53 protein-coding genes (2 of these 53 cut by a window edge) are annotated in these 57,671 nt (G+C 52.6%); 19 read left to right on the top strand and 34 right to left on the bottom strand.

What is annotated here, in order from left to right; all coding sequences use genetic code 11:
- Window positions 1–650, top strand: the 3' portion of a protein-coding gene (galR, locus tag AACU55_RS03055) for an HTH-type transcriptional regulator GalR (RefSeq protein ID WP_013574155.1). It extends 358 nt beyond the left edge of the window; 650 of the gene's 1,008 nt are visible here — the last part of the coding sequence; its start codon lies off the left edge, out of view; the stop codon is at window positions 648–650.
- Here the strand turns inward: galR and AACU55_RS03050 are convergent.
- The 5 genes from AACU55_RS03050 to AACU55_RS03030 are packed head-to-tail and all read right to left on the bottom strand — an operon-like array spanning window position 647 to window position 5,050.
- The gene (locus AACU55_RS03050) at window positions 647–1,096 is read right to left on the bottom strand and encodes a GNAT family N-acetyltransferase (RefSeq protein WP_112198701.1); all 450 of its coding nucleotides are present in this window, start codon (window positions 1,094–1,096) and stop codon (window positions 647–649) included. The genes galR and AACU55_RS03050 overlap by 4 nt on opposite strands.
- Window positions 1,097–1,101: 5 nt before the next feature.
- A complete protein-coding gene (locus tag AACU55_RS03045) occupies window positions 1,102–1,875 on the bottom strand; it encodes an FCD domain-containing protein (protein WP_013574153.1) in 774 nt (257 codons plus the stop codon).
- Window positions 1,876–1,913: 38 nt separating this feature from the next.
- Window positions 1,914–2,231, bottom strand: coding sequence for a PTS sugar transporter subunit IIB (locus AACU55_RS03040; RefSeq protein WP_013574152.1), 318 nt, complete (start codon window positions 2,229–2,231; stop codon window positions 1,914–1,916).
- 14 nt (window positions 2,232–2,245) lie between these two features.
- Entirely contained in the window at window positions 2,246–3,682 is a 1,437-nt protein-coding gene (locus AACU55_RS03035) for a glycoside hydrolase family 1 protein (RefSeq protein ID WP_037035171.1), read from the bottom strand.
- A 24-nt stretch (window positions 3,683–3,706) separates the two neighbouring features.
- Window positions 3,707–5,050, bottom strand: coding sequence for a PTS sugar transporter subunit IIC (locus AACU55_RS03030; RefSeq protein WP_013574150.1), 1,344 nt, complete (start codon window positions 5,048–5,050; stop codon window positions 3,707–3,709).
- 277 nt (window positions 5,051–5,327) lie between these two features.
- Between AACU55_RS03030 and AACU55_RS03025 the strand changes: the two genes are divergently transcribed.
- Complete coding sequence (locus tag AACU55_RS03025) at window positions 5,328–5,645, top strand: PTS lactose/cellobiose transporter subunit IIA (RefSeq protein WP_013574149.1); 318 nt, start codon at window positions 5,328–5,330, stop codon at window positions 5,643–5,645.
- A gap of 169 nt (window positions 5,646–5,814) precedes the next feature.
- Here the strand turns inward: AACU55_RS03025 and lysA are convergent, their stop codons facing one another.
- A complete protein-coding gene (lysA, locus tag AACU55_RS03020; RefSeq protein ID WP_037035173.1) occupies window positions 5,815–7,074 on the bottom strand; it encodes a diaminopimelate decarboxylase in 1,260 nt (419 codons plus the stop codon).
- Between the two features lie 134 nt (window positions 7,075–7,208).
- Here lysA and AACU55_RS03015 point away from each other — a divergent pair, with 134 nt between their 5' ends.
- On the top strand, window positions 7,209–8,132 hold the full coding sequence (locus AACU55_RS03015; protein ID WP_134706629.1) for a LysR family transcriptional regulator: 924 nt from the start codon (window positions 7,209–7,211) through the stop codon (window positions 8,130–8,132).
- A 62-nt stretch (window positions 8,133–8,194) separates the two neighbouring features.
- Here the strand turns inward: AACU55_RS03015 and AACU55_RS03010 are convergent, their stop codons facing one another.
- Window positions 8,195–9,358 carry an MFS transporter gene (locus tag AACU55_RS03010; protein WP_134706628.1) on the bottom strand — a complete coding sequence of 388 codons (1,164 nt, stop codon included), beginning with the start codon at window positions 9,356–9,358 and terminating at the stop codon, window positions 8,195–8,197.
- Between the two features lie 220 nt (window positions 9,359–9,578).
- Window positions 9,579–10,496 carry a LysR family transcriptional regulator gene (locus AACU55_RS03005; RefSeq protein ID WP_037035176.1) on the bottom strand — a complete coding sequence of 306 codons (918 nt, stop codon included), beginning with the start codon at window positions 10,494–10,496 and terminating at the stop codon, window positions 9,579–9,581.
- Between the two features lie 115 nt (window positions 10,497–10,611).
- On the opposite strand from AACU55_RS03005, the gene AACU55_RS03000 reads away from it, so the two are divergent.
- A complete protein-coding gene (locus tag AACU55_RS03000) occupies window positions 10,612–11,481 on the top strand; it encodes an MBL fold metallo-hydrolase (protein ID WP_013574144.1) in 870 nt (289 codons plus the stop codon).
- A 163-nt stretch (window positions 11,482–11,644) separates the two neighbouring features.
- Here AACU55_RS03000 and AACU55_RS02995 read toward each other — a convergent pair whose 3' ends face one another.
- Window positions 11,645–12,361, bottom strand: a complete 717-nt coding sequence (locus AACU55_RS02995; protein WP_037035179.1) for a tetratricopeptide repeat protein — start codon at window positions 12,359–12,361, stop codon at window positions 11,645–11,647.
- Window positions 12,362–12,490: 129 nt separating this feature from the next.
- Here AACU55_RS02995 and AACU55_RS02990 point away from each other — a divergent pair, with 129 nt between their 5' ends.
- Together AACU55_RS02990 and AACU55_RS02985 are read left to right on the top strand one after the other, a co-directional pair.
- Window positions 12,491–14,245, top strand: coding sequence for an ABC transporter ATP-binding protein/permease (locus tag AACU55_RS02990; protein WP_037035180.1), 1,755 nt, complete (start codon window positions 12,491–12,493; stop codon window positions 14,243–14,245).
- A gap of 183 nt (window positions 14,246–14,428) precedes the next feature.
- Entirely contained in the window at window positions 14,429–15,169 is a 741-nt protein-coding gene (locus tag AACU55_RS02985; protein ID WP_015689424.1) for a GntR family transcriptional regulator, read from the top strand.
- 6 nt (window positions 15,170–15,175) lie between these two features.
- On the opposite strand, the gene AACU55_RS02980 is transcribed toward AACU55_RS02985, so the two are convergent.
- A complete protein-coding gene (locus AACU55_RS02980) occupies window positions 15,176–16,777 on the bottom strand; it encodes a PTS transporter subunit EIIC (RefSeq protein ID WP_037035182.1) in 1,602 nt (533 codons plus the stop codon).
- Between the two features lie 618 nt (window positions 16,778–17,395).
- Between AACU55_RS02980 and AACU55_RS02975 the strand changes: the two genes are divergently transcribed.
- Genes AACU55_RS02975 through AACU55_RS02965 form a run of 3 tightly spaced genes read left to right on the top strand, consistent with a single transcriptional unit; the run spans window position 17,396 to window position 23,084 of the window.
- Window positions 17,396–18,529, top strand: a complete 1,134-nt coding sequence (locus AACU55_RS02975) for an efflux RND transporter periplasmic adaptor subunit (protein ID WP_134706627.1) — start codon at window positions 17,396–17,398, stop codon at window positions 18,527–18,529.
- 9 nt (window positions 18,530–18,538) lie between these two features.
- Window positions 18,539–21,688, top strand: a complete 3,150-nt coding sequence (locus AACU55_RS02970; protein ID WP_134706626.1) for an efflux RND transporter permease subunit — start codon at window positions 18,539–18,541, stop codon at window positions 21,686–21,688.
- The gene (locus AACU55_RS02965; RefSeq protein ID WP_013574137.1) at window positions 21,681–23,084 is read left to right on the top strand and encodes an efflux transporter outer membrane subunit; all 1,404 of its coding nucleotides are present in this window, start codon (window positions 21,681–21,683) and stop codon (window positions 23,082–23,084) included. The genes AACU55_RS02970 and AACU55_RS02965 overlap by 8 nt, the downstream gene beginning before the upstream one ends.
- 75 nt (window positions 23,085–23,159) lie before the next feature.
- On the opposite strand, the gene AACU55_RS02960 is transcribed toward AACU55_RS02965, so the two are convergent.
- Complete coding sequence (locus AACU55_RS02960) at window positions 23,160–23,414, bottom strand: helix-turn-helix domain-containing protein (protein ID WP_037035188.1); 255 nt, start codon at window positions 23,412–23,414, stop codon at window positions 23,160–23,162.
- 310 nt (window positions 23,415–23,724) lie between these two features.
- Window positions 23,725–24,093 carry an endonuclease domain-containing protein gene (locus AACU55_RS02955; RefSeq protein ID WP_126124634.1) on the bottom strand — a complete coding sequence of 123 codons (369 nt, stop codon included), beginning with the start codon at window positions 24,091–24,093 and terminating at the stop codon, window positions 23,725–23,727.
- Between the two features lie 557 nt (window positions 24,094–24,650).
- On the opposite strand from AACU55_RS02955, the gene AACU55_RS02945 reads away from it, so the two are divergent.
- Window positions 24,651–25,301, top strand: coding sequence for a nucleotidyl transferase AbiEii/AbiGii toxin family protein (locus AACU55_RS02945; RefSeq protein WP_134706625.1), 651 nt, complete (start codon window positions 24,651–24,653; stop codon window positions 25,299–25,301).
- 89 nt (window positions 25,302–25,390) lie between these two features.
- Here AACU55_RS02945 and AACU55_RS02940 read toward each other — a convergent pair whose 3' ends face one another.
- The 8 genes from AACU55_RS02940 to AACU55_RS02905 all read right to left on the bottom strand — a co-directional run bounded on the left by AACU55_RS02940 (window position 25,391) and on the right by AACU55_RS02905 (window position 37,206).
- Complete coding sequence (locus AACU55_RS02940) at window positions 25,391–25,714, bottom strand: hypothetical protein (RefSeq protein ID WP_037035194.1); 324 nt, start codon at window positions 25,712–25,714, stop codon at window positions 25,391–25,393.
- Window positions 25,715–26,205: 491 nt separating this feature from the next.
- Window positions 26,206–26,607, bottom strand: coding sequence for a hypothetical protein (locus AACU55_RS02935; RefSeq protein WP_134706624.1), 402 nt, complete (start codon window positions 26,605–26,607; stop codon window positions 26,206–26,208).
- Window positions 26,585–26,911 (bottom strand): polymorphic toxin type 44 domain-containing protein, encoded by a 327-nt coding sequence (locus AACU55_RS02930; RefSeq protein WP_234300442.1) that lies wholly within the window; start codon window positions 26,909–26,911, stop codon window positions 26,585–26,587. The genes AACU55_RS02935 and AACU55_RS02930 overlap by 23 nt, the downstream gene beginning before the upstream one ends.
- 92 nt (window positions 26,912–27,003) lie before the next feature.
- Window positions 27,004–27,489 (bottom strand): Hcp family type VI secretion system effector, encoded by a 486-nt coding sequence (locus tag AACU55_RS02925; RefSeq protein ID WP_134706622.1) that lies wholly within the window; start codon window positions 27,487–27,489, stop codon window positions 27,004–27,006.
- A 609-nt stretch (window positions 27,490–28,098) separates the two neighbouring features.
- Complete coding sequence (locus AACU55_RS02920; protein ID WP_134706621.1) at window positions 28,099–29,547, bottom strand: efflux transporter outer membrane subunit; 1,449 nt, start codon at window positions 29,545–29,547, stop codon at window positions 28,099–28,101.
- Window positions 29,540–32,665 (bottom strand): efflux RND transporter permease subunit, encoded by a 3,126-nt coding sequence (locus tag AACU55_RS02915; RefSeq protein ID WP_037035202.1) that lies wholly within the window; start codon window positions 32,663–32,665, stop codon window positions 29,540–29,542. Before AACU55_RS02915 ends, AACU55_RS02920 begins: the two co-directional genes overlap by 8 nt.
- Window positions 32,666–35,866, bottom strand: a complete 3,201-nt coding sequence (locus tag AACU55_RS02910) for an efflux RND transporter permease subunit (protein ID WP_037035203.1) — start codon at window positions 35,864–35,866, stop codon at window positions 32,666–32,668. It lies immediately after the preceding gene.
- Entirely contained in the window at window positions 35,863–37,206 is a 1,344-nt protein-coding gene (locus tag AACU55_RS02905) for an MdtA/MuxA family multidrug efflux RND transporter periplasmic adaptor subunit (RefSeq protein ID WP_134706620.1), read from the bottom strand. The genes AACU55_RS02910 and AACU55_RS02905 overlap by 4 nt, the downstream gene beginning before the upstream one ends.
- Window positions 37,207–37,677: 471 nt before the next feature.
- Between AACU55_RS02905 and AACU55_RS02900 the strand changes: the two genes are divergently transcribed.
- The 4 genes from AACU55_RS02900 (at window position 37,678) to AACU55_RS02885 (ending at window position 41,003) form a co-directional block, all read left to right on the top strand.
- Entirely contained in the window at window positions 37,678–38,508 is an 831-nt protein-coding gene (locus AACU55_RS02900; protein ID WP_037035205.1) for a gamma-glutamyl-gamma-aminobutyrate hydrolase family protein, read from the top strand.
- Window positions 38,505–39,050, top strand: coding sequence for a M15 family metallopeptidase (locus AACU55_RS02895; RefSeq protein ID WP_134706619.1), 546 nt, complete (start codon window positions 38,505–38,507; stop codon window positions 39,048–39,050). The genes AACU55_RS02900 and AACU55_RS02895 overlap by 4 nt, the downstream gene beginning before the upstream one ends.
- Before the next feature lie 51 nt (window positions 39,051–39,101).
- Window positions 39,102–39,656 (top strand): GNAT family N-acetyltransferase, encoded by a 555-nt coding sequence (locus tag AACU55_RS02890; protein ID WP_134706618.1) that lies wholly within the window; start codon window positions 39,102–39,104, stop codon window positions 39,654–39,656.
- A gap of 162 nt (window positions 39,657–39,818) precedes the next feature.
- A complete protein-coding gene (locus tag AACU55_RS02885; protein ID WP_112197511.1) occupies window positions 39,819–41,003 on the top strand; it encodes a sugar transporter in 1,185 nt (394 codons plus the stop codon).
- 75 nt (window positions 41,004–41,078) lie between these two features.
- Here the strand turns inward: AACU55_RS02885 and AACU55_RS02880 are convergent, their stop codons facing one another.
- A complete protein-coding gene (locus tag AACU55_RS02880) occupies window positions 41,079–41,495 on the bottom strand; it encodes a DUF2000 domain-containing protein (protein ID WP_013574124.1) in 417 nt (138 codons plus the stop codon).
- Between the two features lie 132 nt (window positions 41,496–41,627).
- Between AACU55_RS02880 and AACU55_RS02875 the strand changes: the two genes are divergently transcribed.
- The gene (locus AACU55_RS02875) at window positions 41,628–42,104 is read left to right on the top strand and encodes an Lrp/AsnC family transcriptional regulator (RefSeq protein ID WP_037035211.1); all 477 of its coding nucleotides are present in this window, start codon (window positions 41,628–41,630) and stop codon (window positions 42,102–42,104) included.
- 55 nt (window positions 42,105–42,159) lie between these two features.
- Here AACU55_RS02875 and AACU55_RS02870 read toward each other — a convergent pair whose 3' ends face one another.
- The 4 genes from AACU55_RS02870 to AACU55_RS02855 form a co-directional block, all read right to left on the bottom strand.
- Window positions 42,160–43,263, bottom strand: a complete 1,104-nt coding sequence (locus AACU55_RS02870) for an amidohydrolase (RefSeq protein WP_134706617.1) — start codon at window positions 43,261–43,263, stop codon at window positions 42,160–42,162.
- Window positions 43,264–43,310: 47 nt separating this feature from the next.
- The gene (locus tag AACU55_RS02865; RefSeq protein ID WP_013574121.1) at window positions 43,311–43,778 is read right to left on the bottom strand and encodes a YjiG family protein; all 468 of its coding nucleotides are present in this window, start codon (window positions 43,776–43,778) and stop codon (window positions 43,311–43,313) included.
- Window positions 43,771–44,451, bottom strand: coding sequence for a nucleoside recognition domain-containing protein (locus AACU55_RS02860; RefSeq protein ID WP_015689416.1), 681 nt, complete (start codon window positions 44,449–44,451; stop codon window positions 43,771–43,773). The genes AACU55_RS02865 and AACU55_RS02860 overlap by 8 nt, the downstream gene beginning before the upstream one ends.
- A 365-nt stretch (window positions 44,452–44,816) precedes the next feature.
- Entirely contained in the window at window positions 44,817–45,956 is a 1,140-nt protein-coding gene (locus tag AACU55_RS02855; protein WP_134706616.1) for a M20 family metallopeptidase, read from the bottom strand.
- Window positions 45,957–46,084: 128 nt separating this feature from the next.
- Between AACU55_RS02855 and AACU55_RS02850 the strand changes: the two genes are divergently transcribed.
- Together AACU55_RS02850 and argG are read left to right on the top strand one after the other, a co-directional pair.
- Entirely contained in the window at window positions 46,085–46,990 is a 906-nt protein-coding gene (locus tag AACU55_RS02850; protein ID WP_037035253.1) for a LysR family transcriptional regulator, read from the top strand.
- Window positions 46,991–47,140: 150 nt separating this feature from the next.
- On the top strand, window positions 47,141–48,502 hold the full coding sequence (gene argG, locus AACU55_RS02845; protein ID WP_015689414.1) for an argininosuccinate synthase: 1,362 nt from the start codon (window positions 47,141–47,143) through the stop codon (window positions 48,500–48,502).
- Between the two features lie 71 nt (window positions 48,503–48,573).
- Here the strand turns inward: argG and AACU55_RS02840 are convergent, their stop codons facing one another.
- Complete coding sequence (locus tag AACU55_RS02840; RefSeq protein WP_112152338.1) at window positions 48,574–48,825, bottom strand: helix-turn-helix domain-containing protein; 252 nt, start codon at window positions 48,823–48,825, stop codon at window positions 48,574–48,576.
- 1,056 nt (window positions 48,826–49,881) lie between these two features.
- On the opposite strand from AACU55_RS02840, the gene AACU55_RS02835 reads away from it, so the two are divergent.
- Both AACU55_RS02835 and AACU55_RS02830 read left to right on the top strand, forming a co-directional pair.
- Window positions 49,882–50,349: a toxin YdaT family protein gene (locus tag AACU55_RS02835; RefSeq protein ID WP_240785675.1), complete on the top strand. Its 468-nt coding sequence runs from the start codon at window positions 49,882–49,884 to the stop codon at window positions 50,347–50,349.
- On the top strand, window positions 50,337–50,591 hold the full coding sequence (locus AACU55_RS02830; protein ID WP_134706615.1) for an excisionase: 255 nt from the start codon (window positions 50,337–50,339) through the stop codon (window positions 50,589–50,591). Before AACU55_RS02835 ends, AACU55_RS02830 begins: the two co-directional genes overlap by 13 nt.
- A 688-nt stretch (window positions 50,592–51,279) precedes the next feature.
- On the opposite strand, the gene AACU55_RS02825 is transcribed toward AACU55_RS02830, so the two are convergent.
- From AACU55_RS02825 to AACU55_RS02790, 8 genes are all read right to left on the bottom strand, one after another.
- Entirely contained in the window at window positions 51,280–51,789 is a 510-nt protein-coding gene (locus AACU55_RS02825; RefSeq protein WP_134706614.1) for a helix-turn-helix domain-containing protein, read from the bottom strand.
- Between the two features lie 3 nt (window positions 51,790–51,792).
- Window positions 51,793–52,431, bottom strand: coding sequence for a hypothetical protein (locus tag AACU55_RS02820; RefSeq protein ID WP_134706613.1), 639 nt, complete (start codon window positions 52,429–52,431; stop codon window positions 51,793–51,795).
- 195 nt (window positions 52,432–52,626) lie between these two features.
- Window positions 52,627–53,178: an XRE family transcriptional regulator gene (locus AACU55_RS02815; RefSeq protein ID WP_134706612.1), complete on the bottom strand. Its 552-nt coding sequence runs from the start codon at window positions 53,176–53,178 to the stop codon at window positions 52,627–52,629.
- A gap of 951 nt (window positions 53,179–54,129) precedes the next feature.
- Complete coding sequence (locus AACU55_RS02810) at window positions 54,130–56,256, bottom strand: DUF927 domain-containing protein (protein ID WP_134706611.1); 2,127 nt, start codon at window positions 56,254–56,256, stop codon at window positions 54,130–54,132.
- A complete protein-coding gene (locus tag AACU55_RS02805) occupies window positions 56,253–56,546 on the bottom strand; it encodes a DUF4222 domain-containing protein (RefSeq protein WP_134706610.1) in 294 nt (97 codons plus the stop codon). Before AACU55_RS02805 ends, AACU55_RS02810 begins: the two co-directional genes overlap by 4 nt.
- A 3-nt stretch (window positions 56,547–56,549) precedes the next feature.
- Window positions 56,550–56,756, bottom strand: a complete 207-nt coding sequence (locus AACU55_RS02800; RefSeq protein ID WP_134706609.1) for a hypothetical protein — start codon at window positions 56,754–56,756, stop codon at window positions 56,550–56,552.
- Window positions 56,749–57,627 (bottom strand): tyrosine-type recombinase/integrase, encoded by an 879-nt coding sequence (locus AACU55_RS02795; protein WP_134706608.1) that lies wholly within the window; start codon window positions 57,625–57,627, stop codon window positions 56,749–56,751. The genes AACU55_RS02800 and AACU55_RS02795 overlap by 8 nt, the downstream gene beginning before the upstream one ends.
- Window positions 57,620–57,671: the end of a host cell division inhibitor Icd-like protein gene (locus AACU55_RS02790; RefSeq protein WP_240785674.1), read on the bottom strand. Its footprint extends 254 nt past the window's final position; only the last 52 of its 306 coding nucleotides appear in the window; its start codon lies beyond the right edge, outside the window — the gene reads right to left on this strand; the stop codon is at window positions 57,620–57,622. Before AACU55_RS02790 ends, AACU55_RS02795 begins: the two co-directional genes overlap by 8 nt.

Below are 57,671 nucleotides of genomic sequence, written 5' to 3'. Positions count from 1 at the left end.
TGGTTCACGCCAAAATGCTGCCGGAAGATGAGCTGACCAGCCTGATGCAGCAAATCCCCGGGATGGTGCTGATTAACCGCACGTTGCCGGGTTTTGAACAGCGCTGTATTGCACTCGATGACCGCTACGGTTCCTGGCTGGCGACGCGCCACCTCATTCAGGCCGGCCATCAGCGCATCGCGATTTTATGTTCCAACCACGGCATTTCCGATGCCAGTGACCGGCTTCAGGGCTATATCGACGCCCTCACCGAACACAACATTCCGGTGGATGACAAGCTGATTGCCTACGCGGAACCTGATGAAATCGGTGGTGAAAAAGCCATGGCGGATTTACTGGGATTGGGCAAAGGATTTACGGCGGTGACCTGTTACAACGACCCGATGGCCGCCGGTGCATTATCGGTATTAAGCGATAACAGTATTGATGTGCCGGGCGAAATTTCGCTGATTGGCTTTGATGATGTGCTGATTTCACGCTATCTGCGCCCGCGTCTGACCACCGTACGTTATCCGGTGGTGGCAATGGCGAATCAGGCAGCGCAACTGGCGTTAGCGCTGGCAAACGGTCAGCCGTTACCGGAAACAACCCATATGTTCAGCCCGACGCTGGTACGTCGTCACTCGGTGAGCGGCCCGGCAAACAGCTAAAGATGTTGATGGAAAAGATGCACCGGCTTATCCGGATAATCCAGCGCATCGCCGATATATTTCCAGCCAAAACGTTCGTAATAGCCGGTGAATTCGGCATACAAATACAACTCACAAAAGCCGCTGCGGCGGCTCTGTTCCAGTACAAATGCCTGTAACTGCTGCCCCAGCCCGCACGAACGGAAATTTTCATCCACGTATAACGCCGCCAGCCACGGGGTAAGATCCTGACGGCTGATTAAATCACAGCGCCACAGGCCCACGGTTCCTGCCAGCCTGTCGCCTTCGAGTGCGATAAACGTTTGCGGTAAGTCCGCACCGGACAGGCTGCTTCGCACCACGCTGGCAAAAAACTCCCGGCTGTTTTCGCTGCCAAATGCCTGCCAAAGCCAGTCTGTGACCGCGTCCTGAAATTCAGGCCGTTCACTCAGATTAATAATCTTCATCGTGTTCAGACCATCTTTCCCTGAAAAATCGGCACAGATTCAAACAGATAGCCGTCAAACTCCGGCGCATCCACATCCGACAATTCCATCAGCGTATTTTTCACATTTTCCATGTGCTGCCACATCGCCTGATACGAGCCCATGACGTCGCGGCGGCGCAGTGCGGCCAAAATATTCTGATGATCAGCCAGCCATTTCAGGCGGTAACCGCGGGTAGCTATATGGCTGTGTAACTGTTTCCACAGCGGGCTGGAATCCCGGTGCATCCAGATATTTTTCACCGAATCGAGCAGCATCTGGTTTTGTGTCGCACCGGCAATCAGCAGGTGGAACAGCCGGTCGTTATCACCGCTTTCGTCGTTAGCCACGATGGCGATTTGTTCCTGCTCCAGCGTGCGGCGCAGATTTTCGATATCCGCTTTGGTGGCCATTTTGGCGGCAAACGCGGCAATATTACTTTCGAGCAACTGCCGCGCCTGTAAGATTTCAAAGGGGCCAATCTGCCCCTGATACAACAGTTCGTCTTCGCCTTCTTCCTGAGAAGGAATGCGGATCACGTACACGCCGGAACCCTGACGGATATCCACCGTGCCCTCCAGTTCCAGCATCAGTAAGGCTTCGCGCACAATCGTCCGGCTGACGCCGTAGTTTTCCGCCATATTGCGTTCGGGCGGCAGGCGGGATCCCACGGCGAAATGCCCTTGCTTGATTTGCTCACGCAGGTCATGCCCGATTTCCTGATACTGCTTTCTGTCCTGCGAAACCACACCTTTTTCCACACAATCACCCTGATGCAAAAAACAAAAAAGACCGGATGTTACTGTATCAGAGATAATGCCTGATCCAGCACTTTTGCACCGTTTAACGTGCCGTAAGCCACCATGTCGATCACCGCAATCGGAATGCCGTGTTCATCGGTCAGCTTTTTATTCTCCGCCAGTTTAAAACGCACCTGCGGCCCGAGCAGCACGGCGACAATATCGCGGCCATAGGCTTCAAGCTCGTCACGCAGATTGTTTTCAGGGATCGCGTAGATCTGATATTCCAGCCCCCGCGCAGTAACTTCTTTTTCCATTTTGGTGACCACCAGTGACGTGGACATCCCTGCCGAACAAGCTAAAACGATTCGTTTCATAGTGTTTCCTTAGGTTATTTTTCCTGGTCATCGAGCGTTAAAGACAACACACCACTTTCACTGAGTGATTTAAACCAGTGAGAGGATTTCTTCTGACGGCGATCACGATTGTTATCAAGATCAATTTCGATCAGCCCGTAACGATTTTTAAAGGCGTTCATTGGCGAGACATTATCGGTAAAGGCCCAGAGCATATATCCCTGACAATTGGCGCCGTCTTCCCGCGCTTTTAATGTCCAGTAAAGATGCTCGGCAATAAATTCAATACGATAGTTGTCCTGAATTTCCCCGCTGACGGCATCGCGAAACTGGCCTTCATTTTCGATACCCATGCCGTTTTCAGCCACAAACCACGAAATATTTCCGTATTCCGCTTTAATGCGCATCGCCATGTCATAAATAATTTTCGGATAGATTTCCCAGCCACGCGATTTATTCATCCGGCGTCCGGGCAATTCGAAATGTTCGTAGTAATACGCCGGATGGAATGGTGTGTCTTTATTCCATTCGCGGGACGGTGCTTTCACCCGGTGCGGGTAATAAAGATTAATACCCACTTCATCCACGGTGTTATTACGGATAACCGCCAGTTCCGCTTCTGTATAATCGAAATGTACGCCGTGCTTTTCCAGTAGCTCCAGTAATTCCTGTGGATATTCCCCGTTGATCATCGGGTCTAAAAATACGCGGTTATAGAATAAATCGTATAAATGCGCCGCCTTTTGGTCATGCGCCGCCGATGAACGGGCGTACGTCACTTCCGGATTTAAAATCACCCCGACGGTACCTGCGGCGTGATATTTTTTGCGATGGAACAGTTCGACCACTTTGGCGGTTGCCAGCACTTTGTGGTGATTCCACTGCATCCATTTCGCGGTATTTTGCTCGAACGGCCAGCGTATCGCATCCAGATACACGCGGGTTTGCACCACCACCGGTTCGTTGAAGGTAAACCAGCGGCGGACTTTTCCGGCATACCGTTCGAAGACTTTTTCTGCATACAACACAAACAGATCGACGACTTTTTTCGAGCTCCAGCCATCGTATTTTTCGATCAGAAACGCCGGTAATTCGTAGTGTTCAAGACACAGCATCGGTTCGATGCCGTTACGTTTCATCTCATCGAGCAGATCGTCGATATATGCCGCGTATTCTTCATCGACCGTACCCAACTCATAGTCGGTGAAAAAGCGCGACCAGTTGACCGACGTGCGGTAATGACTCAGCCCGCTGGCTTTCATCAGCGCCACGTCTTCTTTGTAGCGGTTGATGAAATCGGTGGCTTTCGCCGGGCCGTAACCGTTGTGCCAGACATGGCGGTTATTTTTGTACCAGAGATCCAGATACGAATCCTGCCCGTCTTTTTTGCCGCTCCAGCCTTCGGTCTGCCACGCAGAGGCGGCGGCACCGAGAATAAATCCGTCAGGAATGGCGATTGAAACCTTACTCATAACATCCCTCATTTTCCGAATAATTTACGCCGTAGCAGCCTGTTTCTGGCTCTGCTGCATGGCTTCAAGCTGAGCCTGATCGGCACGACGCGCCGCGACTTTCACAAACGGCAGATAAATCAGTACCGCCACCACAATGCAGCCAATCTGGGTGAATACCGCGCCCATCGATCCGGCCGTTGACAGCCAGGCGTTGATAATCGGCGGTGTGGTCCACGGCACCATCACCACCGCGCGTCCGGCGAATCCGAGGCTGGTGGCAAAATAGCCGATGGTGCCGGTGATCAGCGGCGTGATGATGAACGGGATGGCCAGGATCGGGTTGAGCATAATCGGCATACCGAAAATCACCGGTTCATTGATGTTGAAGAAACTTGGCCCGAGGGACAGTTTGGCGATTTCGCGCATCTCTTTGCGGCGGGTAGCGATCATCACCGCCAGCAACAAACCGATGGTACAACCCGAGCCTCCGATGCTCATATATACATCCCAGAACGGCATGGTGATGATGTTTGGCACCTCATGACCCTGCTCAAACGCGGTCATGTTAACCATGATGGCACCGAGCAACAGCGGTTCGCGGATCGGTTTAATCATCTGGTTGCCATGAATACCAATCACCCAGAACAGCTGCGCGACAAACATCAGCAGCAGAATGCCCGGCAGACTTTGCATCACCGATTCCAGCGGACGCTGAATCACCTGATACACCGCATCGTACAGATACATGCCGGTGACGCGGTGGAATACAAAGCCGAAGGTAGCGACGAGCACCACGGTAATAATGGCGGGAATTAACGCCGAGAATGACGCCGACACATTGGGCGGCACGCTCTCGGGCATCTTTATACGCAGGCCGTTAACCCGTTCCAGACGGGAATAAATCTCCACCGACAGAATGGCAATAAACATGCCGAGGAACAGACTTTTAGTATCGGAGAATTGTTTTGCCAGCACATCTTTCACTTCCTGCATCTGGCCGTTAACCATCATATCGACGGTGGTTGGCGTGACAGCAATAAAACAAATCACTGCCAGCAGGCCGGGAAATAACGAACGTGAGCCGTTAATTTTCCCGAGTTCGATACCAATTAAAAACACCGCACCGATGGTCAGAAAACTGAGCGTGGCGTAGTTAATACTGCTCATGATCGGTTTGAGGGTGGCCAGCCAGGAGAACATTTCAAAATGCGCTAATCCGTTTTTCGGATCCATCACCATATTTGAAATTAAAACTGAGAATGCCCCCACAATAATAACGGGCATTAACGTGATAAAAGACGCCTTAATAGCCATGATGTATCGGAAGCTATTAAAGGTGTTGGCGAATCCCCCCAGAGAATCGATAAAGCGGTCTTTCAGTGACATGACAGCACCTCATTTTCTTTTTTCTATACTTCACAGGTGTTGATTTCGTCTTCACCTTTTATATTGAATGAGGAATAAAGGTGTCGTACGAAGCAGGGTCAGATTCCGGTTCTGTAAATCATCCTGTCGGCCATATTTCGGGAATAATTTCGTAATGTGGCATGCCAAAAAATAGCGGAATACGAATTAATTTCTGTGACAGCGTTCTCACATGTGAATATTGGAATTCCAATATGATGAATTCACCCTTTTCTGGTATACCAATTTGGAGTTTTCGATGGAATTCGATCTGGAACAAACGGTGATGGAGTTATTGATCAACGCCGGAGAAGCACGATCTAACGCCATGATGGCGATTCAGCATGCACGTAAAAAAGAATGGGAACAGGCTGATGCGATGCTGAAAGCCTCGGACGACGCGGCGCGTGTTGCGCACAAAGTACAGACACAACTGATTGGCCTGGATGAAGGCGTGGGGAAAATTCCGGTGAATCTGATCATGGTGCACTCGCAGGATCATCTGATGACCGCCATGCTGTGCCGTGATCTGGCAGAAGAAATCGTGTTACTGAGAAAAGAGATGTTTGATAAGTAAACTTTCTCCCCTGCGAAGGGGAGGGTTGGGGTGGGGTGGGGTATTAAGGTCAAAAACAAAATTCAAAGTGTGCTTTAACTCATTGCTTTGTATTTAAAACCCCCTCCCCGCCTCCCCCTTCGCAGGGGGAGGAGCAAAGCAAGCCACCTCACCGGCTCAGACGCAGAGACTAGAGCTCCAGAGCAATTAACTCTTCCACCGTCTGCCTGCGACGAATCAGTCTTGGCACGCCATTCTCAAACAATACTTCCGGCAGCAGCGGGCGGGTGTTGTAGTTCGATGACATGGATGCGCCGTACGCGCCGGTATCGTGGAACACCAGATAATCGCCGATGTGTACCGGCGGCAGCGGGAAGGTTTCCACTCCGCCGCCTGCCTGCTGGGTAAACACGTCGCCGGATTCACACAACGGACCGGCGATCACGGAATCCGTCAGCGGTTGTCCGCTGACATCGCGGCCATCGGCCGGTAACAGTGAAATATGATGATAGCTGCCGTACATCGCCGGGCGCATCAGGTCATTAAAGCCAGCGTCGCACAACACGAAATGACGGCTGCCCATGTTTTTCACCGCACGGATTTGCGCCACCAGCACGCCGGATTCCGCCACCAGGAAACGCCCCGGTTCGATCTCCAGTTTAATCTCATGCCCGAGATGCGCGGCAATCTGCTCGCGCGCACGATTCCACAGACCAAAATAGTGGCCGGTATCAATGGATTCTTCTTCAAAATGATAGGGGATCGACAGGCCACCACCGGCGGAGATCGCTTCAATATCGTGTCCTGTTTCAATCACCTGGCGCACCATCGCATCGCAAACCTGCTCAAGGTGACCATAATCCACGCCGGAACCGATATGCATATGAATGCCCACCAGTTTCAGGTCGTAACGGGCAATCTCTGTCAGCGCCTGCGGTAAATCGGCATACCAGATCCCGTGTTTACTGTTTTCCCCGCCAGTATTGGTTTTCTGGCTGTGCCCGTGACCAAAGCCCGGGTTCACGCGCAGCCACACCGGATGTCCGGCTTTGTGCTGGCCAATCTGACTGAGCATGTCGATGGAACCGGCGTTCACCGGAATATCCAGCGCTGTCACGCGCTCCAGCGTCGGTTGATCCAGTACGTCAGCAGTAAACACAATCTCACTGTCTGTGCCGCCCGGAATAAAACCGGCCACCAGCGCACGCTCAATTTCACCCAGAGAAACGGAATCGACCTTCACGCCCTGCTCGCGCATCAGACGCAGGATATGAATATTAGAACAGGCTTTCTGCGCAAAACGGATCACGTCAAACTGGCGCAACTGCGCGATGCGCTGTTTGATAATGTCAGCGTCATACGCCCACACAGGGCAGCCAAATTGTTGCGGCAGAGCCAGTAAATTCGCGGCATTAAGCGCGGTAGACATATCGTTCAGAGCGCGTGGCATAAGATTTTCCGTCAGTTGAAGTCCGTCATATTTCCCTCAGTATGCCGCGTGGCAGACCAGCGATAAAATATCTATTTCAGGCAAGTCTATTCATTTATGATATGGGATATTGTCATCGTTTAGCGGATGAAACCATGCCAGCTATTTCCCTGCGCCATATCGAAATTTTTCATGCGGTCATGACCACCGGCAATCTGACTGAAGCCGCTGCGTTGCTCAATACCTCGCAGCCGACAGTCAGCCGTGAACTGGCGCGCTGCGAAAAGTTGCTGAATCTGCAGTTATTCGAACGCCTGCGCGGGCGTTTATATCCTACCGTTCAGGGTCTGCGGCTGTTTGAGGAAGTGCAGCGCTCGTACTACGGGCTGGACAGAATTATCAGCGCGGCGGAAGGCATCCGCCAGTTCGAGCAGGCGCAACTGTCCATCGCCTGCCTGCCGGTATTCAGCCAGTCGTTGCTGCCTGCGGTGTGTAAGCCGTTTCTCGACCGCTACCCTGACGTCAGTTTCAATATTGTGCCGCAGGAATCGCCGCTGCTGGAAGAATGGCTGTCGGCGCAACGCCATGATTTGGGGTTGACGGAAAACACCCAGACGCCAGCCGGAACCGAGCGACAGACGCTGCTGACACTGAACGAAGTGTGCGTGCTGCCTGCCGGACATCCTTTGGCTGAGAAATCGCGACTCACACCACAAGATTTCAGCGGACTGAATTATATCAGCCTGTCGGCGACCGACAGTTACCGGCAACTGCTGGATACGTTATTTATGGAACAACAGATTACGCGGCGGCTGGTGATGGAAACCCACAGCGCCGCGTCAGTGTGCAGCATGGTGCGCGAAGGCGCGGGCGTGTCGATCGTCAACCCGCTGACCGCATTGGATTATTGTGACAACGGACTCGTCCTGCGGGAATTCAGCGTCGCCGTACCCTTTACCGTCAGCCTGATCCGGCCATTGCACCGCCCCGCTTCGGCGCTGGTCACCACATTTACCGAACACTGCCATCAGCAGGCGCAACGCTTTGCCGGACATCTCGAGGCCGCGCTGATGCGCTGAACAGAAAAAAAAGGCCACGCCGGAGAAACTCCGCATGGCCTTTAATTTTTTTAGCGGCTGGATTACGCGGCCGCTTTTTCCGCTTTCTTCGCCGCACGGCGGAAAGTGATCACACACAGCACGAAGCCGATAGCGCCGAGTGCGCCCGCCGCCAGCGGCACAGTGCTCAGTCCCATTCCGCGTTCAATCACCGCGCCGCCCACCCAGGCACCCAGCGCATTGCCCACGTTAAACGCCGCAATGTTCAGGGTCGACACCAGGTTTGGCGCATTTTTGCCGTAGGTCACCACGTTAACCTGCAAGGCTGGCACCGCGGCAAAGTTCACCATCGCCCAGATAAACAGCGTGATTTCCGCCACCACCAGATGAACGCTGGTGTAGCTGAACAGCACGGAGAATATGGCGATCATCAGGAAAGTCAGGGTCAGCGAGATACCCAGACGCCAGTCCGCCAGACGCCCGCCCAGCACGTTACCGATGGTCAGACCGAGGCCGATCAGCAGCAGCGTCCAGCTGACACCGTGCTCAGACACGCCGGTAATTTGCGTCAGGATAGGCGCGATATACGTGAACAGCGCGAACATCGCGGCAGCAAAGAAAATAGTGATCGACAGCGACAACCATAATCCCAGGCTACCCAGCGCACGGATCTCCTTACGCAGATCAGTCGGCTCTTCTTCTTTCTTATCCGGCAGCTTTTTATAGAGCGCGAACAACGAGGCCACGCCAATCACCGCCACCACCCAGAAGGTTGAACGCCAGCCGAAAGCCTGTCCGAGCGCAGTACCGAGCGGAACGCCCAGCACGTTAGCCAGCGTCAGGCCGGTGAACATCAGCGCAACGGCTGAAGCACGGCGGTTAGGCGCCACCAGACTTGCCGCTACCACCGCGCCAATCCCGAAGAAGGCACCATGACACAGCGCGGTGATCACGCGCGCCAGCATCAGGAAATCGTAGCTGTACGACAGCGCGCACATCACGTTGCCAATAATAAAGATGCTCATCAGCAGCAGCAGGGTGTTCTTGCGCGGCAGTTTTGCCGTCAGCACGGCCATGATCGGTGCCCCGATTGCCACACCCAGCGCGTATCCGCTGATTAACCAGCCTGCAGAAGGAATACTGACATTCAGATCCCCCGCCACGTTGGGGAGCAGCCCCATGATGACGAATTCAGTGGTACCGATGGCAAACGCGCTGAGCGCCAGTGCCAGGAGTGCGACAGGCATAAAAACTCCGGATATTTTTAGTGATGAGTAAAGGCACCGGCATTGCGCCGGATGGGTTTAAATACCACGTTGATCACACTTTTGACCAGACGCAGTCTGTGCCCTTGCTGCCTGAAAAACACCCGATATCAGGATTAATCTTTACATAACAATACATTGCAGGGAATGCGCGGAAGACGAAAAAGGGACCGATTCCACTGGCTTATTCCCTGCCGGTGACTCAGCGTTTTTCTTCTGTCAGCGACAGCCAGCGCGGATGGCCTTTGAACCATTCCACCAGAAAATCGAGCAGCGCTCGCAACGCCGCCGGCATTTGCCGCCGGGACATGTAAATCGCATAAATCCCCATTTCCTGTGGCTGCCACTCGCTGAGTAAGGCGACGAGCTGGCCGCTGGCAATCAGCGGTGCCGCCGAATAATAAGGCTGCATGACGATTCCCGCGCCTTCCACTGCCCCGGTCAGCAGCACCAGCGATTCATTAGCGCTCAGATTTCCGCTCACCGGAATCGCGACCTGTTCACCCTGCCGTGCAAACTGCCACAGGCTTTTGCCGAACCAGGTGTACGTCAGGCAGTTGTGGACTGCCAGATCCTGCGGATGCTGCGGCGTACCCTGCGCGGCCAGATAAGCCGGAGACGCGCAGACGACCGACGGACACAGCGCCAGCGGCCGGGCGATCAGGTTCGGATCCAGATCGTTAGTGATGCGCAGCGCCAGATCGATCCGGTCTTCCACCAGATTGATCGCCCGGCTTTCCAGCTGAAGATCGATACTGACCTGCGGATGTCGGCGCAAAAATTCACTGACCGCAATCACCACCGCACCCTGCCCGAAAGATTGTGAGCAACTCAGACGCAGCAAACCGCGCAACGCTTCATCGCCCGTATCCGCCACGCTGCTCATTTCCGCCGCCACCGACAGCATTTTCCGGCAACGCGCCAGCGTGTTTTCGCCCGCATCCGTCAGGCTGAGTTTGCGGGTGGAGCGGTGCAGCAGGCGCGCGCCCGACCACTTTTCCATCTCCGACAGATAACGTGTCACCATCGCCCGCGACATATTCAGCGATTCGGCAGCACTGACCATGCTTCCCCGTTCAACAATGGCAACAAACACTTGTGCAGCGGTAATTCTGTCCATGATTCGTCCGGTTTATGCAACAAACAGTTGCGCATTATCCGGTTTTTCCCGCGGATTATGCAACGTACAGTAGAGTCTTACTGAATGTGATTATTTATGTCTCTGAGGAAAACCCATGCAACTGAAACATCTGACTCTGATCGCCGCCCTGCTGGGCAGCAGCCTGTCCGCTCACGCCGCCAGTGCACTGAAAATGGACGTGTATAACCCGGGTGAAAAAAGCGTTTTCCCGGTTTCTTCTGAAATCATTACCGGCGATAAAGAAGCGGTTCTGATCGACGCGCAGTTCCAGCGCAATGACGCAGAAAAACTGGTGGAAATGATCAAGGCGACCGGCAAGAAACTGACGACGGTGTACATCAGCCAGTCCGACCCGGATTACTACTTCGGGCTGGATGTCATTCATGCCGCGTTCCCGGACGCCAAAATCGTGGCAACGCAGGCCACCATCGATCAGATCAACGCCAGCAAAGACGGTAAAGTCGCTTTCTGGGGACCGCAGTTGAAAGACAATGCGCCAAAATCTGTTGTGGTTCCTGAACCGCTGAAAGGCACGACCTTTGAACTCGAAGGCCATAAGTTTGAGGTTCAGGGCGTAGATAAAGAACGGACGTTTGTCTGGATCCCGTCGCTGAAAGCGGTAGTGGGCGGCGTGCTGGTGAATGGCAATAACATGCATGTCTGGACAGCAGATACGCAGACGCCGAAATCCCGTAAACAGTGGGTAGAAGCGCTCAATGAAATTACCGGTCTTAATCCGCAAGTCGTTGTACCGGGACATTTCCTGCCGGGCGCGCCAAAAACGCTGGAATCGGTGGAATTCACCCGCCAGTATCTGCTGACGCTGGAAAAAGAATTACCGAAAGCGAAAGATTCTGCCGCGCTTATCGCCGCGATGAAAAAACATTATCCGCAACTGAAAGACGATTCTTCATTACAACTGAGTGCGAAAGTATTGAAGGGCGAAATGAAGTGGCCGCAGTGAATATAACCTGACTCGGCGCCCTCTTCAGCTAAAGGCATACGTCGATCGGCTCCCTCCCCTGCGAGGGGAGGGTTGGGCTGGTGTATTGCAGCAAAATCAAAAAGTTGAAATGTGCATTGACGAGGTATTAGCCCTTAAAACCCGCCTGAGGCGGGTTTTAAACTTACGGCGTCACCCGTACAAATTCGCCTTCGGCCTGCACGTTGTGACCGAAACCGCAGTCATTGGTGGTGTGAAGTTTAACGCTCCGGGGTGCGAAATTCATGTCCACGCTACACTCGCCGCCACCGGCGGAGGCATCATCGGCTTCGTGGTAAACCGCGTGATTATCCTTGATTGCCGTCACCACCGAAAAATCGCCGGTATTCGGGCCGTAATACAGTGACATCTGCCCCATGTATAAACCGCTGAAATCGATTTTAAACTGCGCTTCTTCGGCTTTCACTTCGACGATATTCCAGCTACCAAACCCGGCATATTGCCAGTAAATCCCTGCCGGACTTTCGGCTGGCGGCAAGGCATCCAGTTTTGGCTGCATCTGACTCAGGTTGTATTGTGACTTTTTGTCAGCAGGTGCCAGCATCAGCCAGGCCCTGGCTTTCAGATAATCGCCCTGCTTTATGTAGGTCAACGCAATGTTGTTGTAGGCCGTGGCAATCTGGTCCTGCGGCTTATGGCAAAACTCGCTCCAGGCGACCTGATTACGAAAAATTTCCCGGGCTTTGCCCATATCACCCTGCTGATAAGCCACTTTTCCGGCAGCGGCATAAATCCCGGCTTTAACACAATCGGCGTCGATATCCGGTTCATCAATCTGGGCAAACGCCTGAACACTGGCAAAACATCCTGCCACCAGCAGTAAATTCACTGCGACTTTCATCAAACATCCTTCTACTTTTGTGGTCTACAGAGCTTCGTGCTGGAAAAACATCCTTACAAGTGGCTCATTGCCCTATCGCACTGAGCCACTCATTCTGGGATGATTGGCTTTACAACATATCGATTACACATGGCTATTATGACTAAAAAACCTGGGAAATCGGCGCAATGGGGCGCCGTCTGGCAGTTAATTAAGCCTTACTGGCGCTCAGAAGAAAAGTGGCGTGCCTGGAGCATGTTGACCACAATCATCATCCTTTCGCTGGCCGGTGTGTACCTCAGCGTACAGTTTAACGAATGGAACCGTGTCTTTTATGACGCGCTGCAAAACAGAAACTATCCGGTTTTCAAAGCCCAGCTGTGGAAATTTACCTGGCTGGCGCTGTTGTTCATCGTTATCGCCATCTACAGAGTGTATCTGACGCAGGGTCTGCAAATGAGCTGGCGGCGCTGGATGACTGAAGAGTATATGGAGAAGTGGCTGACCAATCACGCCTATTATTACACGGAGTATCAGCATCAGGTGGATAACCCCGATCAGCGTATTTCCGATGACCTGAATGCCCTGACCAGCGGGACACTTTCTCTGGTGCTCGGTCTGCTGTCGAGCGTGGTGACGCTGTTCTCCTTCGTATTTATTTTGTGGTCGATCAGCGGGCCGCTGAACTTTATGCTCGCGGGCCATCACGTTGAAATCCCCGGCTACATGCTGTGGTTCGCGCTGCTCTATGCCGCCATTGGTTCCTTCATTATCTGGTATATCGGTAAGCCCCTGGTAAGACTCGGGTTTAATCAGGAATGGTTCGAGGCGAACTTCCGTTTTGGCCTGATCCGTATTCGTGAAAACAGCGACGCGATCGCGCTGTATCACGGTGAAAAAAACGAGCACGATCAGCTGACCGGCAAGTTTGAATCCATCAAAACCAACTGGTGGTCTATCATGCGCGTCACCCGTCGCCTGAACGTGGCATCCAACTTTTACGCGCAGTTTGCCAATATTTTCCCGATCCTGGTGGCGTCACCACGCTATTTCTCCGGCGCGATCCAGATGGGTGCGCTGATGCAGATTGCTTCCGCGTTCGGTCAGGTGCAGGGCGCGTTGTCCTGGTTCATCGATGCCTTTACCGATCTGGCAAACTGGAAAGCCACGGTTAACCGTCTTGCCGGTTTCAATGCGGCAATCGATCAGGTTAACGCTCAGCCGCGCGGCATCAGCGTAGGCAAAAGCACCGAACACGCCTTACAGCTTGATAAACTGACGCTGAACCTGCCGAACGGAAATCCGCTGTTTTGCAATATTTCTGCTGCCATGCAACCGGGCGAACGCGTGCTGATTGCCGGGCCTTCCGGTTGTGGTAAATCAACGTTGCTGCGTGCGATTGCCGGTATCTGGCCTTACGGCTCGGGCAATATTGCACTGGCGGAAGGTAAGCGTTATCTGTTCCTGCCACAACGCAGTTACATTCCGATTGGCACATTGCGCGATGCGCTCAGTTATCCTGACGCCAGCCGTGAATATACGGATGAACAACTGCAACAGGTGCTGACGCAATGTCGTCTGTCACATCTGGCGGCGGTAGAAATTCTGGATGATTACGCCAACTGGAGCCAGCGTCTCTCGCCGGGTGAACAGCAGCGGCTCTCCTTTGCCCGTGCGCTGTTGATCAAACCCGATACGCTGTTCCTCGACGAAGCCACCAGCGCACTGGATGACGAAACCGAACAACAGGTATACGCTCTGCTGCTGAGCGAATTGCCGGAAACGTCAGTTATCAGTGTGGCGCACCGTAATTCGGTCGCGAAATACCATCAGCACTGCTGGCGGTTCAAAAATCAGGAAAATGGCCCGTGCGGATTCACCTCCACGGCGCTGTTGCCTGAATAACGCCTGACGCCACCGGAAAGTGGTTTCAAAATGCAGAAAGGTTGCTGATGTCAGCAACCTTTATTTTTTGTGTGTGCTGAAACCCATTTTGAGCAGAAAACCAACAGGGTGGCTGGCTGCTTTGTATAGCTGACTATACAATTATTCTTAAGTGAAATTTAAAAGGGTCGGAGGTAAGGGTTAATGAAGATAGACAAAAATTCGTTCACGCCGCTTTATCTGCAAATTGAGCAGCAACTTACCGAAAAAATCAGCACCGGCGAAATCCGCCCCGGAGATCCGATCCCGACCGAAGCCGCCATGTGCGAAATCTATGGCGTCTCGCGCATGACCGCGCGAAAAGCCGTGGATTATCTGGTGCGTCAGGGGCGTGTCGCCCGTTTTCGCGGTCGCGGCACCTTTGTCGTTGAGCCGCCAAAGCAGCAGAAAATCATTCTGCCGCTCGACCGGCATCTCACCGCCAGCGAAGTCGCCCAGGAAAATAATCAGCGCATTGAAAATCAGGTGCTGGAATTTCGCCGTATGCCTGCCAGTGAAGACATTGCCCGCGAACTGAATATTCCCGCCGGTACTGAAGTTTATTTTATGATCCGCCTGCGTCTGCTCGGTGATGAGCCGTTTGTGTATGAACAATGCTGGATGCTGTGCGACCGGTTCCCGGATATCACGCGCGCCGCCATGACATCGTCAAAATATGCTTATATTCGCTCGAAAGGTTTCCAGCCTGCGGGCAGCACCAAACTGATTTCGGCAGAACTGCCGTCCAACGAGATACGCGTCGCGCTCAACCTGTCACGCGACCAGCCGGTGCTGCATTCCCACGCGATTGTGTCGTTCACTGACGGCACGCTGTTTGAAGTGTCTGATGTCTACTACAACCAGAAAAACTATGGCTTCAGCGTCCATGCCAAAGTGAAAGCTTAAGCGCCGTCAGGCAATGCCCGATAACTCCGCCTTCACCAGATTCGCCACCTGTTCAACCTGCGGGCCATAGATCACATGCACATCCGTTTCGGTGATGCGTTTCACCCCCATCGCGCCGGTTTTCATTAATGTGCCATCCTGTACCTGAGTCATATCTTTGACCTTCACTCGCAGGCGGGTGAAACAGCAATCGACCGCCGTAATATTCCCCTCGCCGCCCAGTCCGATGATGATATTTTTGGTTTTTTCGCCCGTGCCCTGCGCCGGTTTTGCACGTTCTTCGGCATCATTTTCATCCTCACGCCCCGGCGTTTTTACCTGCATCCGCAGAATGACCCAGCGGAACGTGAAGTAATACAGTGGCGCGTAGATGATGCCGAGGATCAGCGGATACCACCAGTGCGTGCGGCTGCCGCCGAGCACGCCAAAGATCAGGAAGTCGATCGCCCCGCCCTGCACGTTACCGATCATCACATGCAGCATTTGCATCAGCACGAACGACAACCCCGTCAACACCGCATGCAGGAAATACAGCACCGGCGAAACGAAAATAAAGCAGAACTCCAGCGGTTCAGTGATCCCGGTGGTAAATGACGCCAGTGCGCCCGCCAGCATCAGCGCTTTCACGCGGCCTTTATGTTCTGGCCGCGCGCAGTGATACATCGCCAGCGCCGCCGCCGGTAACCCGAACATCATCACCGGGATTTTCCCCTGCGCCAGGAAGCGCGTCGCCTGCTGCGTGACCGCATCGGAGATCGTACCCGGATTGGCCAGCGCAGCATTAAAGATATTCAGCGCGCCGACAATGCTCTGGTTATCCACCGTGGTGACACCGCCGATGGGGGTAAAGCGCACGGTTTCATTAATGATGTGATGCAAGCCGGTCGGGATCAGCAAACGTTCTGAGGTGGCATAAATAAAGGTGCCGATCTCGCCCGTGCGCCCGATCAGCTCGCCGATCCACTGGATCCCCTGGGCGATCGTCGGCCAGATCAGCGACATCAGCACACCGACGATCGGCAGCACCAGCACGGTGACAATCGGTACAAAACGCCGCCCGCCAAAAAACGCGATCGCCGTCGGCAGCACTATGGTATAGAAACGGTTGTGCAGCCACATGGTGATCAGGCCGACCAGCACCCCGCCCAGCACGCTCATGTTGTAGGTGAAAATCCCCAGCGTGTTGGTGAACTCGGCGGCGTAAATCATCGCGTCACTTTCGGTCATGCCTTTTGCCGTGAGTTTGGCGACCGTAATGGTTTCCGGCGTAATCCCCTGCGCCAGCAGGCTGTAATTAACCCCGACGTGCAGCCCGACAAAACCGATCACGGCGGAAAAGGCCGCCGTGGCCTTCTCTGCATTAGCCAGCCCCATTGCCGTGGCGACCGCAAAAAACAACGGCAAATTAGCGAACAGCGCACCGGAGACCTGACGGATAAAGCCGATGACCAGTTGCAATGTTTTCATCTGGGTAAAGGTTTCACCGGTGACCGCCGGATTCTGCAATGCGGCGGCCAGGCCTAAGAAAATCCCGGCGGCGGCAATCACCGAGATAGGCGTCATCAGGGCTTTCCCCAGATCGTGAACCTTGCTGCCAAGTTTTATCATCTGTCTTCCCTCAATTCGCTGGCTAAAAATAAACCGTTAATTGAGTTAAGTCACAGAATGTATAGTTGTATAGACATAGTAGTCAGGAGTATGAAAGGGATCACAGTTTTGCGAGAGGAAAGCTGGCTGGCGGTGCAAAGGCAAAAAAAAGCCCACATCGGACTGTGGGCATGGGGGTTGCAACTGGCCGCTGTTCAAAACGGCTGGCAACAAGCAAATGTGAGAACTGCTCGTTCTCGGCCCTTAAGGTAACGGCTGCGGGCTTAATCCCTTAGTCTTTTCAGGTAAGGAGCAGGTTAAAATGTATAAATTTGTTTGATATGCATCACACTTTTTTAACACCTAACAATTCATTCACTTTTAGAACATCCCTCTGATAATTATTCTTATGGCCTATTAATTAGTTTACTAAGTAATGACTTTCCTGCCATTTTCCACTGCACGAAAAGACTAAAACCTTACAAGAACAAGGGATTATGCGGCAACATAATCCTCATGTTTTGAAATATAGAAACATGGGTGATGACAATATCCTTACACCGGGAAATCAGGCGCTCTCGTATAGTGAAGGACTTGTTGAGAATGGTTATTCTCAATTCCCCAAAAAGAGTGAATTCTATGCGCCTGAAGTTACTTTCTGTCAGTACAGTGGTACTGCTTTCCGCATGTGATGGTTCTGCCAGTTCTGCTTCCCCGGCAGCACAGGCTCCTGCGGTGAATGTCGTTACTTTGCACAGCCAGCCCGTCGCCCTCACCACCAGTCTGCCCGGCCGCACCACGGCGGTTCGCAGCGCGGAAGTCCGTCCGCAGGTGAGCGGCGTGATCCAAAAACGTCTGTTCGTGGAAGGCAGCGAAGTCAAAGCCGGTCAGCAGCTTTATCAGATTGATCCGTCAACCTATCAGGCCTCTTTCGATCGCGCGATGGCGACCTGGAAAAGCGCCGACGCCACCGCCCGCCGCTATAAACCGCTGGTTGAAGCGCAGGCGGTCAGCCGTCAGCAATATGATGATGCCGTGGCCGCCGAGCGCGAAGCCGCAGCGGATGTCGAGACCGCCCGTGTCAATCTGCAATACACCAAAGTGTACGCGCCGATTTCCGGCCATATTGGCCGCTCGCTGTATACCGAAGGTGCGCTGGTGACCAGCGGCCAGACGGCATATCTGACCACTATCGATCAGCTCAATCCTATCTATGTTGACGTCAATGAATCCTCACAAGATTTGCTGAAACTGCGTCGCGCGCTGGCTTCCGGTAAGTTGCAGTCCGCCGGTGACAACGCCGCGCAGGCCACCCTGACGCTGGAAGATGGCAGCAAATACGCCCTGCCGGGCAAGCTGGAATTCTCCGAAGTCACCGTGTCGCAAAGTACCGGTTCCGTTACCCTGCGGGCCTCTTTCCCGAACCCGCACGACGAACTGCTGCCGGGTATGTTTGTTCACGCCCAGTTACAACAAGGTATTGATGACAAAGGTATTCTGGTACCGCAGGAAGCCATCATGCATGACGTCAAAGGTGCGCCTTATGTGTATGTGGTGAAAGCCGACAGCACCGTTGAGCAGCGTTCCATCACCACCGGTCAGATGATGAACGGTAACTGGTTAGTCAGTCAGGGTCTGAATGACGGCGACAAAGTGATCACCGACGGATTACAGAACGTCAGGCCGGGTGCCAAAGTCAACGCCACCGAGCGTAAAGCCAGTGCCCCTGCCGAACAGGCTAATCTCGCGATGACCGATCCTTCCGCGCAATAGGTGAGCTGAATGTCTACTTTCTTTATTAACCGCCCCATATTCGCCTGGGTTGTCGCCATCGTCATCATGCTCGCCGGTGCGCTGTCGATCATGAAACTGCCGATCAGCCAGTACCCGAATATCGCGCCTCCGGCGATTTCCGTCAGCGTCACCTATCCGGGTGCGTCAGCGGAAACCGCCCAGAACACCGTAGTTCAGGTCATTGAACAGCAACTGAACGGGCTGGATAACCTGCGCTATATCGAATCGCAAAGTAACAGCGACGGCAGTGCCACAATCATTGCCACCTTTGATCAGGGTACTAACCCGGATATCGCGCAGGTTCAGGTACAGAACAAAGTGTCGCTGGCCGAATCGCAACTGCCGACCGAAGTGGTCAATCAGGGGATCCGTATTGCCAAATATCAGGCCAACTTCATGCTGCTGGTCAGCCTGATTTCGACCGACGGTAAAATGAGTAACTCGGATCTGAGTAACCTGCTGGTGACCAAACTGGAAGACCCGATCGTGCGTACCAAAGGCGTCGGCGACTTCCTGCTGCTCGGTTCAGAATACGCCATGCGTATCTGGCTCGATCCGGCAAAACTGTATAAATATCAGCTGGTCCCAAGTGATGTCAGCGCGGCGATTGAAGCGCAAAACGTACAGGTGTCGTCCGGTTCCCTCGGCGGCCTGCCGACGGTCAAAGACAGCAAACTCAGCGCCACGATCATTGGTAAAACCCGTTTCGACAGCATTCATCAGTTCAAAAACGTGCTGCTGAAAGTGAATGCCGACGGTTCTCAGGTGCGTCTCAGTGATGTCGGCAACGTGGATCTGGGGCCGGAAAGTTATTCCATCTCCTCCACGTTTAACGGCAGTCCCTCTACCGCTATCGCCCTGCGTCTGGCAAGCGGCGCGAACGTACTGGACACCGACAGAGCAGTAAGAGAAACCATCGCCGGGCTGGAAGATTCTCTGCCGGCTGGCGTGAAAGTCGAGTTCCCGTACCAGACCGCGCCGGTGGTCAGCGCATCGATTGAGGAAGTGGTGAAAACGCTGATCGAAGCCATCGTGCTGGTGTTCTGCGTGATGTTGCTGTTCCTGCAAAACCTGCGCGCAACGCTGGTCACCACGCTGGTGGTGCCGGTAGTGCTGCTCGGTACCTTCGGTATTCTGGCGGCAGCGGGGTATTCCATTAACACCCTGACCATGTTCGGGATGGTGCTGGCGATAGGCCTGCTGGTGGATGATGCCATCGTGGTGGTGGAAAACGTCGAACGTGTGATGACGGAAGAAAAGCTCTCGCCGAAAGACGCCACCATCAAATCGATGAAACAGATCCAGGGCGCGCTGTTTGGTATCGCGCTGGTGCTGTCTGCCGTACTGGTGCCGATGGCGTTCTTCGGTGGCTCAACCGGGATCATCTACCGTCAGTTCTCGATCACCATCGTATCCGCGATGGCGCTCTCCGTACTGATGGCGCTGATTTTCACCCCGGCGCTGTGCGCCACCATCATCAAACACAACGACGAGGAAAAATCGCAGAAAGGCTTCGCGGGCTGGTTTAACCGTAACTTCGACAAAGGTGCGATGCGCTACACCCGCGCCGTCGGCACGGTCATCTCACGCCGCCGTCTGTTTATGGGCATCTACCTGCTGATCGTGATCGCCACCGGCTTTATGTTCACCCGTGTGCCGACCACCTTCCTGCCGGATGAAGATCAGGCCGTGATGTTTGTTCAGGCGACGTTGCCCGCCAACGCCTCGGCGGAACGAACCCAGCAGGTGCTGGATAACGTCCGGAAATATCTGATGACGCAGGAAAGCGGCATCGTTTCTTCGGTGTTTACCGCCAATGGCTTCAGCTTCGCCGGACGAGGCCAGAACGTCGGGATTGCCTTCGTGCAGTTGAAAACCTGGGCCGACCGCCCGGCCGCCGCGCAAAAAGTTCAGGCGCTGGCCGGTCGTGCGATGGCGCATTTCGCCACCATCAAAGATGCACGCGTATTTGCTTTCGTTCCGCCAGCCGTTATGGAACTGGGTAATGCCACCGGCTTCGACTTCTTCCTGCAAGACACCAACGGCAAGGGGCATGAAGCCCTGATGGCCGCGCGTAATCAGTTCCTGCAAATGGCGTCACAGGACAAACGCCTGATGGCTGTGCGCCCGAACGGGATGGAAGATGAACCGCAATATCAGCTGGAAATTGACGATGAACGGGCGCAGGCGCTGGGTCTGAGCCTCGACGACATCAACAACACCTTGTCAGCGGCCTGGGGTTCAGCGTATGTGAACCAGTTCATGTACAACGACCGCGTGAAGCGTGTTTACATCCAGGGCAAGGCGGCTTCCCGCGTCACGCCTGAAGATCTGAACAACTGGTATTTCCGTAATTCCAGCGGCGATATGGTGCCGTGGAGCGCCTTCGGCAGCGGCAAATGGGTGTATGGCTCACCGCGTTATGAACGTTTCAACGGCGTGTCTTCCGTCGAACTGATGGGTTCACCGGCACCGGGCTACAGCTCGGGCGATGCCAACGAGGCGGTGATGGAAATCGCGGCCAAACTGCCACCCGGTTACAAAGTGGCATGGCACGGCCTGAGCTACGAAGAGAAGCTTTCCGGCTCACAAACACCGGCGCTTTACAGTCTGTCGATGATCGTGGTGTTCCTGTGTCTGGCGGCGCTGTACGAGAGCTGGTCAATTCCGTTCTCCGTCATGCTGGTGGTACCGCTGGGGATTTTAGGCACCATCGGTGCTGTGTTGCTGCGCGGGTTGTCGAATGATGTTTTCTTCCAGGTTGGCCTGCTGACGACCGTCGGGCTGGCGGCGAAGAACGCCATATTGATTGTTGAATTCGCCAAGGAGCTGCATGAGAACGAAGGGATGTCGGTGGCACAAGCGGCCATCGAAGCGGCCAAGCTGCGTATCCGGCCGATCATCATGACCTCAATGGCCTTCGTCCTCGGCGTATTCCCGCTGACCATTTCCAGCGGCGCGGGCGCGGGCAGCCAGCATTCCATCGGGACGGCGGTGGTCGGCGGCATGCTCACGGCCACCTTCCTGGCGATCTTCTTCGTGCCGATGTTCTACGTCACGGTTGTGAATCTGTTCACCCGCAAATCGAAAAAACACGATAAGGCGCTTCCTGCACCAGAGGCAACACACCATGAATAAACCGCATTTCGCGCTGTCGCTTATCGGCGCGTTTTCACTCACTCTGCTGGCCGGCTGTACGATGGAGCCGGATTATCAGCGCCCTGCGCTGCCGGTTGCCAGCAACTGGGACGGCGCCAAAACCGGTGCTGCGCAGGATATCGGCTGGAAAGCCTTCTTCAATCAACCGGCGATGAAGCAGCTGATTGGCATGTCTCTGGCTAACAACCGCGACCTTCGGGTCGCGGCATTAAACGTCGATACCGCCCGCGCTACCTTCCAGATTGACCGCGCCGCGCTGCTGCCGACACTCGACGCCAGCGCCGGTGAAACCAACCAGCATCTGCCGGGCGGATTGTATTCAACACAAACCAGCGGACCGGTGACGTATCAGCAATACAGCGCGAATCTGGGCGTAACGTCTTATGAGGTTGACCTGTTTGGCCGCTTACGCAGCCTGCGCGATCAGGGGCTGGAAACTTATCTGGCGACAGAAGCCACGCAGCGCGCCACGCAAATTTCGCTGGTGGCTGAAGTCGCTTCCGGCTATCTGAGTCTGGCGGCGGATAACGATCTGCTAAAACTGGCGATCAGTACCGCCGACAGTCAGAAAAAATCTTACGAACTCACCAAACGCAGCTACGATTCCGGCATCGACACTTCACAGGATCTGGTGCAGGCCGAAACCACGGTGCGCGCGGCGCAGGCCGACATCGCCCAGTACACACGTCAGGTACGTCAGGACGTCAATGCACTGACACTGCTGGTCGGCACCACCATTCCACAGAGTTTGCTGGCGAACGCCACCCTGCAACAGGACTGGAAATTCCCGCAGACACCGGCCGGTTTGCCCTCTGATCTGCTGACCCGTCGTCCGGATATTATTTCCGCTGAACATACGCTGAAAGCGGCTAATGCCAATATCGGCGCGGCGCGTGCAGCGTTCTTCCCAAGCATTACGCTGACCGGCACGGCAGGCACAGAAAGCGGCAGCCTGAGTAAACTGTTCGACGGCGGCACCGGTGCGTGGTCATTTATGCCATCGGTTAATATCCCGATCTTCGACGGCGGCGTGAATCAGGCCAATCTCGACATCGCGAAGGACACCAAGAAAATTGATATCGCCAACTATGAGAAAGCGATTCAGACGGCGTTCAAGGAAGTCTCCGACGGCTTAGCCGGTCAGGCGACCTACAAAGATGAATTGCTGGCGCGCCAGCAGGACGCCGACGCCAATCAGCGCAACTACGATCTCTCGCAGATGCGCTTCAAAGGTGGAGTCGACAACTACCTGAGCGTACTGGTCGCACAGCGCTCCCTGTATTCTGCTCAGCAAACGCTGATCACCACCCAGCTTGCCCAACTGAATCAGGACATCAGTTTGTATAAAGCGCTGGGCGGCGGCTGGAAGGAGTGATTTTTGAGTAAAAGGAAACGCCGGCGGAAGTCGGCGTTTTTGTTTGAGCCGGAGAGACCTTATCCCGCCACATATTCATCTCAGAATCTTCTTCACTAACTCACCCCGCGCATCAAAATAACGGCTCGGCCAGATCACGCTCGGATGCACCTCCAGCGCCTGTGCAATCACCTTCTCCCCTTTCGGCCATGATCGTGACAGCGCATTCGATAAGGTGGATGAGCTCAACCCGGCACTGCGCGATACCGCCGCCAATGTCGTACCCCGTTTACGCAATGCCGCAATGATGTCTGCCTGATGCCAGTCGGTATGATTCTGTGCTTTGTTCATGGAGGATCCTTTCCTGAGTTATGAGTAAACAAAACGTCTACACAGGAAGAGTAAACCGGGAGAAAAATTATCCCAAAACGGGATAAAACCAGATGAATAGTGATCAGGTCATTGATAGATAAGATGAAATGTAATATTGATGAGTTAACTGAGCTAAATACTGATAAAAATTATTTTGGTGGGAATTTTTTCACCGAGTAACCATTAATACCCCACCCCAGCCCTCCCCTTCGCAGGGGAGGGAGCCGATCGAGCTTTTAACTCCTCCCCCTGCGAAGGGGGAGGCTGGGAGGGGGTATTACAAATAAAATCAGAAGGTTAACATTGTCTTCCGTCGTACAATTTCGCATCGCAAATGCTCAAGAACTTCAGGTAATTCCTGCATAACCTGAAGATTCGTAAACCGGATAACTTTCATTCCTGAATCACACAGAAAGTCAGTTCTGATTTTATCCGCCGCCATTCCTTCCTCACTGAAATGACTTTCACCATCCAGCTCAACCACCAGCCTCACCTCACCGGCGTAAAAATCCACGATATAGCGCCCAATCCCATGCTGACGGCGAAATTTAACACCCAGCGCTTTACACCGGACCGCCTGCCATAAAACAAACTCTGGATAAGTAAGATTTCCCCGCAGATCCTTGCGTAATTCTTTCTGTTTTGAATCGTTGAACATGCCACCACCGGGTTGTCTTTAATACCCCCACCCAACCTCCCCCTTCGCAGGGGGAGGAGCCGTACTGAGCGTATCTGCTAATGCGGCGATAATATTTTTCCCACACCATTCCTGCGGCCATCATTCCAATATTTTAATATTCACGCATTTTCGCCCGCCGTCACACCTGCTAATTATTCATTATTGGCTGTGAAGATTTTTTGAGTAAAAGGAAACGCCGGCAGAAGTCGGCGTTTTTGTTGCGTGATCTGTAGAAAATATTCCCTGAGGATCCCGCGCATGCATTGACAGCGGGGAATACAACTACGTCAGTCTGGAATCTGCATTATCGGCATATGGCATCATTTCGCAGATACTGGTCGACCGACTGGCCTTCATGACGACCCGACGCCCTGGGGCACTATCGAACTGACGCATACTCACCGCAGCATTTTGGATATTCTCGATGCAACCGTCGAAACGCCATCACCACTGAAACAAGCGATACCCTCCACGGTAATCAGGGATTTGCGCCGTGTTGGCAGGAATACTCATCTGATGGATCTTAAGGAAGAATAATGAGTGAGAAGGTCGATTTTGGTTTCGCCATCAGCGTAAAAGCCCCCGAAGAGCTGCGTCAGCTTCCCGATTATGATCAGATCAACATCGACCGCTGGCAAATAACTATCGAGACTTCCCCTCAACAATCCCACATTGCCAGGCAGCGGATCAAAATTGAAATCGCCAACATTGAGGCTTATACCCGTAATACCCTGCCACTCGGGCGTAATTATTTTGTCTTACCCGACGGCTATAACGACACGCTGATTTATGTCGAAACGCTCGAAGAAGTTATGGCCGACAAACTGGTCGCGTTTCCCGCGACTCAGACGCATATCCGGTATCGGGATATGTGGGATTTAGTGTGGCTCTATCAGCAAGGGGCACGAATAAACAGATTACTGCTGCTCAATAAAATAGCCGACTATCGTGTAGAGAATTACGCCGACAAAACCCGTGAGAAACTGAAGTCATTGGACGAAATCATGCGAAATGGTGTCTTCCACAATGAAATGAGGCGTTTTATCCCTGCAGATATCTTCGAACGAACGCTGAAATCAAAAAAATTTAATGGTTATTTTTTGACGACGCTGAGCAGTATTCTGAAAGAAGCGCTCAGTAATTTAGAAGTTCGGAGCGAACAGGACCCAGAGGCATTTTTAATGTAAGCGTTCTCTTATGCAGACATCTAATGAGATAGCGTACTTTAAATTAGCCCGGAGGGCTCCGGGCTATGAACGAGCATTTTCGACTGGGTCTAAGAGGATTTTCGAGCATCGTTTGCTTTGATCTCTTCGACCCAAGCTTCCATTATCCACAGGCAAGTGGCGGCTTGTGGTCCTGCATCTAATAATGAAAGGCGGATGCGGTTATATATCGCCATGTCGCTATTCGTTATTTTATCAAATGGCGGAACGCAGGCTATATCCGTTCCTTGCTGGTGCTTGTAATGATGCTTATCGAGAATTGACATCATTTTTAGTGCTTCTTTTGCGTTCGCATCGGGCGCGTAATAGAGCGCGCCAGCAAGTTGATTGGACTGTTGTAGATTTACTACAGGCGCTAAATCCGGGACTAACAATAGCCATTCATTGTCACCCTTAGAGATTTTTTTAATCGCCTCAGCCCAGTCTTCTGCTGTTATTTTAGATGAAAAACTGTTGCTTCAGTATTTATGGACACTTGCTCTTATATCCTTTGGAGTAGTCGAAGCAAATCCGGCCGGGCCTTCTTTTCTCTCGCCGTGTGTGCGAATTAATTTTCTGCCATATACATCAATTCTCCCTCTGATGTCCACGCTATAATTATCTTTGAGACATAAACATTCTCGGATTGTCATTTTCATAAAACCATTATAAAAAGAGAGACATTACGTTATGCCTCTATGCTTTTATGAATAATTAGAAAACCTTCAAAAAAGTAATATTCAGAAGTTTATTACTGATGAAAGAGCTATATTGCTGGTAATCAATAGTCTCAAATAATATCTGTCAAAAAATACGGCTAAATCGTAACATCTGGTATTTCTCCGTACTAAAAACTGAAGTGAGGCAAAGCCCCACTGAGTTTATTTTAATAAGGTGCAGCGTCCAGATGTACAATAACTTTATAACTTCCGTTATCGAATGAGTATATATCGCCGCGAACGCGAAGATATAGATGATCATTGTTGGCTATGGCCGTGGCCTTGCTGTCAGATGTGACCATGAATGCCCTTTGGTCATCAATATGAGCCATAAAATCAGCCTCACTTTTCGTCGCATCATACAAATAATAGTGGTACGAAAATGACGTCATTGCTCCAGCACTGGCCTGGGTTACATACAAGGTGACCAGGTTATTCACTTTAACCGTCTTATACACCTCCTGCTCTACCGGAAATTTGAGAAAGTGAATGACCCATGCGATTAACATAAACGCAAAAAGTACAGGCACCAAAACATAGCGTTTTTTAAAACCCCGTTCTTTTTGCATAATCGATACCACACTTTATCCAGAATTGATCTTGTGGGTCGTCACCATGGGGCGATGGGCCATGCCATTTTCCATCTTCTGCCTTCGCATTTCCCGAACGAGATTGCGCCCACCCCGCCGCCCGTAACAATACAGGCTCAGTTATTCCAGCTGCGGTACCCACCGCACCGTAGTGGAAATTTCCAAAGTTCTCATACTGCCTCCCTGCGTGCGTTTTATAATCCCAAGGTCCATGTAGTCTGACTTGTTGATAAAACCACTGGTACGTGAGTGCTGATGGACCGTGATGAAATCTCGAGAGCATCATATTATTAATGACGTTTACTCCTGGTGGCGAAAATGAGGATACATCATAGGGCGGATGAGGCGAGGCCGCTAATGTAGGGTATCTCATAATTACGCTCTATCTTTCCAACTGTCTGAGAACATCAAATTACCATCGCAGTGCTTCCAGGTGATTTTTTCATAGCGCAGTTCAATGCATTCAAGATGGTTATGCTTTTCTTTCATCGGATCTTTAGTGTCATGCATAATTGGCGATACACCTACGATTTTTACGTCCTCAAGCATAATGTTGAAATACTCAACCTCTTGCCCTGCATCATTGATGTTATACCACTTAAACTCTGCTGACTTTAGTGTTTGTCCGGTAGCCACGGCCTTGTACAGATAAGGTGATGAAGAATCAAAATCTTTCTGGAGCAGAACTGCGGAATGTTTACGGGTGCCTGTAATTACCCCTGTCATCCCATCAGTTGGAAGGCTCAGGTTATGAGAGAAGCCATTCACCTCGATACTACCTTCACGATCCCTCACATCAACGGAACCTTTAATTGGTGCACCGCCGTCGTCTTTAAGCCATAAGTATGCCGGGATTGCCATTTTCATAAATCCTTTTTTTAAAAGTGAGCAATTACATTATGCCTATATGCTTTAACAAACAATTGGAAAACCTTTAAAAAAATAATTTTCAGAAGTTTATTACTAACGAGCGGTAATTTATTCTCCGGCTACCAACATTCACATTTTTAATCCGCCTTGAGTAAATAGACTTGAATTAATTCAAACGAATTAATCAAAACAATAATTCCCCACGTCAATCTAAATTCACAGACCATCATTAATTATTATCATTATTAAAAACCTCATTAAAAACAAAAAATAATCTTGCAGTTATTATTCCGAGGAGTAATTTATTTATTACTTTCAATAGGGAAATAATCCACAAATAAAAACATCTCTACTTTAAATACTTTCGGAACTGTCAGGTATATTAAATGGCTCCCTTGAATTGATTGTTGTGATCACAAAGTTTTGCGCATATCGGAAACAGGCGACCTGGTGTCATTTATCCCCGCCACTTTAATTGCTATATCTAGAGTGATTGAGGTCATTTACGATGAATGGCAGCAATCGCACTGAAAATGAATGATGTTCTCTACACCAAAGACCGTTTTATGTGTCCTTCGTGCAGAGATAATTCAAACTCTCTTACTTACCCACATCCCCGTTCCATCCCCCGCCCAGTGCGGCAATCAGCTTAACGCTGGTGACCATCTGGGTGCTGAGCAGTGACAGGACGCTTTGCTGTTGCGTCAGGCTGGTATTTTCGGTGGTCGCGACGTCGAGATAGTCGATCATCCCCGCCTGATACTGGTTGTAGGTCACGCGGGCGGATTCTTTGGCGGAATCGGCGGCGTTCTGGCGGGCGACCAGTTCGCTGTCCAGCGTGTGCAGTTCAACCAGATAATCTTCCACTTCCTGCATCGCGGTTAACACGCTCTGGCGATAACTGGCGACGTCGGCGTCATACGCAGCTTCGGCTTGTGCCACTTTGCCACGGGTGGAACCGAAATCCAGTACCGTCTGGCTGAGTTCCGGGCCTAAAGACCAGACGCGGTTTGGCAACGAGAACAGGTTATGGAAGGCCGAGCTGGCAAAACCGCCGCTGGCACTTAAGGTCAGATCGGGATAATACGCGGCAGTGGCGACACCGACTGCCGCATTGGCAGAGGCCATGGTGCGCTCAGCAGCGGCGATATCAGGACGACGCTGCAGCAGTTGCGACGGAATCGCATCCGGCATCGCAGGCAGGTTCAGTTTTACGTCGCGGGCGGCGAGGCTGAACTGCGCTGGCGGTTTGCCGATCAGTACGGCGATAGCGTGCTCAAGCTGGGCGCGCTGCCATTGCAGATCCAGCGCCGACGCTTTGGTACTTTCCAGCTGAGTTTGTGCCTGCGCCAGTGTGCCACGCGAGGTACTGCCACCGGCATACTGGTTCTCAATCACGTTCAGATAACGCTGATAGGCGTCAATACTTTGCTTATACAACGCGATTTGCTGATCCATCACCCGCAACTGGAAATAATCCTGCGCCAGTTCGGATTGCGCGCTGAGCGTCGCATCAGCCAGATCGGCCTTGCTGGCCTGCGCGCTGGCATCCTGTTCTTCCGCCGTGCGGCGCAGTTTGCCCCACAAGTCCAGTTCCCAGCTTGCACTCAATTGTGCGGACTGGCTGTTGCTGGTGGAGGTTGAGGTGCCACTGCGCGTGCTGCCGACGGTGGCATCCACGGAAGGATACAAATCAGAACGCGCCTGCGTCACCAGTGCCTGGGCTTCGCGGTACTGCGCGGCGTACTGGGCAACGTTCTGGTTGGAAATCTGCACCTGTGTCAGCAGGGACGACAGCTCAGGATCCTGATACACCGCCCACCAGTCGCCTTTGGCCTGATTATCTTTCGGGATCGCGGCCGTCCAGCCTTTGGCTTCTTTAAATGCCGTTGGCATAGCCACATCCGGCCGTTTGTAATCAGGGCCGACGGCACAGGCGCTGACCAGTAAGGCCAGCGCCAGCGGAGCAAGACGGAACACCATTGAACGTGTTTTTTGCAGAGTCATCAGATTCGCTTCAGGGTAATGAGTTTCAGTGTGATCAGTCATGAGAACTGGCCTCCGGCGGCGTCGCGTGAGGACGCAGACGTTGCCACAGACGATGCGTCGCCCGGCTGGTGCGATCCATATACAGGTAAACCACCGGCGTGGTGAATAACGTCAGGATCTGGCTCAGTGCCAGCCCGCCGGCAATTGCCAGACCCAGCGGACTGCGCAGATCCGCGTCCCCCCCGCTGCCCATCGCCAGAGGCAGGGCACCAAAGAATGCCGCCAGCGTGGTCATCAGGATCGGACGGAATCGCATCAGACAGGCCTGAGTGATCGCCTGTTGTGGCGTCAGACCCAGCCGCCGTTCGGCGTCGAGCGCGAAGTCGATCATCATGATCGCATTCTTTTTGACGATGCCGATCAGCAGCAGGATCCCGATCAGCGCGATCACTGTCAGTTGCGTATTGGTCATCAGCATCAGCAACAGCGCCCCCAGCCCGGCGGAAGGCAGCGTGGAAAGAATGGTCAGCGGGTGAATATAACTTTCGTACAACACGCCGAGCACGATATATACCGCCGCCAGCGCGGCCAGGATCAGCCACGGCATGGAACTGGCCAGCGCTTCAAACGCCTGCGCCGTCCCCGCATAACTGCCATGAACGGTATCCGGCAAGCCGATTTGTGCCATGGCGGTTTTCAGCGCAGCCTGCGCATCTTCCAGCGCATAGCCGTCGGCGAGGTTGAACGCGATAGTCGTGGTCGCCGTCTGCCCCTGATGGGACACCGACAGCGGTGCGTTGGCGCCGCTGAAGGTGGCAAACGCCGACAACGGCACCTGATTACCAGAATCGGTCACGACATACAGCTGATGCAGCACATCCGGATTGCTGGTGTAGTCAGACGTCAGGTTCATGACCACGTGATACTGGTTCAGCGTTTTATAGATCGTGGCAACCTGCCGCTGGCTGAAAGAATTGTTGAGCAACGTGTCAATCATCTTCACGTTCACGCCCAGTTGCGTGGCACGATCCCGGTCGATATTGAGCATGACCTCCTGACCGCCGGTTTGTGCATCGGAATCCACACCGGTCAGTTGCGGCAGTTTCGCCAGCGCTTTCTGCACCTTCGGTGCCCATTCCCGCAACACCGAAAGATCGTCAGATTGCAGACTGTACTGATACTGCGCGTTGGCGCTGCGCCCGCCGATATGCAGATCCTGCGCCGCCATCAGGAACAACTGCGCGCCCGGCTCCTTGCCGGTCGCCATCATCAGACGGTTAGCCACCTGATTGGCGGTCGAGGTACGTTTGTCGAAATCTTTCAGACGCACGAAGAACGTGGCGGTATTACGTGAACCAAAGCCGCCGCTGCCCGCCGAACTCATCACCGCTTCTACCGCAGGATCGTCCTGAATGATCTTGCTGTATTTCAGCACCTGCGGCTGGATCGACTGGAACGAGGTGTTCTGATCCGCACGCAACATGCCCATCAGCATGCCGGTGTCCTGATCCGGGAAGAAACCTTTTTCCACCACGGTATAAAGATAGAAATTGAGTATCACGGTGAGGAACAACCCGACCAGCGTGATCAGCTGATGGCGCATCACCCAGCCGAGCGCGGCAGAATAGGCCGCCAGCAGTTTGTTAAGGCCATGCTCGATCATGCGGTAGATGCGCGGCTGACGTTTTTCCACCGGCGGTTTACGTTTGAGGAAACGTGCGCACAGCATCGGCGTCAGGCTCAGTGACACCAGCATCGAGATGATCAGCGAGACACTCAGCGTCACCGCAAATTCGCGGAACAGACGCCCGACGATACTGCCCATCAGCAGGATCGGAATGAAAACCGCGATCAGCGACAGCGTCATCGACAGCACGGTGAAGCTGACTTCCTGTGCGCCTTTCAGCGCCGCCCGCACCGGTCCCATTCCCTCTTCGATATGCCGCGTAATGTTCTCCAGCACCACAATGGCATCATCGACCACGAAACCGGTGGAGATGATCAGCGCCATCATCGAGAGGTTATCCAGACTGTAGCCAAGGAGATACATCACCGCGCAGGTCCCGATCAGTGACACCGGTAGCGCCACGGCGGGGATCAGCACAGCATTCCAGTTACGCAGGAACACAAAGACCACCGCGATCACCAGCAGCGTGGCTTCCATCAGGGTCATTTCCGTATCACGCAGGGAAGCGGAAACGTTAGGCGAACGATCCAGAGCCAGGTTCAGTTGCACGTCGCCCGGCAGACTTTCTTTCATCAGCGGCAGCGCGGCTTTGATCGCCTGAATGGTTTCCAGCATGTTCGCGCCAGCCTGGCGCGTTACACCAATCATCACCGACGGCGTGCTGTTGTAATACCCGACGTTGTATTTGTCTTCGACGGAATCATACACATTGGCGATATCGCTGAGGCGGATGGCCGAACCATTGATGTAGGTGACAATCAGCGTTTTGTACTGCGCGGCGGTACTTTGCTGGCCGTTGCCTTCAATCATCCACGACTGATCCGACCCTTGCAGCAAGCCTTTCGGCAGGTTGCTGGTGCTGTCGGCAATCGCAGCACGAATGGTGTCGAGGGAAATCCCGTAAGAGGTGACGGCTTCAGGGCGTAAATCAATGCGCACGCCCGGCAGCGCCGAACCCACCAGAGAAACCTGCCCGACGCCGTTAACCTGTGCGATTTTCTGTTGCAACTGGCTTGAGGCAATATCGTACAACTCACCTTTACTGCGCGTGGCCGAGGTCAGCGCCAGCATGATGATCGGCGCATCCGACGGGTTGGCTTTGCGGTACGTCGGCAGCGACGGCATGCTGCTCGGCAGTAATGCACGGGAGGCGTTAATCGCCGCCTGAACGTCACGCGCCGCGCCGTTGATGTCGCGATCGAGATCGAATTGCAAAATGACGCTGGTCGAACTCTGCGAACTGCGCGAGGTCATTTCCGTCACACCGGCGATTTGCCCGAGCGCCCTTTCCAGCGGCGTCGCCACCGTCGCCGCCATGGTTTCAGGACTGGCACCCGGCAGACTGGCACTGACCAGAATGGTCGGAAAATCGACCTGCGGCAGCGGTGCCACCGGCAGCAGGCGATACCCGAGCAAACCCAGCAGGAGTATCGCCATCGTCAGCAGCAATGTCGCAACCGGGCGGAAGATGAAGAAACGCGAAATGTTCATTTATTCCGCCTGCTTCGCTGCACGCCGGTGACGTGGATTAAGGCGGTGAGAAAGCCGGTCAAACATCAGGTAAATCACCGGCGTGGAGAACAGCGTCAGAACCTGACTGAAGATCAGACCGCCGACGATCACCAGCCCCAGCGGCTGACGCAGTTCCGCGCCGGATCCGCTCGCCAGCATCAGCGGCAACGCCCCGAGCAGCGCGGCCATGGTGGTCATCATGATCGGACGAAAACGCAGTAAACACGCCTGGTGAATCGCCTCACGCGGCGATAATCCCTGTTTGTTTTCCGCATCCAGCGCAAAGTCGATCATCATAATGGCGTTCTTTTTCACGATGCCGATCAACAGGATCACCCCGATCAGTGCGATCAGACTGAATTCCGTACCGGCAAAGATCAGCGACAGCAATGCACCGACCGCCGCCGACGGCAGCGTGGAAAGAATGGTCACCGGATGAATAAAGCTTTCGTACAGAATACCGAGCACGACATACATGGTCAGCAGTGCGGCGAGGATCAGCCACAGCGTGTTGCCGGTGGCACTTTCAAATGACGCCGCCGCACCCTGATAGCGCAAAGTGATGCTGTCCGGCATGGCGATATCAGCCACCGTGGTTTTGATCGCCTGCTGCGCCTGCTCCAGCGAATAACCGTCTTTGAGGTTAAAGGAGACGGTGACTGCCGGGAACTGATTGAGGCGCGCCTGCAACAATGCGCCGGTGCGCATGTGGATTTTGGCAATCGACGTCAGTTTGACCATGCCATTGGTCGCCCCGGCATTGGTGGTGGTGGTCGAGGTGCCGCTGTCCGATGTCGAAGAAGACGTGGTGCTGGTGGTGGTCGCCACCGTGCCGGATGTTGAGGTGCTGTTGTTGGTCGCCAGATAGACATCGTCAAAAGAAGCCGGTGACTGCTGGAACTGCGGGGCCACTTCCAGCACGACGCGGTACTGGTTCGCCTGGGTAAAGATGGTGGAAACCAGCCGCTGGCCGAAAGCGTTGTACAGCGCGGTATCGACGTCAGACGCCGTAATACCGTAGCGTGCAGCAGCGTCGCGATCGAGCTCCACATAGGCGATCTGCCCCTGATTTTGCAGGTTGCTGACCACTTCGCTGAACTCCGGCAATGCACTGAGTTTCTCAATCAGCTTCGGTGTCCATTGCACCAGATTTTCGCTGTCGGCATCATCCAGTGTGAACTGGTACTGGCTTGGCGTGACCTGATCGTCCACCGTCAGATCCTGCGAAGCCTGCATATAAAGCTCAATGCCCGGCACGCCTGCGGTCTCCTGCTTCAGGCGTTCAATGATCGCCGGTGCACGTTCGCTGCGTTCATCAAAGGATTTCAGGCTGATCTGCAAACGTCCGCTGTTCAGACTGGTGTTATTACCGTCCACGCCGATGGTAGACGACACGCTTTCCACATCCGGATCATTGAGGATAGCGGCAGTCAGTAATTGCTGACGACGCCCCATCTCGCTGAAGGAGACATCCTGCGAGGCCTGGGTGATCCCCTGGATCATGCCGGTATCCTGCGACGGGAAGAACCCTTTTGGCACAATCACGTACAGCAACGCGGTGAACACTAACGTCGCGGCAGCGACCAGCAGCGTGAGCTTCTGATGGTTCAGTACCACGATCAGCATACGATCGTAACCGGCGATCATTTTGTCAAAAAACTCACCGCCTTTACGGTAAAACTTGCTCTGTTTTTCTTCCGGCGTGTGACGCAGCAAATAGGCGCACAACATCGGTGTCAGGGTCAGCGACACCACCATCGATACCAGAATCGACACGGCCAGGGTAATGGCGAATTCGCGGAACAGACGCCCGACCACATCGCCCATAAACAGCAGCGGGATCAGTACCGCAATCAGCGAGAAGGTCAGGGAAATAATGGTGAATCCGATCTGCTGCGAACCTTTCAGCGCCGCCTGCATCGGCGTTTCGCCCTCTTCGAGGCGTCGTGAAATGTTTTCGACCACCACGATGGCGTCATCGATAACAAAACCGGTGGCGATGGTCAGCGCCATCAGCGAGAGGTTGTTAAGACTGAAACCACACAGGTACATCACACCAAAGGTGCCGACCAGCGAGAGCGGCACGGCCACGCTTGGGATCAGCGTCGCCGCGACATTACGCAGGAACAGGAAGGTGACCATCACCACCAGCGCAATCGACAGCAACAGCTCAAACTGAACGTCGCTGATCGAGGCACGGATAGTCTGGGTACGGTCAGAAATCACGCTGATTTTGACCGACTCCGGCAGCGCTTCCTGCAATTTCGGCAGTTGTGCTTTGATGGCATCCACCACCTGAATCACGTTGGCGCCCGGCTGACGCTGAACGCTGATAATGATCGCCGGTTGTTTGTTCGCCCACGCAGAAAGGTACTGATTTTCCGCGGCTTCGGAGAGCGTCGCGACGTCGCGCAAACGCAGCGCCGCCCCGTTTTCATAATTAACAATCAGGTTGCCGTATTCAGCGGCAGTGCGCAGCTGGTCATTGGCATCGATGGTGATCGAGTGGTGCGGCCCGTCAAAGCCCCCCTTGGAACCGTTAACGTTACTGTTGCCGATCAGCGTGTTGATGGTTTCCATGCTGAGGTTATGCGCCGCCAGCTTGCGCGGATCCACCTGCACGCGGATAGCAGGCTGATGCCCGCCCGCCAGCGTGACCATACCGACGCCGGAAATCTGCGACAGTTTCAACGCCACGCGGGTATTCACCAGATCCTGCACTTTGGTCAGCGGCAGGGATTCAGAGGTCGCGGCTAATGTCAGCACTGCGGCATCCGCCGGATTCACCTTCTTGTAAGTCGGCGGATTAGGCAAATCGCTGGGCAGCAGGCTGTCAGCGGCATTGATCGCCGCCTGCACTTCCTGCTCAGCCACATCAAGGGACAAATCCAGCGAGAATTTCAGCGTAATAATGGAGGAGCCGCTGGCGCTGGTGGAATACATCTGACTCAGCCCCGCCATCTGCCCGAGCTGACGCTCAAGCGGCGCGGTAATACCCGACGCCATCACGTCCGGACTGGCGCCCGGATACAGCGTGGTCACCTGAATGGTCGGGTAATCGACCTGCGGCAGCGCCGAGGTCGAGAGCATGTTGTAGGCGAAAATCCCCGACAACAGCACGGCGACCATCAGCAGAATGGTCGCGACCGGCCGGAGTATAAAGAGGCGTGAAGGATTCATTTAGACCCGCTGTCTTTACCGGCTGTAGTTGGGGGTGCATCAGGCGCGACGGCCGTTCTATCCGCGCCGGTGGTGGCTTTATCCACACCGCCGCTCTGCTGACGCTCTTTGGAAGAGCCACCTGCTGCTGCAGCCTCACCGGAATTCGGTGTGACAATCTCGACTTTGGTGCCGTTGTTCAGACGGTCAATACCGGTGGTGACCACCTGCTCGCCCGGCTTCACGCCGGACAAAATCGCCACCTGGTCATCACCAAAATCCGGGCCGGACTTCACGCTGCGACGCTCAATGGTGCTGTCGGCTTTCACCACATACACAAAGTCGCCGTCGCTGCTCAGCTGCAATGCCGCCGCCGGGATCACCGTGGCATCTTTCAGCGTCGCGACCTGTAAGCGGGCATTCACAAACTGATTCGGATAGAGTTTTTCATCGTCATTATCAAACAACGCTTTCAGCTTGATACTGCCGGTACTGGTGTCAATTTCGTTGCTGATAAATTGCAGTTTGCCCTGTCCGAGCACTTCGCTGCCGCTCTGGTCAAAAGCCGTAGTCGGCAACTGATTGCCGCCGCGCAGGGCTTTGAGCAGGGTTTGCAAATTGCTTTGCGGCACGCTGAAGGTCACGGCAATCGGCTGAGTCTGGGTAATGGTAACGATGCCGGTGGTCGAACTGCTGGTGACCATGTTGCCCGGATCCACCAGACGCAGGCCGACGTGGCCGCTGACCGGCGCGGTGATTTTAGCGTACTCAAGGTTCAGCTTAGCGGCGGCGATTTGCGCCAGATCGGCTTTCACTGCTCCCGCGTACTGACCGGCGGTCGCAATCTGGCTTTCCAGATCCTGACGCGCCAGGGAATCCTGTGCATACAGTTTGCGGTAACGCGCCAGCGTCAGTTCGGCACTTTTCGACAGCGCCTGATTCTGCGCTAAATCGCCCTGATACTGTTCCAGCGTGGCCTGATAACTGCGCGGATCAATCTGCGCCAGCAACTGACCCTGCTCCACTTTCTGCCCTTCGGTGAAATACACCTTCATCAGCTGACCATCGACACGGCTGGTCACCGTCACCGTCGCGTTCGCCACCACCGTGCCCAGCGCACGCAGATACACCGGCACATCGGCCTGTGCGGCCTTTCCTGCCTGCACCGGCGTTGCCATTCCTGCCATCATCTGGCCGCGCATTGCGCGCATGCCGCCACGGCCCGGTTTTTTATGGGCAGAGGGATCAGAGGCACTTTGGTGGAAAGCAAAAAACCAGACCAGGATCGCGGCAACGATAATGGCGACAATAACCCACACGAATGTGCGTTTTTTGGAACGAGACGAGGCAGTCGGCAGCATAAATTTCTTGGTTTCGCAGTATTAATGAGGAGAAAACAGCTGAAAAATGACCTTCAACCAGAGATTTTCAATATCAGTCAAAAAACCATTATCCCCGAAAAGTGCGGGTGTCTGTTTTTAGGACAACGTAAAGATTTCGTTAGCAATTAAGAATTTCTATTTCTATCAGCAGGATGAATTATACCCGCTAATTTATCCTTTCGAGGCATCTAATGTTAATCACTAAATGAGAATGAATATTGAAGACCGCAACAAAAAAGCATCAGGAAGTGTCAACGAAGACCGGAATTTTGTCAGGAAAACGCGGAGTTAGTGCGGAAAATGCACTGAGATCCCACCCGAACAGGTGAGAAAACCAGAGCTAAATCCTGAAAATATGACCTATAGATAATTTATATTGTTTGCGCCGACCACGGCTTGATATGGTGAAATTTCTGATTGTTTTTCATTTCCATGCAGGGACTCAGGCGAATGCAGACAAAATTTCAATCCAGACCGGTCATTGGGGTAACGCTCGACAGCGAGGAAGCCGGTGGCTATGCCGATTATCCCTGGTACGCCTTACGTCAGAACTATATGAACAGCCTGGCGGAACTGGGTGCCGTTCCGCTGGCGTTGCCACATCACGCGGCGCTGGCCGATGAATATCTGGCGCTGTGCGACGGCATTGTCGTGACCGGCGGGGCGTTTGATGTACCGCCTGAACTGTTTAATGAGCAACAAACCAGTGATCAGGTTCGCCTGAAACCCGCCCGCACCGAATTTGAAAAAGCCATTGTTAAAGGTGCCATGCAGCGCAATATGCCGCTGCTCGGGATTTGCGGCGGCCAGCAACTGCTTGCCGTATTAACCGGCGGCACGCTGCATCAGCATATTCCCGATGCGCTGCCCGATGCCCTGGAGCACAGCACCACTGTCGACACCGAAAACGCGGGCGGCAAAAAACGCGCGCGTCACCCGGTAGAAATTGTTGAAGGTTCACTGCTCAGCCGCTGCGTAGATCGTGACCATTACGTCGTGAACAGCTCACACCATCAGGCAGTGAAATCCGTCGGTCCCGGCTGTATCGTCAATGCTTACGCACCCGACGGCGTGATCGAAGGCATTGAATGTGAAGGCTATGATTTCTGTCTTGGTGTGCAATGGCACCCTGAATATCAGCAACATGCGCAGGATACTCAGCTTCTTAATGCATTTGTTGTTGCCGCTTCGCGCTATCAGCAGTCGATGCGCTCAGCAGGTAAGGCGATGACGGAAGCCATGAATGATGTGATCGGCCGTGCGGGAGACGAACCGGCATGAACCCGGCGGCACTGAAATCGCAAACGGAGCAGATACTGCGGGAACTGCATATCGACCCGGCGGTTATCGCACATCGCACGCTGCCGTATTTTGAAGAAGTAAGTGAGCACTTACTGGTGGAGGCAGAAACGGATGCCGAAAGCGGTAAAATATACCGTCTGACCGCCCCCGCCTCTGCCGCCTGGCATACCATGAGACAAAAGGCGGCTACTGACGGCGTGGGGATTTATCTGGTTTCCGCCTACCGCAGCCTGAATTATCAGGCTGATTTAATCCGCGCCAAACAACTGGCAGGCATCGCCCCGGAAGATTTCTTTACCTCGCTGGCGCCGCCCGGATGCAGCGAGCATCACACCGGCTGCGCCGTGGATATCAATACGCCCGGCTGCGACGAAGTGACCGGCGTTTTTGGTGAAACAGAAGCTTTTCAGTGGCTGCAAAGCCACGCCGCCGGATTCGGTTTTGTGATGTCATTCCCGCTGAACAATCCCTGGGGATTCATTTATGAACCGTGGCACTGGTGCTGGCATTCCAATTCCTGATGAATCCTCTACACTTACCGCCCTCTCCGCTACAGGCTTTAAGGGACCACCATGGAACTCGCCGTCACGAACGCTGATTTTTACCTTAAAATTTTGGGGCCGGAAGACACGGCTGTCGTTCATGCTTATTTTCGCGATAACGCCGCGCATCTCGCGCCGTGGGAGCCTTTACGGCCAGCGGACTTTTACGCGCCTGAAACCCTGCGGGTCCGTCTGAGCAATGCTTTTGATGAAGCGGCCTGCGGTACGGCATTCCAGTTTGGCATCATCAGCCGTGAAACCGGTGACATGCTCGGTGCCTGCAATTTTACCGGCATCGCCCGCGGTCCTTTTCAGGCCTGCCATCTGGGATATTCGGTCGCGGAAAACCAGCAGGGGAAAGGACTGATGCATCGGTCGCTGACAACCGCCATTGATTACCTGTTTCGCGAGCAGGGTCTGCACCGCATTATGGCCAGCTATATTCCGGACAATCATAAAAGTGAGCGCGTACTACTGCGTCTGGGCTTTGAACGCGAAGGGTATGCGAAATCATATCTGAAAATTGCCGGTTGCTGGCAGGATCACGTACTGACTTCCCTGATCAATCCTCACGACAATGCGTGAGGAACATCACAGTTACCATCACTAAAATTGTCGCCTGAAGATTTATCTGATAGGCCAATTTTCTGTTTCATTTTTCGAACAAATAAAACACACTATGCGTTCAACAGGCATCTGGCAGACAGATGCCTGATTTCAACATCTTCTTATAAGTCATAAATTTCAATGCAATCAGATACCGTTTCGCGCAGGACAGCATGGCTTCGCGTTGTGATGATGGCTATTGCCGCATTCATCTTCAATACCACTGAATTTGTGCCCGTCGGATTACTCTCCGACATCGCCGCCAGTTTCAATATGCAGACAGCACAGGTTGGCCTGATGCTGACCATTTACGCGTGGGTGGTCGCGCTGATGTCGCTGCCGCTGATGCTGCTGACCCGCAACGTTGAACGAAAGCGCCTGCTGATCATCATCTTTTGCCTGTTTATCGCCAGCCATGCGTTATCTGTCGTCGCCTGGGATTTCTGGAGTCTGGTGGCCTCGCGCGTCGGTATCGCCCTCGCCCACGCCATTTTCTGGTCGATCACTGCCTCACTGGCGATCCGTGTGGCACCGGCCGGTAAAAAAACGCAGGCACTCAGTATGTTAGCGACCGGCACCGCACTGGCGATGGTGCTCGGCTTGCCGCTGGGTCGTCTTATCGGTCAGTATCTTGGCTGGCGAACCACCTTTATGAGCATCGGCATCGTTGCGCTGATGACACTGATTTGTCTGATTAAACTGCTGCCGCCGCTGCCAAGTGAACATACCGGCTCACTGAAAAGCGTGCCGATGTTGTTCCGCCGTCCGGCGCTGGTCGGTATGTATCTCCTGACTGCGCTGATAGTGACCGCTCACTATACGGCATACAGTTATATCGAACCGTTTATCCAGAGTGTTGCCAACATGGGTGAAAACTTCACCACTTTCCTGCTGCTGATTTTCGGCGGCGCGGGTATTCTCGGCAGCATTGCGTTCAGTTTGCTTGGCAACCGTTTCCCGGCAGCCATGCTCAGCGGCCCGATCCTGCTGGTCACGCTTAGCATGCTGCTGTTGTTTGTGGCGGTGATGAATCCGGTCGCGATTTCAGTGCTGTGTATTATCTGGGGACTGGCGATGATGATTATCGGCCTGGCAATGCAGGTGCGCGTGCTGGCGCTGGCGACCGACGCCACCGACGTGTCAATGGCGCTGCTTTCCGGTATTTATAACATCGGTATCGGTGCCGGCGCGCTGATCGGCAATCAGGTGAGTCTGCATCTGGAAATGAGCAACATCGGCTACGCCGGTGGCCTGATCGGCTGCATTGCGTTCGTCTGGTGTCTGACGATTTTCAAACGCTATCCGCAACTGAAAGCGACGAGCTGAATACGGATTAGCGCAAAACTCAGACCGAATACCATCCCTGTATTCGGTCTTTTTTATATCTGTATCTTCAACACATTAGCGCAATAACTTCAGGTTTCCCGTCAGCGATTTAATCCACTTTTCCGGCCCCACCAGCCCGACACCGTCGATCACTTCATCGTATAAATCCCGCAACGGGAACGTCATTTCGTATTGCTCAAACTGATGCATCGTGCGCGCAAATGCCGGGAACGGCACCACGCTGCGCTCGCCTGCTGCGTCCAGTGCTTTAAACATCAGCGCCTTAATGTGATCGGGCGTGGCCTGCAGAATCGGCAGCGGAGTTTTAGAGATAGTATCGGTCGTGACACCCTTTGCGTCAGTCAGCGAACTGCCCGCCAGCATCGGGAATTTTGCCGCTAATCCGATGCCAATTACGCCTGCCGTGTTCGCCAGTAATCCCGGCGGAAGTTCGGGATTGAGAATAATTGCCACCCGCAGTTTATCTGCCATTTTTGCGCCCTTTTCATCATTATTGATGACAAAAATGATAGCGCCTGGCCGCTGAAAGGTGCTTTCTTTTCCCGCCGTAAAATGCCCTAATCTGGTTATCTCTTTCTTAAAATCACATTTAAAAGGCAGATTATGTCCGTATCTGAAATTTCACCGGCAGACCTTCGCATTCTCAAACAACTTCAGGGTTCGGGCCGAATGACCAATCAGGAGCTGGCGGAAAAAGTGGGCATGGCCGCTTCTCCCTGCTGGCGGCGCATGAAACAGCTGGAAGACAGCGGCATAATCACCGGTTATCAGGCGAACATCGACAGGAAAAAAATCGGGCTGGGGTTGCTGGCGTTTATCCGGGTGAAAATCGACAGTCACAGCGAGGAAGATGCGCAACGTTTCGAGCAGGAAGTGGGGGCGCTGCCTTCGGTGATTGCCTGTTACGCGATTGCCGGTGATGCGGATTTTCTGTTGCAGGTGGTCGCTAAAGATCTCGACAGTTTTTCCAGTTTCGCGATGGAAGTGGTGCGTCGTCTGCCGGGCATCAAAGAGATGCAAACCTCGTTTGTGCTCAGGGAAGTGAAACCGCTGGATGTGCTGCCGCTGGAGGGAATGTAAGGCAATGCCCGACAAAAGCCGGGCATGTTTTTAAAACAATGACGCGCCGTAATGCTTATCCCAGCACTCTTTTCACGCAGCCTTTAAATACCCTGACACCAATCTCCAAAGCGTCGAGATCAAAGCGCATATCAGGATGATGCAGCCCGGGCGTGAGATTCGCGCCCAGTCCCCAGAACCCGGTTTTAATGGCCGGACGCTGGCGTGAATAGTGGAAGAAATCTTCACTGCCCGGTGTAAATTTCGGTTCAGTCAGGCCCTCTGCACCTAAAACTTCTGTAACAGATTCCGCGATAATCGCGGTTACGTCACTGTCGACTTCTGCCGCAGGCATCTCTTTCATCACATGAATTTCCGCCGTGGCACCCAGCGCCGCCACGCTGTGCTCAATCGCACGAAGCACCTTTGCTTTCAGTTCATCCATCGGTTCATTGTGCTGCGAACGCAAATCCCAGCACACGCGGGCTTCCGCTGGCACAGAATTGGTCACACCCGCATCGCACAGGAAACGGGTAGCTTTCACGCTGTATGTCAGGCTCGGTGCCAGATGAATAGTATTCACTGCCTGAACCGCCGCCACGGCGGCATCCAGCGCGTTAATGCCCAGGTGCGGGCGCGCCGCGTGAGAAGGAACGCCGGTGATAATCGCCTCCACCGTCGCACAGGCAGAGTAATACATCGCGGGCACCGCCTGCCCCATCGGGCATTCTTCAAGTGGCCGCACATGGAACCCCAGCAGCATATCCACATCATCAATGGCGCCCCCTTCCACCATGGCCAGGGCGCCGGTGCCCAGCTCTTCTGCGGGCTGGAACAAAATTTTCAGGCGGCCTTTTTTAACCATGCCTTCTTTCATGATTTCCTGCGCCGCTGCGAGCACGACAGAGGAGTGACCATCGTGGCCGCAGGTATGGCGCGCCACCAGCTCGCCATCAATGATATGGCCGAGTGCATCCATATCGGCACGCAGCGCCATGACAGGACCGGGCTTGCCGCTGTCGATTTCAGCGATAATTCCTGTGGTGCCGTTCACATGACGCGTGACGTTAAACCCCGCATCTTCAAGCGCCTGCGCGATATAAGCCGATGTTTTAAATTCGGTAAAACCCAGTTCAGGGATGAGATGTAAATGTTGATAATGTTCAATAGCTTTCGACACGGGTAAACACTCCGGTAAATTCATTTTCAAAACAGTGCAATCGAAAATCAGGCAAAAATTCGCATCAGGATCATCGAAATAATGGCGTTCAGTACGCTGGTCAGCATCAGCAGAGGCCAGTATTTTTTCGGCACATCCGCCACGCCAAGCAGGCGTCCCATGTATTGCAACTGAGAACCCATCAGGAAAATTGCCGGTGCCAGAATGGTAATCTGCGTCATATCCAGCGTGCCTTTGGTCAGCAAACTGATAGCTACACCCGTACCCGCCGAAGACGATAGCCATGATGTGAGCAGCACGGTAACGGCTTCACCGGGCAATCCCAGCAACCCCATGAGTGGCGCGAAAATGTGCCCCACCAACGTCATTACGCCGAGCAGATTGAGCATTTCTGAAATGACGTAAGCCATTACCACGTTAGGCATCAGATTATTGATAGCAATATTGAAGCCTTTACGGGCACCGACCACGAAAATATCGAACGGGTTTGAGGAAACTCGGGTGGCATTACTCATTTTCAAAATCTCTTTTATAAACGGTGTTCAACACAAAGCGGACAAATACCGCGCCGACAAATTTCATCACGAACATCACCACCAGCGGAATAATCACCGGCATGGTTAATGATGCAAACATAGCGGAACCGATGGAGAAATAGTTGTTGATCAGACCGGCACCGGAATATTGCCATGCGCCCATGATCACTACGTCTTTCTTTGTGACCTGTTTATTATCGTAAAGCTCTTTACTTAATGCAGCGCCGGCGTCAGTGCTTTGCAGATCGGTAATTAACGCCAGGCCGGTGTGGCCGGGAATGCCTAATATCGGCTTAAGCAGTGGTGTTAATAATTTATGTGCAGCCCGGATAGCCCCGTAGTGCGTAAATATTTCTAATAATCCCAGTGCCAGCATGACCGTCGGCACCAGAGATAAGGCAAAAAGGAAACCAGCTTTAGCACTGACACCGCCCGCCCCGACAAACGTGCTGGTTTCACCTTTCATGGTACCGAACGAACCGCCCAGCGTAGTGAAGTCAAAGGCTCCCAGCCACGCCATGCCATCCACCTTTAAAAATGCACCAGAAAACAGCAGGATAACGACAATAAGCGACACGTATGCCCCCTTACCGACTTTCCACTCGTCCACCTCAGGGGTGGCTCTCTGTTCTGATATTCGTGTGTCACTCATACTAACGTTCCTTCTCTGGTATCTGTCTGCAATAAAAAATCAGGAATACAATTCCTGTCAGTTTTCAATGAATGTCATGTGAGAAAACAGGTTATTCATTCAGCACCTGATTTCTGCTCATTTTTATTTTTAACCACAGACAAGAGAGCAGGAAACGTGCCAACTTTCACTTTTTAATAAACAGTAAAAATAGTTAAAAAACAGATAAAAAATAAAAACGAAAAATAGCCCTCATCGTAATAAAGGCTTTTTGATAAAATCATTCAATCGCGATGAAATAACCGGGAATTCATTGCACCATTTTGGTTTATGACGCACCAATAAAGGGCCCGGGTATTTTATTTCATGCACTGTTTATCAACATGTCATATGGCTACTTCCCCGCTGCCCAGAATTATTTCAGCAAGCAATGCTGCCCGCAGCGGAATATCATCAATAATAATATGCTCGTCCCGGGCATGAATGCCGGAGCCTGTCGCACCCAGTCCGTCGAGCGTGGGGATACCCAGCGCCGACGTAAAATTACCGTCGCTGCCGCCGCCGACCGCTTTGCCTTTCAGCGTAATTCCCAGTCGTTCAGCAGCATGCTGCGCCTGCAAAAAAAGCGCTAAATTCTGCGGTGTCTGTTCCATTGGCGGGCGGGACATCCCGCCGGTGACCACCACCTGCGCACCGGCAAGATGCGGCTGGCAATTCTTGATGGCCGCTTCCACGCGCGCGGCCTCTGCCATATTGGTCACACGTAAATCCACACCCAGTACGGCATGATCGGCGACCACGTTAATTTTACCGCCACCGCTTGCCAGACCGACGTTGACCGTCGTGCCAGCCTCTGGGGCATTCAGGCTGTGAAGGGCTAAAATCTGATGCGCCATTTCCTCAATCGCGCTGATGCCATCTTCCGGATTGTTGCCCGCATGGGCCGAACGACCGGTGATTTTCACTTCAAACCTGCCGGATCCTTTACGGGCAATTTTGGCCTCATGGGTGCGCGCCACAGCCGGTTCAGCCACCAGAACCCGTCCGGAATCAGCAGCACATTGTTCAATCCATTTACGCGATGACGGGCTGCCGAGTTCTTCATCCGAAGGACAAATAAACTGAATGCGATGCGGCGACAGCACGCCGGTTTGTACCAGCGCCCGCACCGCCCAGATTGCCTGCACGAGCCCGCCTTTCATATCCAGCACACCGGGCCCATACAACCGGCCGTCTTTTTCCACCATCTCCAGCTCACCGCATTCCCACACAGTATCGAAATGGCCAAGAATACTGGTCACCTGCGGCCCGTGACCGACACTGAACAGCAGATGATTGCCGAGTTTTTCCTGCGGGCAAACCTGCGCCTGCACATCCAGCCGCTCCGCCATGATGCTTTGCAGGACGTCTCCGCAACGGTCAACCGCCACTTTATTCAGCGAAGGGGATTCGGCCTGAACCAGGCGCTTTATATCACTGAGGATCAGCGAAGCATGTTGTTGCAGATAGTCATACACGGTTGACATGAAATTTCCCGATGTCTGTTTTGTCGTCAATTTTGATTATCTACAACCCATCACATAATATAAATGTCGTTTCAATGACTATATTGTTGCCTTTTGGTCAACAGACACCGGGAACACCGATGAGCCAGATGTTTCACGAGAAGCAGATCAGTTATCTCTACGAGGTGGGGATCCAGGGCGGGATCCGCCGTGCGGCCGATATTCTTGGCGTCAACGCTTCGGTGATCAGCCGTCAGATCGCCCTGCTGGAACGCACACTGCAACTGCCCTTACTTGAACGCAGCGGACGCACAGTGGTGCTGACCGATGCAGGAAAACTGCTGGCGGATGATTTTTTTGAAAGCCGGATACGTCGCGAAAAACTGGAGCGGCATTTAAAAGATTTGCGCTATATGAAAGGTGGCGCGGTCACCATTCGCGTCGGTGCCGGGCTGGTTGATACCTTTGTCGAACACGTACTGAAAAACTTTGCGACATCCTATCCCAATGTTTTTGTGGAAATTGTCGCAGGGAATATGCAGGAAACACTGGCGTCGATTGTCCAGGGTGAGGCCGATATGGCACTGGCGTTTGGCCCGATTGGTAACCCGGAACTGAAGCGCCACAGTTTTCCGTGGGGGCCGATCTGCGCAGTGGTCAATCCGCAGCACCCGATCGCACATCTGAAAACAGTCTCGATCGAAGAACTGAACAAGCACCCGCTGATTTCGCTCAGTGAGACGTTTGGTTTGCAACGCCACATGAACGCGATGTTCCAGAGCAAAGGTTTTTTGTTCACCCCTGCCTACCGCTGTAACCTGTTCTCGACGGCCATGAGCCTGAGCATTTCAGGCATGGGAATTTCCTTTATGAGCGCACAGGCGGCAGGCGAACGCATCGAGCACGACATTCTGGTGGCGGTTCCCATTGATCACCCTATTGCCACCGAAGCCCAGTGCCATTTATTGCGCAATTCAGACCGGCGTTTCACGCCCGCAGCGCATCATCTATGGCAGTTACTGCTGAATTTTTTCCAGAAACAGAATGAGCGATAAGGCGTTTTGCAGTGCATGACAATTAGATAGTTATGCGGTAAAATTTACATAAATATGCAAAATGTCTTTTACCCAACGCCGGTTTTGCGATATCAATATAGGCATTGAAACTTTTAGCAGACAGACCCCCATTCATACAGGATTTAACCGATGACAACTATTCTCAAGCACCTTCCTATCAATCAGCGTGTGGGGATTGCATTCTCCGGCGGTTTGGACACCAGTGCAGCCCTGCTGTGGATGCAGAAAAAAGGGGCGATTCCTTATGCCTACACGGCCAATCTGGGTCAGCCTGATGAAGAAGATTACGATGCCATTCCGCGTAAAGCGATGGAGTACGGTGCAGAGAAAGCCCGCCTGATTGACTGCCGTAAACAACTGGTTGCAGAAGGGATTGCCGCCATTCAGTGTGGCGCATTCCATAACACTACGGCGGGCGTGACTTACTTCAATACCACGCCGCTGGGCCGTGCCGTGACCGGCACCATGCTGGTTGCCGCAATGAAAGAAGACGGCGTCAATATCTGGGGCGACGGCAGCACATATAAAGGTAACGACATTGAACGTTTCTACCGTTACGGTCTGCTGACCAATGCTGAACTGAAGATTTATAAGCCGTGGCTGGATACCGACTTTATCGATGAACTCGGTGGCCGTCATGAGATGTCCGAATTCATGATTCAGTCCGGCTTCGATTACAAAATGTCGACCGAGAAAGCCTACTCCACTGACTCCAACATGCTGGGCGCAACGCACGAAGCCAAAGATCTGGAATTCCTCGACTCCGGCGTCAAAATCGTTAACCCGATTATGGGCGTGAAATTCTGGGACGAGAATGTGGTCGTGAAAGCGGAAGAAGTCTCCATCCGTTTTGAGCGTGGTTATCCTGTCGCACTGAATGGCGTGACCTTTGACGACAGCGTGGAGCTGATGATGGAAGCCAACCGCATCGGCGGTCGTCATGGCTTGGGGATGAGCGACCAGATTGAAAACCGTATCATTGAAGCCAAAAGCCGTGGCATCTACGAAGCCCCGGGAATGGCGCTGCTGCACATCGCTTATGAGCGTCTGCTGACCGGTATCCATAACGAAGACACCATCGAGCAATACCATGCAAATGGCCGTGTACTGGGTCGTCTGCTGTATCAGGGCCGTTGGTTCGATCCGCAGGCTCTGATGCTGCGTGACTCCGCACAGCGTTGGGTCGCCAGCGAAATCACCGGTGAAGTGACTCTGGAACTGCGTCGCGGCAATGACTACACCATCATGAATACGGTGTCTGAAAACCTGACTTACAAACCAGAACGTCTGACCATGGAAAAAGGCGATTCTGTGTTCTCACCGGATGACCGTATTGGTCAGCTGACCATGCGTAATCTGGATATCACCGATACCCGCGAGAAGCTGCAAAACTACGTTGAGACAGGCTTGCTGACTTCTTCCGCCTCTACCGGTTTACCGCAGGTGGATAACAATAATCTGCCGCGCGGATTGCAGGTGAAGAATAAGTAATTGCTGTTAGCGTAAACGAGCGGGCAGGATCATCATCATTACTGATGCCCTGCCCGCTCAATAATTTGCACCTAATGATTTCGTGTACGGCGTTCAATTAACTGATGTGTTTTCGGGTTGTAATAACGGCTCGGCCAGATCACCGCAGGATGCACACCAATTGCCTGACCAATCAGTATTTCCCCTTTCGGCCACGGACGCGAAAGCGCATTCGATAGCGTCGAAGAACTTAACCCCGCCGCCCGTGATACCGCCGCCAGTGTCGTGCCCTTCTTGCGTAACGCCGCAATAATATCTGCCTGATGCCAGTCTTGTTTATTCATGAGTTTGTGCTCCTGATGTCAGGATCACAGGGGAATGGGGGAAAGGTAAAAAGGTGAATAACTGATACAGGTTCATTGAGAACTCCATCTAACTAAGCTGATGTTTTCGCACAACAGAAATTGTGCTGTTTCCAGTAGAGTTCGAGTTCTCACGCCCGGCTGCGGATTTTGCCGCAGCGACGTGACTATAGCGTAAAGCGCGTGACTAAACCAAGTGGCTAAGAACGAAACTGAGGTGATGATTCCAGATAAATTTAATGGTTTGCAAGGAGTTGCAGGGATTGCAGGTGTGCTCCTCCCCCTGCGAAGGGGGAGGCCGGGTGGGGGTTTAGCAAACCCTAAAACAGTCGATGTTTCCGCATTGCGATCTGACCTTAATACCCCACCCCAACCCTCCCCTTCGCAGGGGAGGGAGCTGATTTGCATCGACTTTTAGTTTTTGATTCAAAATTTGGATATGCAAAAACACCGCAGAGGAAATATGACTAAACCAAGTGGCCAAGAACAAAACCAAGCTAATGATTCCAGATAAATTTAATGGTTTGCAAGGAGTTGCAGGGATTGCAGGTGTGCTCCTCCCCCTGCGAAGGGGGAGGCCGGGAGGGGGTTTCGCAAACCATAAAATAGCAAAAACGTCTGCATTCCGATCTGCTCTTAATACCCCACCCCAACCCTCCCCTTCGCAGGGGAGGGAGCTGATTTGCATCATTTTTAAACTTTTGAGTTCAAAATTTAGACATGCAGAAACGACGTACAGGAAATACGAATAATCGGGATTGGGTAGTGAATTTTTTGGGGTATTGAACAGATTTGAGGAAGAAGCTTTTGGAGCGGGTGAAGGGAGTAGAACAAACAAGATAAAACCCAGTTAATACGCGGATTCAATAAATCATAAAATCAATTCTATACACTTTTCTATACACATTTATTTTTGCTTGAGCTCAGTTAGCTCACATTTCAACCGCATCAGGGATGCATAGGAATGGTGGATTCAATAGCCCGGCAGTGGTGGTCACACGATAATCTGATTCGGGAAAATCACTTTATCATGAGGTAATGATGGAACATTTAAAGGCCGAGGTCGAACGCTGGGCTGCAGAGTCCGGACAAGAATATGTAGCGATCGAGATCAGTAATCAGTTTTTCCTGCTCGGTGGTAGTGAATCTATTTGTATCTATCCTTTTGATATTAATGGGTCAGTCAATTTGAGCGCAATATACAATAACAAACAAAAAATATTCCGATGGTTGAGGTCTGACTCCAAAGCGGCCAGGGCAAAGCTTGAAGTTCTCAAGCCCGCCATTCTTGCAGCGCTACCGGCAGAAAGACGGGCGCGTGTTGAAGGGATCTCAGTGAACTACCTAATATCACTATTGTTGCGTGATGTATCTACTGCGATAACTTCCGTCCTGCTAAACGATCGCAATATAGCCCGGCATATTCAAACTATCAGGAACTCACTCGACGAGTTGCAGAAACTATTAATTGATAAGCGTAAACGGGATGATAAATGGCGAGATTAAAAACACTGTATGCATGGGCCATAGATGAGTTTGGTGACTCAGCACCATGCAAGGCAACACTCCGCAACTATGCAAAGCGCGGCATGATTTATCCACCAGCGTTGAAAGCCGGTAGACACTGGATGGTAGAGGCAAACGCACGTTATATAGGCATGGTTAAACCACTAATACGGCCTACCGACCACCCATTACTTAAACGGATCCTGAGCGATAACTCACTACCTCCACGCAAGAAAAACTGATACCAGCCTATTGGCAAACGTCACCAGTCGCTCTCGGCATACCACAATAATGATTGTTGAATGAGGGATATACCGTGAAACTTTTAACCTTGGAAGGATGGAGCCAAAATACTTAATTCAGTTATCACCCAACACTACCGACCCTGCACCGATGCTCATAAATGACAGTATTTGCGTTCTGATTATTGCTTTACATACCAGTTCTTTGTCTGGCATATCAAAGCGGACCAAAGCCCTAACTGTGGGGTTTACGCGCTGTCGAGAGTGATAGTACCGGCCGCGACGTGACAATCTAAATAAAGGTAATTCGGCCCGAAATTTACTATTTGTTACTATCCTGCTCGCGGCCGTCAATAACGGAAAAACACGAAAGTTAGGGTTTGTTAACTTTCGCTAGCGCTGATGTCATAATGACACCCCGTTGTGAACTTAGCATTTCTTAAAAGCTTGCAGGCCACTGGTTTACACTTTCTCCTAATCACCTCGCTTTACCCTGATTTTATGACGGCAGCCTTACAGAAAGTGTCAGGTTATCCGTTTCGGATCTCGAGGAGGTTTACACTTTTCGGGTTTCGTATTGCCATGCGGTTTACACTTTCTCGGCTTTGAACTGAAAAGGTGTAAACCTGGCTATCAGAAATTTTACAGCGGGGATTGCCGTGAGCGGGGTTGAGGAAAGAGAGATTTATTACCGGGCCCACTCCGCAAGTGCATGTATCCCTTCCTGACTCCACTCGTCTTGCTCATCAGGGCACGCCGATGCCGTATAGCAAACCTCACGACGAATTAATCCTATTGCCACCCCGGCATTCTGAAACAGGTCATATTGCTGGATGTAGTACTCTGTATCACCGTCGGACAAATAGATCCCTTCATCGTCGAGAAACTCAACCGACCAATTAAGCTCGCCAGCGGCGACTAAAACACGCTGCTGCGCTTCATGCGATGTTAACGGCGCTGGCCTCTTGCCATCTTCTGTTCTCACAGCCCCCCAGAACTCAGCCCACGTCATTTCCAACGTTCTCGACTGTACCTGAGCGGCCACAGGATTAATTTCTGGGCGGATCTCTACCTGCTCATTTTCCCGTACAAATATTTTGCTGCCGGACATTATCAGCTCACCTTTCCTGATCCACTCGTAGACCGTTTGGCGGCTTACGCCTCGATACCTGGCGTATTCAGATTTGCTCATCATCATAAGTTACAGATCCTTTTCTCTGTCCAGTTCGTCCAGAGTCAACATTTTTGGCATGGGGCTGTCGATGTATCCCATGATGGCATGGAAATACTGCGCAGGCATGTGGGCGCGATTCTCAAGAATTTTCGACAGGGCGATGATGTCCCACCACTTCATGGATATCAGCGCCTGAGCGCGGTTTATTGAAGTAAGCTCTATATCTTCATTATCTCCACCAGCAGCCCGATATACGTCGATTAAATCTCGAACTGTTTCCATGTCGGCTACCCCAGATGTAGCCTTTAGCGCAACGATACTTTCACCTGTATATCGTGATTGTGCAACGATGCCGGCAAGAGTCGCGATTATTGCCTTACATGTGAGATCCATCAGAACGTGCCTGGAATCATCCGTTAATAAGTGGTGAGGTTTTATTTCATCAACTTTGTATGGCATGCTTCTTCTCCAGACGGCTGCGGCTCGACAATCATCAACATCACCAGATATGAAGGTTTTTGCTATTCGTCGTTCATCAGACAAAGAAATTTCAACCTCATGCACTCCAAAAAACCACGCGGCTATTGCATGACCAGCCTCATGCACCGCGATATGCCGAGGCCAAATAGATTTACCGATTTCAATCACTGCGCCTTGATCTGCCATAATTTACCTATAAAAAACTCGGCTCAATGGCCGAGTTTGTTGCGTTCTGTCCAAAACTTGTCGCTATCTTCGTTTTTCTTTTCCCAGAACTTCTTATTAACTTCATTAAGATTCTGTAAATTAGCGTTCGAATTATCAAATGTTTTGCGTGCACTATCTTGCGTGCGCTTACTGCGAGGAATGAAAGGTTTCATATTATTTTTTACGCCCCCAGAATTTATCCACAGCATCAGCCACTGACTTTATCGCTTCACTCGTATCAAATGGCTTAGGTTGAATATCATTAGCTTTCATATAATCACCAACCTGTTCAAGTATCTGTATTGACTGGTTAAGCTGCAAATTTGAAAGCGCTTCATTACATACAGCACTGTAAGCATCTACCGGCGCATATCTCAGAACGTCCAAAGCAACAAGACGCGGATCATCATCCTGGCTGGCCTCGTTGTATCTCGGGCAAACTGCACGGACTATTCGCATAAACTGGGGGTCGACCTTAGTCGGCACATCGTCACTATCAGTCGTGCGCCTATTCTTCCGATCCCCGGTTCTAATTGCCGCTGCCGCTCGATTTTCTGCAGCAATAATCCTTTCATTGGCAGTAGACAGAGTTTGCACGATGGAAATCATAAATTCGGATGATTGTGCATCAGTGGGAAACTGGAGGGTTGTGCCATCATCATAGCTGGCAGTTATCACGACACCACTATTAGAGGGGGTTGCATTGAACTTGGTAAGGTTAGGCATAATCAAATTTTCCTGTTACCTCGGCGGGATGCCGGTATGAATATTATACTTCATACTACAAAAAAATGTACAAAATGAAAATATGACATCTAAAAGTGGTTATGAAATTAACGCTCTGCTATTCTTGGTCTGTGAGGACTGACAGCCTCCCGATTGCACAACGTGATTATAATAAAAGCCCGCGCCACTCCTCGCGGGCTTTTTATTTGTCTTTCAAAGGCTAACAACCGTTCCCAGACTTACTACAAAATCTAACTCTGTAACTTTTCCTCTCATATATAAAGAAACCGTGTCGGTTCAGTCGGTTCAGTCGGTTCAAATTGTAAGGACGATTGTTTTTAAAGGATTATTTGACAATAAATGAACCAACAAACGCCCGATTTGAACCAACAAACGCTGTTTTTATGTTGGTTCAAATGGGCCTCGAAAATTAGATGCTTAATTACCAGTTAAAGCCGCTTAAGCCAGAATCACACACCTCATGATTAAGTACTCGAGGCGGGTTCTCCCTTGTCAGCAATTCCAGCGTAGCATTCCCACTTTCGGATTTAAGCCAATATTGGCGATCTGTCGTAGTTATAGAGCGGGGTAGAAGTGTGATCGTAACCTGGCTGTAATCGTGTTTATAACCACGAAAATTCACGCTAGTCACATCCTGTAATTCGTGATTGATAGTCGTCATATAACGATCGGGACTGACAGTAAAGGGACCGCACTGAAAGGCATGGACAGACATGGGCACAACAAATAACACCACTGTAAGTATATTTTTCAAGATTCCATTTCCTTTGCGAGATTGCTCATTTGGATATTTTGTTGGTTCAAAATGGCTTTTTGTTGGTTCAGTGTTGGTTCAACTTCAAATATAAAACCCATATAAATCAATAACCATTACTTACTGAACCAACAGAACTAACTGAACCAACATCAAAATCTCACGTATGAGATAAATTAATCTTCTAGCTTTCTATCTTCTGCCCCCCGCTGGAGAACGTATACGTTGATTTGCCGCCCATCGATACGCGGTGACTTTCGCTGAAAACCTCGCCCGCTTGCGGGAGGAGTGAGCATTCCCGCATCAGCCAATGCCTTGGCGAAATGCTTGGCATTAAATCCCTGCGCTATCTCTCCTTCGAAAGCTGCCGGGAAGGTATAAAAAACTATCGGGTCGAGATCGTGCTTACCCCGTTGTCGGTAGCCTGCTAAATCACGAATGGGGAAGGTCTGCGGGTCATAAGGCAGTGGTGCGAAACGACTTAACCCATAGGCGTTGAGAAATGCCTCAGTCTGCTCAATGATCTGCTGGTGCTCTTTATTTCCGGTCCCAAACTCTTTTACCCATGCGTTGAAATTATGCTGAATGGCGTCCCGGCACTCTTGGTCTGTCCAGCCCGTAACGGCACAGCCAAACAGCAGGGCGGCTTCAAGTATCGCAAAGCGTGCCGCAACACGATGGACCTGCTCCCCATAGTCTGCAGGTATCAACGAGCGCCAGCGGCTTTCCGCTTCTCTGACAGCTTTAACAGCCTGCTGCTGGTTGTCGGCCAGATGCTTTATCCAGAGGCGCCCGGCGGCGCCGTGGTTGTTCTGGTATGCATCTTTCAGAGCATCGGCATGGGCTTTGCCGTTCGCGGTATCGTGATACTGCTGCGCCTTCTCCAATGGGATATTGAGCAACCGGACCAGTTGTCCCGCCTTAATTCTGCGGCCAGAGCTGACGATAAAGGTTTCCAAATCCATTTCGCCGGTGCTGAGTGCTATGGTGCGCCATCGCTTCAAGTCACGGTTGCCGCCTTCCTTCGCGCCCTGCAGCTTGCCAACTCCGTTAAATAGCGTATAGGCAGACTTGGCTACGCTGTCCGGGTCAGCACCTTGTCCGACTTCATCCAGAGGCATCAGACCGTCATTGTGTGCGGCGGCTTCGTTGGCAATCCCCAGCGCGGTACCGAACCACGTCAGGCGCAAGGCGTCAGGCTCACCGTAAAGGCTGCTGGCTATGTTGCCGGTTGTCGTCTTACCGGCGCTCGATTGCTCGTAAAAGTGAAGGCCGAACCCATCAACGCCCGCCAACCCGATAAGCGGCGCGGCCAGTGCGGCACCGACGCCCGCCATCATGGATGGGTTTCCACGCGCAAGGCGTGCAACAGAATCACGCCAGCTTTCCGGCGTCCCTTTCACCGTGTATCCAGCCGCGGCCGCACTGCGCCCGTTGAACAGGACCGGTCTATCAGGAGTACCAATGATTTCCCCGTCAGGCATGATGTAAGCGCCGCACTGCCATCCCGTGGCTTGAGCTACGCGCCATATTTCCTGTGAGCCGTTTCGCTGTAGCCAGTCAGCAAGCGTGGCTCTTAACGCGGTTTTTGTAGTCACGTTAACGCCACCTGCTTTAAGCGTGCGCCATCCTTCACGCTCGCCAATGTCGGCAAGTGGGATCGCTGCTATTGTCGGCCGATTCTCGCCGGCGGGGTACCATCGGATAATCAGGTATTGGTCTTTATCATCACGACCAGTGCCTATGACCTCGAGAGGGGAACACAGCCATGATTCATTTTTAATGATCTCTCCGCTGTCTTTGTCCACTTTTGGTGTCACCCAAAATACACCATCTTCGCGGCTTTCTACGTGGGGTGATAGTTCATCTACTGGCGCAGGTTGGCCAGCCGTTTTACGCATAGCATCAACCAGGCTTTCCCCGCGCTCTACCTCCTGTTTAAGTTCGGCAAGGCGTGGTGTCCAGTCCTCCGCTGGTTTCTGTTCGTATATTCCGTCAAATAGCCTCGCTTCTTTCACATCTGCCCGCGCCAGGTGGGTTTCAATCGTCAGCAATTGCTCATCGCTGATACTGCCCGCGCGGTAAATACGGACGCAACGCCTCCCCTTATCGATGATTCGTAGATTATCAAGTTCAGCCAGTTGCGTTTTCCCCAGGTAAATCGGTGGTATTTTGTCACCCGCTTCATTCCCGGCTTTTTCCGTCCATTGCGGCACATGGCTAAGCGCATCTTCCCCCGCAAAAATAATCGCCTCGGTGAATTTGTCCTTCGGTAGGTGCTTAACGTTCGGCGCGTTCTTCATTTTTTGCCTCTTTGGATCATTTCTTTCAGTTTCTGTGTCTTAGCCAGCGCATTATTGGTTTTGCACCATTCTGAAATGGCGCCATCCGGTACCGGAATAAAGTCGCGACAGAAGCGCCCCACCGACGAGATACAGGGATACTCATACCCTTCCCGGATATAAGTAACGCGGTTTTGCATGAAGCCGGAAATAGTGATTTTTGAACCGGCGCGATCTTTCCAGATATCACCTGGGCGAATTTCTGGCTGTGTTTGGCCGCTGGCAGTGAAGCCAGTTAATTTTTTATTCACGGCTTACTCTCCGTCTTGTTCTGGTGGGATTACCTGATATCCGGCCATTGTTGCCAGCTCAAGAAAACTTTGAAGTGAGGCGATGTGTTCATCGTCTCTCAGGCTGCGATCACTTTGAAGTTCACCATTCATCAGGCTAAGCAGCACCCGACCAGAGAAATCAGCGGGTAATTGGAGCGCCGCGCACACAGTCGATTGTGGGTTAGGCATTGCACACCTCCATTGCTAAACGTGATTGGATAGCAGCGGCCTTACTCCCCAACTGGAGGTATGTTCGAGTGACCGCGGGGTTACTGTGTCCCAGCATTTCAGAAGCGATCAGCAGCCCCTGTTCTCCGCCTGCATTCATCAGATTAAAGGCAGCAATTTTTCGGCTCGAGTAGGCACTCAGGCGCAGTTTTGCATTAATAAATCCGGTGAACCACAGCATTACACTGTGTAATTTTTTCCAGATTGTCTGGCGGGAAACGCTACCTTCCAAACGAAGACAACGGTTACTTTCGATCTGGCTGCGGGAGAAAACCAAATCATCATCAGCAAAGTTAACGGCCATACGGCCACGCAGCCGTTTGATGATGTTCGGCGGTAGCTGTTTAGTGTCGTGCTTAACATCGGCTTTTGATACCAGTGCAAACACAATGGCCTGTTCGCCGTCGGTCATGGTAGATGCCAGCTCGTCACAGCTGATACTGTCCCATTGCATATAGGCGATGTGATCACCAGCCATTCTGGCAGCGTCTTTGCGCTGCTGGCGTACGATCTCAATACCTTTACGTGTAGCCCGGGCCTCTGCTGATTTTGTCTGTTTGGCGACAACGATCGTAGCCTGGCCGGTTTCCCAATTGATGCAGGAATAACGGAAATTACACACATCGCTGGTACGCCAGCCAGTGCACACGGAAATATCCCACCAGAGCAGGAGCCACTCCGGTTGTGTCTGCTGGATACGTTCGCGGAGTTTGCGCTGTTCATCCCGGTCGTAAACCGGCGTCATGGTTCGGGAACCCTTGGTACTCATCGCTTTAACGACGTTGCCGCGCAGCTCGCGCGCTTTTGCTGTGAGGGTTTGCAGGTTAAACATGATGGACCTCCCGAACTGGTAACACATCCCTTCCTTCCATCATT

This window comes from Rahnella sp. CJA17(1/100) (assembly GCF_963881615.1).
GTDB classification, from domain to species: domain Bacteria; phylum Pseudomonadota; class Gammaproteobacteria; order Enterobacterales; family Enterobacteriaceae; genus Rahnella; species Rahnella aceris.
This window is presented reverse-complemented; position numbering and strand designations above follow the sequence as displayed.

Coding starts and splice junctions, on each gene's coding strand:
- AACU55_RS03050 (WP_112198701.1), bottom strand. CDS start 1,096: ATGAAGATTATTAATCTGAGTGAACGGCCTGAATTTCAGGACGCGGTC.
- AACU55_RS03040 (WP_013574152.1), bottom strand. CDS start 2,231: ATGAAACGAATCGTTTTAGCTTGTTCGGCAGGGATGTCCACGTCACTG.
- AACU55_RS03035 (WP_037035171.1), bottom strand. CDS start 3,682: ATGAGTAAGGTTTCAATCGCCATTCCTGACGGATTTATTCTCGGTGCC.
- AACU55_RS03030 (WP_013574150.1), bottom strand. CDS start 5,050: ATGTCACTGAAAGACCGCTTTATCGATTCTCTGGGGGGATTCGCCAAC.
- AACU55_RS03025 (WP_013574149.1), top strand. CDS start 5,328: ATGGAATTCGATCTGGAACAAACGGTGATGGAGTTATTGATCAACGCC.
- lysA (WP_037035173.1), bottom strand. CDS start 7,074: ATGCCACGCGCTCTGAACGATATGTCTACCGCGCTTAATGCCGCGAAT.
- AACU55_RS03015 (WP_134706629.1), top strand. CDS start 7,209: ATGCCAGCTATTTCCCTGCGCCATATCGAAATTTTTCATGCGGTCATG.
- AACU55_RS03010 (WP_134706628.1), bottom strand. CDS start 9,358: ATGCCTGTCGCACTCCTGGCACTGGCGCTCAGCGCGTTTGCCATCGGT.
- AACU55_RS03005 (WP_037035176.1), bottom strand. CDS start 10,496: ATGGACAGAATTACCGCTGCACAAGTGTTTGTTGCCATTGTTGAACGG.
- AACU55_RS03000 (WP_013574144.1), top strand. CDS start 10,612: ATGCAACTGAAACATCTGACTCTGATCGCCGCCCTGCTGGGCAGCAGC.
- AACU55_RS02995 (WP_037035179.1), bottom strand. CDS start 12,361: ATGAAAGTCGCAGTGAATTTACTGCTGGTGGCAGGATGTTTTGCCAGT.
- AACU55_RS02990 (WP_037035180.1), top strand. CDS start 12,491: ATGGCTATTATGACTAAAAAACCTGGGAAATCGGCGCAATGGGGCGCC.
- AACU55_RS02985 (WP_015689424.1), top strand. CDS start 14,429: ATGAAGATAGACAAAAATTCGTTCACGCCGCTTTATCTGCAAATTGAG.
- AACU55_RS02980 (WP_037035182.1), bottom strand. CDS start 16,777: ATGATAAAACTTGGCAGCAAGGTTCACGATCTGGGGAAAGCCCTGATG.
- AACU55_RS02975 (WP_134706627.1), top strand. CDS start 17,396: ATGCGCCTGAAGTTACTTTCTGTCAGTACAGTGGTACTGCTTTCCGCA.
- AACU55_RS02970 (WP_134706626.1), top strand. CDS start 18,539: ATGTCTACTTTCTTTATTAACCGCCCCATATTCGCCTGGGTTGTCGCC.
- AACU55_RS02965 (WP_013574137.1), top strand. CDS start 21,681: ATGAATAAACCGCATTTCGCGCTGTCGCTTATCGGCGCGTTTTCACTC.
- AACU55_RS02960 (WP_037035188.1), bottom strand. CDS start 23,414: ATGAACAAAGCACAGAATCATACCGACTGGCATCAGGCAGACATCATT.
- AACU55_RS02955 (WP_126124634.1), bottom strand. CDS start 24,093: ATGTTCAACGATTCAAAACAGAAAGAATTACGCAAGGATCTGCGGGGA.
- AACU55_RS02945 (WP_134706625.1), top strand. CDS start 24,651: ATGAGTGAGAAGGTCGATTTTGGTTTCGCCATCAGCGTAAAAGCCCCC.
- AACU55_RS02935 (WP_134706624.1), bottom strand. CDS start 26,607: ATGCAAAAAGAACGGGGTTTTAAAAAACGCTATGTTTTGGTGCCTGTA.
- AACU55_RS02930 (WP_234300442.1), bottom strand. CDS start 26,911: ATGCTCTCGAGATTTCATCACGGTCCATCAGCACTCACGTACCAGTGG.
- AACU55_RS02925 (WP_134706622.1), bottom strand. CDS start 27,489: ATGGCAATCCCGGCATACTTATGGCTTAAAGACGACGGCGGTGCACCA.
- AACU55_RS02920 (WP_134706621.1), bottom strand. CDS start 29,547: ATGACTGATCACACTGAAACTCATTACCCTGAAGCGAATCTGATGACT.
- AACU55_RS02915 (WP_037035202.1), bottom strand. CDS start 32,665: ATGAACATTTCGCGTTTCTTCATCTTCCGCCCGGTTGCGACATTGCTG.
- AACU55_RS02910 (WP_037035203.1), bottom strand. CDS start 35,866: ATGAATCCTTCACGCCTCTTTATACTCCGGCCGGTCGCGACCATTCTG.
- AACU55_RS02905 (WP_134706620.1), bottom strand. CDS start 37,206: ATGCTGCCGACTGCCTCGTCTCGTTCCAAAAAACGCACATTCGTGTGG.
- AACU55_RS02900 (WP_037035205.1), top strand. CDS start 37,678: ATGCAGACAAAATTTCAATCCAGACCGGTCATTGGGGTAACGCTCGAC.
- AACU55_RS02895 (WP_134706619.1), top strand. CDS start 38,505: ATGAACCCGGCGGCACTGAAATCGCAAACGGAGCAGATACTGCGGGAA.
- AACU55_RS02890 (WP_134706618.1), top strand. CDS start 39,102: ATGGAACTCGCCGTCACGAACGCTGATTTTTACCTTAAAATTTTGGGG.
- AACU55_RS02885 (WP_112197511.1), top strand. CDS start 39,819: ATGCAATCAGATACCGTTTCGCGCAGGACAGCATGGCTTCGCGTTGTG.
- AACU55_RS02880 (WP_013574124.1), bottom strand. CDS start 41,495: ATGGCAGATAAACTGCGGGTGGCAATTATTCTCAATCCCGAACTTCCG.
- AACU55_RS02875 (WP_037035211.1), top strand. CDS start 41,628: ATGTCCGTATCTGAAATTTCACCGGCAGACCTTCGCATTCTCAAACAA.
- AACU55_RS02865 (WP_013574121.1), bottom strand. CDS start 43,778: ATGAGTAATGCCACCCGAGTTTCCTCAAACCCGTTCGATATTTTCGTG.
- AACU55_RS02860 (WP_015689416.1), bottom strand. CDS start 44,451: ATGAGTGACACACGAATATCAGAACAGAGAGCCACCCCTGAGGTGGAC.
- AACU55_RS02855 (WP_134706616.1), bottom strand. CDS start 45,956: ATGTCAACCGTGTATGACTATCTGCAACAACATGCTTCGCTGATCCTC.
- AACU55_RS02850 (WP_037035253.1), top strand. CDS start 46,085: ATGTTTCACGAGAAGCAGATCAGTTATCTCTACGAGGTGGGGATCCAG.
- argG (WP_015689414.1), top strand. CDS start 47,141: ATGACAACTATTCTCAAGCACCTTCCTATCAATCAGCGTGTGGGGATT.
- AACU55_RS02840 (WP_112152338.1), bottom strand. CDS start 48,825: ATGAATAAACAAGACTGGCATCAGGCAGATATTATTGCGGCGTTACGC.
- AACU55_RS02835 (WP_240785675.1), top strand. CDS start 49,882: ATGATGGAACATTTAAAGGCCGAGGTCGAACGCTGGGCTGCAGAGTCC.
- AACU55_RS02830 (WP_134706615.1), top strand. CDS start 50,337: ATGGCGAGATTAAAAACACTGTATGCATGGGCCATAGATGAGTTTGGT.
- AACU55_RS02825 (WP_134706614.1), bottom strand. CDS start 51,789: ATGATGATGAGCAAATCTGAATACGCCAGGTATCGAGGCGTAAGCCGC.
- AACU55_RS02820 (WP_134706613.1), bottom strand. CDS start 52,431: ATGGCAGATCAAGGCGCAGTGATTGAAATCGGTAAATCTATTTGGCCT.
- AACU55_RS02815 (WP_134706612.1), bottom strand. CDS start 53,178: ATGCCTAACCTTACCAAGTTCAATGCAACCCCCTCTAATAGTGGTGTC.
- AACU55_RS02810 (WP_134706611.1), bottom strand. CDS start 56,256: ATGAAGAACGCGCCGAACGTTAAGCACCTACCGAAGGACAAATTCACC.
- AACU55_RS02800 (WP_134706609.1), bottom strand. CDS start 56,756: ATGCCTAACCCACAATCGACTGTGTGCGCGGCGCTCCAATTACCCGCT.
- AACU55_RS02795 (WP_134706608.1), bottom strand. CDS start 57,627: ATGTTTAACCTGCAAACCCTCACAGCAAAAGCGCGCGAGCTGCGCGGC.